Annotated in this window: 47 protein-coding genes and 2 tRNA genes (2 of these 49 cut by a window edge); 25 read left to right on the top strand and 24 right to left on the bottom strand. The window is 71.9% G+C overall.

Annotation, left to right across the window (positions count from 1 at the left end; all coding sequences use genetic code 11):
* The 3 genes from H5965_RS32970 to H5965_RS32960 all read right to left on the bottom strand — a co-directional run.
* A protein-coding gene (locus H5965_RS32970) for an ankyrin repeat domain-containing protein (protein WP_310974676.1) crosses the window boundary here: on the bottom strand, window positions 1-882 show its 5' portion. The gene continues 435 nt to the left of window position 1, outside the view; only the first 882 of its 1,317 coding nucleotides appear in the window; it begins with the start codon at window positions 880-882; its stop codon lies beyond the left edge, outside the window.
* A gap of 267 nt (window positions 883-1,149) precedes the next feature.
* The gene (locus H5965_RS32965; protein WP_310974675.1) at window positions 1,150-1,962 is read right to left on the bottom strand and encodes a TIGR03620 family F420-dependent LLM class oxidoreductase; all 813 of its coding nucleotides are present in this window, start codon (window positions 1,960-1,962) and stop codon (window positions 1,150-1,152) included.
* The gene (locus H5965_RS32960; RefSeq protein WP_310974674.1) at window positions 1,959-2,858 is read right to left on the bottom strand and encodes a TIGR03620 family F420-dependent LLM class oxidoreductase; all 900 of its coding nucleotides are present in this window, start codon (window positions 2,856-2,858) and stop codon (window positions 1,959-1,961) included. The genes H5965_RS32965 and H5965_RS32960 overlap by 4 nt, the downstream gene beginning before the upstream one ends.
* Before the next feature lie 89 nt (window positions 2,859-2,947).
* Here H5965_RS32960 and H5965_RS32955 point away from each other — a divergent pair, with 89 nt between their 5' ends.
* The 6 genes from H5965_RS32955 (at window position 2,948) to H5965_RS32930 (ending at window position 13,058) form a co-directional block, all read left to right on the top strand.
* The gene (locus H5965_RS32955) at window positions 2,948-3,511 is read left to right on the top strand and encodes a helix-turn-helix domain-containing protein (protein WP_310974673.1); all 564 of its coding nucleotides are present in this window, start codon (window positions 2,948-2,950) and stop codon (window positions 3,509-3,511) included.
* A 125-nt stretch (window positions 3,512-3,636) separates the two neighbouring features.
* Window positions 3,637-5,235, top strand: a complete 1,599-nt coding sequence (gene serA / locus H5965_RS32950) for a phosphoglycerate dehydrogenase (RefSeq protein WP_310974672.1) — start codon at window positions 3,637-3,639, stop codon at window positions 5,233-5,235.
* A gap of 230 nt (window positions 5,236-5,465) precedes the next feature.
* Window positions 5,466-8,828, top strand: a complete 3,363-nt coding sequence (locus H5965_RS32945; RefSeq protein WP_310974671.1) for a S8 family serine peptidase — start codon at window positions 5,466-5,468, stop codon at window positions 8,826-8,828.
* A gap of 228 nt (window positions 8,829-9,056) precedes the next feature.
* Window positions 9,057-10,094, top strand: coding sequence for a 3-isopropylmalate dehydrogenase (locus H5965_RS32940; protein WP_091306264.1), 1,038 nt, complete (start codon window positions 9,057-9,059; stop codon window positions 10,092-10,094).
* 560 nt (window positions 10,095-10,654) lie between these two features.
* A complete protein-coding gene (gene cimA, locus H5965_RS32935; RefSeq protein WP_310974670.1) occupies window positions 10,655-12,259 on the top strand; it encodes a citramalate synthase in 1,605 nt (534 codons plus the stop codon).
* 31 nt (window positions 12,260-12,290) lie between these two features.
* Window positions 12,291-13,058 (top strand): fumarylacetoacetate hydrolase family protein, encoded by a 768-nt coding sequence (locus H5965_RS32930; RefSeq protein ID WP_310974669.1) that lies wholly within the window; start codon window positions 12,291-12,293, stop codon window positions 13,056-13,058.
* Here the strand turns inward: H5965_RS32930 and H5965_RS32925 are convergent.
* On the bottom strand, window positions 13,055-14,305 hold the full coding sequence (locus H5965_RS32925; protein ID WP_310974668.1) for an FAD-dependent oxidoreductase: 1,251 nt from the start codon (window positions 14,303-14,305) through the stop codon (window positions 13,055-13,057). The genes H5965_RS32930 and H5965_RS32925 overlap by 4 nt on opposite strands.
* A 502-nt stretch (window positions 14,306-14,807) precedes the next feature.
* Between H5965_RS32925 and H5965_RS32920 the strand changes: the two genes are divergently transcribed.
* The 3 genes from H5965_RS32920 to H5965_RS32910 all read left to right on the top strand — a co-directional run bounded on the left by H5965_RS32920 (window position 14,808) and on the right by H5965_RS32910 (window position 15,852).
* Window positions 14,808-15,554, top strand: coding sequence for an HAD family hydrolase (locus H5965_RS32920; RefSeq protein WP_396136970.1), 747 nt, complete (start codon window positions 14,808-14,810; stop codon window positions 15,552-15,554).
* A gap of 49 nt (window positions 15,555-15,603) precedes the next feature.
* Window positions 15,604-15,675, top strand: a tRNA-Gln gene (locus H5965_RS32915).
* A gap of 101 nt (window positions 15,676-15,776) precedes the next feature.
* Window positions 15,777-15,852 (top strand) — tRNA-Glu (locus H5965_RS32910).
* A gap of 139 nt (window positions 15,853-15,991) precedes the next feature.
* Here the strand turns inward: H5965_RS32910 and H5965_RS32905 are convergent.
* The gene (locus H5965_RS32905; protein WP_310974666.1) at window positions 15,992-17,590 is read right to left on the bottom strand and encodes a phospholipase D-like domain-containing protein; all 1,599 of its coding nucleotides are present in this window, start codon (window positions 17,588-17,590) and stop codon (window positions 15,992-15,994) included.
* Between the two features lie 478 nt (window positions 17,591-18,068).
* Between H5965_RS32905 and H5965_RS32900 the strand changes: the two genes are divergently transcribed.
* From H5965_RS32900 to H5965_RS32885, 4 genes are all read left to right on the top strand, one after another.
* Window positions 18,069-18,737 carry an HU family DNA-binding protein gene (locus tag H5965_RS32900; protein ID WP_310974665.1) on the top strand — a complete coding sequence of 223 codons (669 nt, stop codon included), beginning with the start codon at window positions 18,069-18,071 and terminating at the stop codon, window positions 18,735-18,737.
* A 322-nt stretch (window positions 18,738-19,059) separates the two neighbouring features.
* Window positions 19,060-20,505 (top strand): hypothetical protein, encoded by a 1,446-nt coding sequence (locus H5965_RS32895; RefSeq protein ID WP_310974664.1) that lies wholly within the window; start codon window positions 19,060-19,062, stop codon window positions 20,503-20,505.
* The gene (locus tag H5965_RS32890) at window positions 20,502-21,575 is read left to right on the top strand and encodes a hypothetical protein (RefSeq protein ID WP_310974663.1); all 1,074 of its coding nucleotides are present in this window, start codon (window positions 20,502-20,504) and stop codon (window positions 21,573-21,575) included. Before H5965_RS32895 ends, H5965_RS32890 begins: the two co-directional genes overlap by 4 nt.
* Before the next feature lie 26 nt (window positions 21,576-21,601).
* On the top strand, window positions 21,602-22,201 hold the full coding sequence (locus tag H5965_RS32885) for a TetR/AcrR family transcriptional regulator (RefSeq protein ID WP_310974662.1): 600 nt from the start codon (window positions 21,602-21,604) through the stop codon (window positions 22,199-22,201).
* Between the two features lie 152 nt (window positions 22,202-22,353).
* On the opposite strand, the gene H5965_RS32880 is transcribed toward H5965_RS32885, so the two are convergent.
* From H5965_RS32880 to H5965_RS32855, 6 genes are all read right to left on the bottom strand, one after another.
* Entirely contained in the window at window positions 22,354-22,767 is a 414-nt protein-coding gene (locus H5965_RS32880) for an Lsr2 family protein (RefSeq protein ID WP_310974661.1), read from the bottom strand.
* A gap of 202 nt (window positions 22,768-22,969) precedes the next feature.
* The gene (locus tag H5965_RS32875) at window positions 22,970-23,155 is read right to left on the bottom strand and encodes a hypothetical protein (protein ID WP_310974660.1); all 186 of its coding nucleotides are present in this window, start codon (window positions 23,153-23,155) and stop codon (window positions 22,970-22,972) included.
* A gap of 796 nt (window positions 23,156-23,951) precedes the next feature.
* Entirely contained in the window at window positions 23,952-24,617 is a 666-nt protein-coding gene (locus H5965_RS32870) for an HU family DNA-binding protein (protein WP_310974659.1), read from the bottom strand.
* 366 nt (window positions 24,618-24,983) lie between these two features.
* Window positions 24,984-25,547 (bottom strand): hypothetical protein, encoded by a 564-nt coding sequence (locus H5965_RS32865; RefSeq protein ID WP_310974658.1) that lies wholly within the window; start codon window positions 25,545-25,547, stop codon window positions 24,984-24,986.
* 63 nt (window positions 25,548-25,610) lie between these two features.
* Window positions 25,611-26,162, bottom strand: coding sequence for an RNA polymerase sigma factor ShbA (gene shbA / locus H5965_RS32860; protein WP_310974771.1), 552 nt, complete (start codon window positions 26,160-26,162; stop codon window positions 25,611-25,613).
* 221 nt (window positions 26,163-26,383) lie between these two features.
* Window positions 26,384-26,917 carry an RNA polymerase sigma factor gene (locus H5965_RS32855; RefSeq protein WP_310974657.1) on the bottom strand — a complete coding sequence of 178 codons (534 nt, stop codon included), beginning with the start codon at window positions 26,915-26,917 and terminating at the stop codon, window positions 26,384-26,386.
* Between the two features lie 300 nt (window positions 26,918-27,217).
* On the opposite strand from H5965_RS32855, the gene H5965_RS32850 reads away from it, so the two are divergent.
* From H5965_RS32850 to H5965_RS32835, 4 genes are read left to right on the top strand one after another with little or no spacing between them, the layout of a single operon-like run.
* The gene (locus H5965_RS32850) at window positions 27,218-28,960 is read left to right on the top strand and encodes an ATP-binding protein (RefSeq protein ID WP_310974656.1); all 1,743 of its coding nucleotides are present in this window, start codon (window positions 27,218-27,220) and stop codon (window positions 28,958-28,960) included.
* A 35-nt stretch (window positions 28,961-28,995) separates the two neighbouring features.
* Complete coding sequence (locus tag H5965_RS32845) at window positions 28,996-30,156, top strand: exonuclease SbcCD subunit D (RefSeq protein WP_310974655.1); 1,161 nt, start codon at window positions 28,996-28,998, stop codon at window positions 30,154-30,156.
* 1 nt (window position 30,157) lies between these two features.
* The gene (locus tag H5965_RS32840; RefSeq protein WP_310974654.1) at window positions 30,158-33,601 is read left to right on the top strand and encodes an SMC family ATPase; all 3,444 of its coding nucleotides are present in this window, start codon (window positions 30,158-30,160) and stop codon (window positions 33,599-33,601) included.
* Window positions 33,598-34,590 carry a hypothetical protein gene (locus H5965_RS32835; RefSeq protein WP_310974653.1) on the top strand — a complete coding sequence of 331 codons (993 nt, stop codon included), beginning with the start codon at window positions 33,598-33,600 and terminating at the stop codon, window positions 34,588-34,590. Before H5965_RS32840 ends, H5965_RS32835 begins: the two co-directional genes overlap by 4 nt.
* 57 nt (window positions 34,591-34,647) lie before the next feature.
* Here the strand turns inward: H5965_RS32835 and H5965_RS32830 are convergent, their stop codons facing one another.
* Window positions 34,648-35,127, bottom strand: a complete 480-nt coding sequence (locus H5965_RS32830) for a hypothetical protein (protein ID WP_310974652.1) — start codon at window positions 35,125-35,127, stop codon at window positions 34,648-34,650.
* 130 nt (window positions 35,128-35,257) lie between these two features.
* Here H5965_RS32830 and H5965_RS32825 point away from each other — a divergent pair, with 130 nt between their 5' ends.
* A complete protein-coding gene (locus H5965_RS32825; RefSeq protein WP_310974651.1) occupies window positions 35,258-37,312 on the top strand; it encodes a glycoside hydrolase family 3 C-terminal domain-containing protein in 2,055 nt (684 codons plus the stop codon).
* 4 nt (window positions 37,313-37,316) lie between these two features.
* On the opposite strand, the gene H5965_RS32820 is transcribed toward H5965_RS32825, so the two are convergent.
* The 4 genes from H5965_RS32820 to H5965_RS32805 all read right to left on the bottom strand — a co-directional run bounded on the left by H5965_RS32820 (window position 37,317) and on the right by H5965_RS32805 (window position 39,707).
* On the bottom strand, window positions 37,317-37,895 hold the full coding sequence (locus tag H5965_RS32820) for a hypothetical protein (RefSeq protein ID WP_310974650.1): 579 nt from the start codon (window positions 37,893-37,895) through the stop codon (window positions 37,317-37,319).
* Window positions 37,896-37,948: 53 nt separating this feature from the next.
* Window positions 37,949-38,203, bottom strand: a complete 255-nt coding sequence (locus H5965_RS32815) for a hypothetical protein (protein ID WP_310974649.1) — start codon at window positions 38,201-38,203, stop codon at window positions 37,949-37,951.
* Between the two features lie 90 nt (window positions 38,204-38,293).
* On the bottom strand, window positions 38,294-39,001 hold the full coding sequence (locus H5965_RS32810) for an MBL fold metallo-hydrolase (RefSeq protein WP_310974648.1): 708 nt from the start codon (window positions 38,999-39,001) through the stop codon (window positions 38,294-38,296).
* Window positions 39,002-39,005: 4 nt separating this feature from the next.
* Entirely contained in the window at window positions 39,006-39,707 is a 702-nt protein-coding gene (locus H5965_RS32805; protein WP_051183801.1) for an IclR family transcriptional regulator, read from the bottom strand.
* Between the two features lie 143 nt (window positions 39,708-39,850).
* On the opposite strand from H5965_RS32805, the gene leuC reads away from it, so the two are divergent.
* The 4 genes from leuC (at window position 39,851) to H5965_RS32785 (ending at window position 46,521) form a co-directional block, all read left to right on the top strand.
* Window positions 39,851-41,284 (top strand): 3-isopropylmalate dehydratase large subunit, encoded by a 1,434-nt coding sequence (gene leuC / locus H5965_RS32800; protein ID WP_310974647.1) that lies wholly within the window; start codon window positions 39,851-39,853, stop codon window positions 41,282-41,284.
* Between the two features lie 20 nt (window positions 41,285-41,304).
* Window positions 41,305-41,907, top strand: coding sequence for a 3-isopropylmalate dehydratase small subunit (leuD, locus tag H5965_RS32795; RefSeq protein ID WP_310974646.1), 603 nt, complete (start codon window positions 41,305-41,307; stop codon window positions 41,905-41,907).
* A 220-nt stretch (window positions 41,908-42,127) separates the two neighbouring features.
* Window positions 42,128-42,886 carry an HU family DNA-binding protein gene (locus H5965_RS32790; protein ID WP_310974645.1) on the top strand — a complete coding sequence of 253 codons (759 nt, stop codon included), beginning with the start codon at window positions 42,128-42,130 and terminating at the stop codon, window positions 42,884-42,886.
* Between the two features lie 926 nt (window positions 42,887-43,812).
* Window positions 43,813-46,521 carry a BTAD domain-containing putative transcriptional regulator gene (locus H5965_RS32785; protein WP_310974644.1) on the top strand — a complete coding sequence of 903 codons (2,709 nt, stop codon included), beginning with the start codon at window positions 43,813-43,815 and terminating at the stop codon, window positions 46,519-46,521.
* Window positions 46,522-46,609: 88 nt separating this feature from the next.
* Here H5965_RS32785 and H5965_RS32780 read toward each other — a convergent pair whose 3' ends face one another.
* The 3 genes from H5965_RS32780 to cofC are packed head-to-tail and all read right to left on the bottom strand — an operon-like array spanning window position 46,610 to window position 50,604.
* Window positions 46,610-47,563, bottom strand: coding sequence for an NUDIX hydrolase (locus H5965_RS32780; RefSeq protein WP_310974643.1), 954 nt, complete (start codon window positions 47,561-47,563; stop codon window positions 46,610-46,612).
* Window positions 47,560-49,926 (bottom strand): RNA degradosome polyphosphate kinase, encoded by a 2,367-nt coding sequence (locus tag H5965_RS32775; protein ID WP_310974642.1) that lies wholly within the window; start codon window positions 49,924-49,926, stop codon window positions 47,560-47,562. Before H5965_RS32775 ends, H5965_RS32780 begins: the two co-directional genes overlap by 4 nt.
* A 42-nt stretch (window positions 49,927-49,968) precedes the next feature.
* Complete coding sequence (cofC, locus tag H5965_RS32770) at window positions 49,969-50,604, bottom strand: 2-phospho-L-lactate guanylyltransferase (RefSeq protein ID WP_310974641.1); 636 nt, start codon at window positions 50,602-50,604, stop codon at window positions 49,969-49,971.
* 1,338 nt (window positions 50,605-51,942) lie between these two features.
* Here cofC and H5965_RS32765 point away from each other — a divergent pair.
* The 3 genes from H5965_RS32765 to H5965_RS32755 all read left to right on the top strand — a co-directional run bounded on the left by H5965_RS32765 (window position 51,943) and on the right by H5965_RS32755 (window position 54,321).
* Window positions 51,943-52,647 (top strand): lysophospholipid acyltransferase family protein, encoded by a 705-nt coding sequence (locus tag H5965_RS32765; RefSeq protein ID WP_310974770.1) that lies wholly within the window; start codon window positions 51,943-51,945, stop codon window positions 52,645-52,647.
* Entirely contained in the window at window positions 52,647-53,663 is a 1,017-nt protein-coding gene (locus H5965_RS32760; RefSeq protein WP_310974640.1) for an NAD(P)H-dependent glycerol-3-phosphate dehydrogenase, read from the top strand. The genes H5965_RS32765 and H5965_RS32760 overlap by 1 nt, the downstream gene beginning before the upstream one ends.
* A 178-nt stretch (window positions 53,664-53,841) precedes the next feature.
* The gene (locus H5965_RS32755) at window positions 53,842-54,321 is read left to right on the top strand and encodes a cysteine dioxygenase family protein (protein ID WP_310974639.1); all 480 of its coding nucleotides are present in this window, start codon (window positions 53,842-53,844) and stop codon (window positions 54,319-54,321) included.
* Here the strand turns inward: H5965_RS32755 and H5965_RS32750 are convergent, their stop codons facing one another.
* From H5965_RS32750 to H5965_RS32730, 5 genes are all read right to left on the bottom strand, one after another.
* Complete coding sequence (locus tag H5965_RS32750; RefSeq protein WP_310974638.1) at window positions 54,322-55,299, bottom strand: asparaginase; 978 nt, start codon at window positions 55,297-55,299, stop codon at window positions 54,322-54,324.
* A gap of 13 nt (window positions 55,300-55,312) precedes the next feature.
* Complete coding sequence (locus H5965_RS32745; protein WP_310974637.1) at window positions 55,313-56,137, bottom strand: class I SAM-dependent methyltransferase; 825 nt, start codon at window positions 56,135-56,137, stop codon at window positions 55,313-55,315.
* Entirely contained in the window at window positions 56,134-56,514 is a 381-nt protein-coding gene (locus H5965_RS32740) for a VOC family protein (protein WP_310974636.1), read from the bottom strand. The genes H5965_RS32745 and H5965_RS32740 overlap by 4 nt, the downstream gene beginning before the upstream one ends.
* Window positions 56,515-56,576: 62 nt before the next feature.
* The gene (locus tag H5965_RS32735) at window positions 56,577-57,317 is read right to left on the bottom strand and encodes an FAD:protein FMN transferase (protein ID WP_310974635.1); all 741 of its coding nucleotides are present in this window, start codon (window positions 57,315-57,317) and stop codon (window positions 56,577-56,579) included.
* Window positions 57,314-57,671, bottom strand: the 3' portion of a protein-coding gene (locus H5965_RS32730; RefSeq protein WP_310974634.1) for an FMN-binding protein. 125 nt of this gene lie beyond the right edge of the window; the window shows 358 of its 483 coding nt (coding positions 126-483); its start codon lies beyond the right edge, outside the window — the gene reads right to left on this strand; the stop codon is at window positions 57,314-57,316. The genes H5965_RS32735 and H5965_RS32730 overlap by 4 nt, the downstream gene beginning before the upstream one ends.

Here is a 57,671-nt window from a genome sequence, read left to right as displayed (position 1 = left end):
ACGGTAAAAGCCCCGGTGTTCGCCGCCGCGGCCGGACGTCAGGACGTCGTCGACGGCGTCGACGTCGCCCAGCCCGGCCGCGACCCGCAGGTTGCCCGGCGCGTGGCTGTGCTCCGCCAGTTTCTCCGCGGCCGCGCGGTGGCCCCAGAACAGGGCGACGACGAGGGGAGTGCCGCCGTCGCCGCGAGCGGAGACGTCGACGGGCGCGCCGTGCTGCAGGAGCAGGTCGAGCAGGAGTGGCAGATTGCTGTAGGCGGCCTGGTGCAGGGGTGTCCAGCCGTGGACGTTCCCGCGCGCCGGGTCGGCGCCGTGGTCGAGCAGGATCCGGCTGAGCCGCTCGTCGTGCGTGGCGCCGGCCATGCCGAGCAGGTCGTTCCCGTTGGTGCCGCGCGCATCGACGAGCCCGGGGAATTCGTCCAGGAGCGTTTCGAGCCGGTCGGGATCCCGGTCCTCGATCGCCCGGTAGGCACGAGCGAACGGCTCACCACTGTCCACAAGAGACCTGACGTGCTCGCGGAGTGCTTTCCAGGAACCGAAACCGTGCTCGTGGGCGACGACCGCGCGGGCGCCGTCCCGGGTGAGCGGCCGGCTCCACCGGTCGAACGGCTCCTTCGCGCCGGGCGTGTCGTCTTCGGCCGAGGCGAGCAGGCCGAGGGCGCGTTCGGCGTAGTACTCGACGTCCTGGTGGTACGGGTGCTGCAGGTGTTCGCCGTGTTCGGTGACGCGCCGGACGTAGGCCCGGAGTTTCGGCCAGCTCGGGAAGCCGTGGTCGCGGGCGATCCGGAACTGCGCTTCGGCGAGTTTGACGCCCTCGGCGCGCGCCAGTTCCTTCGCGCGCTTGCGCAACTGGTCCAGGCTGGGTTTGGCGGGCAGCGTGCCCATGGTGCCTCCTTCCCTCGTCGCCCGTGGTCCGCCGGCACCGGGCAGGAAAGAAGGTGCGGAGCTGGTGGTGCGGTGAAGCGAGGGTGGGCTCGGCCCTTTCCGCGGACGGGACGCGGCCCCGGCCGCGCCCCGCCAGCGTACCCCGGTGTGATGGGAGGGTCGACACGCGTGATTGGAGGGTCGACACGGCGGAGCTCGGGCTTGTTGGGTGTGTCGTCTCTCGGATCACGCGTGTCGACCTCCTGATCACGCGTGTCGACCCTTCGTTCACGGGAGGAGGTCGGCCAGCCTGCGGTAGGACTTCTCCGTGCGGGCCAGGACCTGGACGCAGACGTGGTCGGCGCCGGCGTCGAGGTGGGCCCGGATCCGGTCCGCGATCGCCTGTTCGCCGGTCGCGACGATGGCGTCGACCAGCCGGTCGCTGCCGCCGTCGGCGAGGTCGTCGTCGGTGAAGCCGAGCCGGCGCAGGTTCTCCTGGTGGTGCGGGGCCTGCCCGACGTACAGACCGACGTGCTCGCGGGCGGCGTCCGGTGCGGCGTCCAGGACCACCGCCTGTTCGACGGCGAGGTACTTGCCCGGCCCGAGCCGTTCGCGCGCCATCGCGGTGTGCTCCGGCGGGACGAAGTACGGGTGGGCGCCGTCGGCGCGTTCGGCCGCCAGGTCCAGCAGTTTCGGGCCCAGCGCCGCGAGCACCCGGCGCGGCCGCGGCGACGGCTGCGGCAGGCCCGGCAGCTCGGCCGCGTCCATCCCGTCGAGGTACTCGCGCAACGCCGTCAGCGGCCGTGCGCCGGGCCGGTGCCCGCCCAGGCCGGCGACGAACCGGCCCGGGTACGCCTCACCCAAGGCCCGGATGGCGCCTTCCGCGGCGAGCGGGGAGCGCTGGTCGAACCGCGCCACCCCGGTGGCGACGGTCAGCTTCTTCGTCGCCGCGAGCAGCAGTGCCGCCTGCGTGAACGCCTCCCGGCCGGCGTACTCGCCGAACCAGATCGCGGCGAAGCCGAGTTCTTCCACCTCGGCGGCCGTTTCGCGGAGCGCGCCGACCGGGGCGCCGTCGAAGAACCGCCAGATCCCGACGCTCATCGGGTCACCGCCACAGCCAGGTCGAGCAGGATCTCCACAGTGGACTCGAACGAGGGCGCGGCCGGCGTGAGCAGCACGTGGTCGGCGCCCGCGTCGAGGAGTTCGCCGAGGCGTTTCGCGATGGTTGTCGCGTCGCCCCAGAGCACGAGGTCGTCGACGAACCGGTCGCTCGGCCCGGCGATGTCGGCTTCCGTGTAGCCGAGCCGTTTCCAGCCCGCGAGGTAGACGGTGACGGAGTACTCGCGCGACTGCGCCACCCGGTGCCGGACGCTTTCGCGAGCGTCCTCGCGCGTGCCGAGCAGGACGGTCTGCTGCGGGATCAGCAGCTTGTCCGGCCCGAGGATCTCGCGGGCGTACGGCGTGTGCGAGACCGGCTGGGCGAACGGGTGCGCGCCGTCCGCGTGGTCGCGGACGAGCTCCAGCATCTTCGGCCCGACTGCGGCCAGTACGCGCGGAAACGCCACGGGAGAAGGATTTTCGGCCGCTGTTGCGTCCATTTCGGACAGATAAGCCCGCATCCGGTTGAGCGGGCGGTACTCCTCGCCGAGCTTCGCGGCCTGGAACGCGTGCCCGGCGCCGATGCCGAGCACGAACCGGCCCGGGTGGGCTTGGGCGAGCGTCGCGCCGCCCTTCTGCGCGGTCGTCCCGCGCCGGGCCCACAGGTTCGCGATGCCGGCGCCGAGCACGACGTCCGGCACGGTGGCCAGGAGGTCGCCGAAGCAGGCGAACACCTCCCGCGTGCCGGGTCCTTCGCCGCTCCAGACCGAGCGGTAGCCGGCCTCCGCCAGCCGCTGCGTCGCCGCGCGCTCGACGTCCGGTGGCGGGGCCATGGGCGCACTGGGCAGCCAGGCGCCGACCGCGCCGAGCCGCGCCCGCGTGTCTTCGATCAAAGTCATCCTCGAGTTCCCTCCAGTAAGCTGAGGCAGCCTCCGGTTAATATACGGAGGCGGCCTCCGATTGGCTACCCGGTAGGGTCGGGAGTGCGATGACCGACGTCAAACCGATGCGCGCGGACGCCCGCCGCAACTACGAGCGCCTCCTCGAAGAGGCCAAGCGCGCCTTCGCCGAGCACGGCGTCGAGGCGTCCCTGGAGGACATCGCGCGCCGCGCCGGGGTCGGCATCGGCACCCTCTACCGGCACTTCCCGACCCGGGACGCGCTGCTCGAGACGCTGCTGCGCGCCCGGTTCGACGCGCACGCCGAGCGGGCCCGCGAACTGCTCGCCCACCCGGAGCCGCTGACCGCGCTGCAGAGCTGGCTCGCCGGCCTCGGTGACGCCACCGGCACCTTCCGCGGCCTGGTCGAGCTCACCGCGGACGCGCTGAACGACGAATCCTCCCGGTTGTACGAGTCGTGCCACCGCATGCGCGAGGTCGGTTCCCAACTGGTGGAACGCGCGAAGCGCGCGGGCCAACTGCGCGAGGACGTCACCGCGGAGGAGCTGCTTCTGTTGCTGCACGCCGCATCCTGGGCGGGTGGGCACCTGCCCGGCGAGGGGGGCATGCAACGCCTGCTGGCTCTTGTTTTCGAGGGATTACGGGCGAGTTAACGCCGGGGGACGCCAAGGGGCGCCACCGCGCGTTAAACTCCGGCTCGACCGGGGCACAACGACGTGCTTTGACCGTTTGTCGACACAGAGCGTCCTGGAAGTGACCAGATAGTGGGAGCCGCATCGTGAGCAAGCCCAATAAGCCCGTCGTCCTCATCGCGGAGAAGCTCGCCCCCTCCGTGCTGAGCGTCTTCGGTGACGAGGTGGAGGTCCGGCACGTCGACGGCACGGACCGGTCCGCGCTGCTCGAGGCGGTGAAGAGCGCCGACGCGCTCCTGGTCCGCTCCGCCACCCAGGTGAACGCCGAGGTCTTCGCGGCCACCACGCAGCTCAAGGTCGTCGCCCGCGCCGGGGTCGGCCTCGACAACGTCGAGGTGCCCGCCGCGACCGAGCGCGGTGTCCTGGTCGTCAACGCGCCGACGTCGAACATCGTCTCCGCCGCCGAGCACGCCGTCGCCCTGCTGCTGTCGGTCGCGCGCCGCGTTCCGGCCGCCGACCAGAGCCTGCGCGGCGGCGAGTGGAAGCGCAGCTCGTTCTCCGGCGTCGAGCTGCAGGGCAAGACCATCGGCGTGGTCGGTCTCGGCAAGATCGGCCAGCTGTTCGCCCAGCGCCTCGCCGCCTTCGACACGAAGCTCATCGCCTACGACCCCTACGTCTCGGCCGCCCGCGCCGCGCAGCTGGGCATCGAGCTCGTCACCCTCGACGAGCTGCTGAGCCGCGCCGACGCCATCTCCATCCACCTGCCGAAGACGCCGGAGACCAAGGGCCTCATCGACGCCGAGGCGCTGAAGAAGACCAAGCCGGGCGTCATCATCGTCAACGCCGCCCGCGGCGGGCTGATCGTCGAGCAGGACCTGGCCGACGCGCTGCGCTCGGGCCACGTCGGCGGCGCCGGCGTCGACGTCTTCGTCACCGAGCCGACCACCTCCAGCCCGCTGTTCGAGCTGGAGAACGTCGTCGTGACGCCGCACCTGGGCGCCTCCACGGCCGAGGCGCAGGACCGCGCGGGCACCGACGTCGCGAGGTCGGTGCTGCTGGCCCTGCGCGGCGACTTCGTGCCGGACGCGGTGAACGTCACCGGCGGCGGCGCGGTCGGCGAGCACGTCCGCCCGTACCTGTCACTGGTCCAGAAGCTCGGCCAGCTCCTGACGGCGCTCAACCCGACGTCGCCGACGACGGTGACCGTCCAGGTCAAGGGCGAGATCTCCAGCGAGGACACCGGCGTGCTGCAGCTCGCGGCGCTGCGCGGGGTGTTCACCGGCGTGGTCGAGGACCAGGTCACCTTCGTCAACGCGCCGCAGCTGGCGGAGAAGCTGGGCGTGCAGGTCGAGCTGGAGACCGAGCCGGAGAGCCCCAAGTTCCGCAGCCTGGTCACGGTGCGCGCGGTGCACGCGGACGGCTCGGTGCTGACCGTGTCGGGTTCGGTCACCGGCCTCGACGAGGTCGAGAAGCTGGTCGAGGTCAACGGCCGCGGCTTCGACCTGCGCGCCGAGGGCACCGTCCTGCTGGTCGAGTACCCGGACCGCCCGGGCGTGATGGGCCGGGTCGGCACGCTCCTCGGCGAGGCGGGCATCAACATCGAGGCCGCCCAGATCAGCCAGACCACGGACGGCTCGGACGCGGTGATGCTGCTGCGCGTCGACCGCCACATCGACGCGCACCTGCTGGAGCCGATCGGAGCCTCGGTCGGGGCGCACACGATCCGCGCCGTCGACTTCAACTGACGTAACCCTTTCGAAGGCCCCCTGCCACCCGGTAGGGGGCCTTCGAGCGCAATCACAACTACATAACGGAGTCCTTTGCCTACGTAAGTAGGTGTTTTGGGGCATTAGGTTCTCTGCGCGAGGTCGAACCACGCGTCGTCGAGGGCACGGCGCTGTGCCGCGCTTCACCGTCGGGGGTGTCCGGAGCGGCAGGCAGGTTCGGGTCCAGACCTCGAGTAAGGGGCCGACTCATGAGCAGATCCCGCCTCCCCGCGCGCGCCACGACGGCGGCCTTCGCCGTCGTTCTGGCGGCCGCGCTCGGGGCGCCGGTCGCGAGCGCAGCCGATGTGCCGCTCGCCGACGGCGTCGCACCCGCCAAGATCGACGACGCGAAGCTGCAGGGCAAGCTTTCGCCGCGCCTGGGGGCCGCGCAGGGCCGGGTCACCGCGTTCGTCGAACTGGCCAAGAAGCCGGCCGTCGACGCGTTCGCCGCCGCGCAGCCGCAGGGCAAGGAACAGGCCAAGCGGGCCGCCAAGGCCGCCAAGGCCGACACCGCCGCCGCGGTGGACTCCGTCGTCGGGCAGCTGCGCGCGGCCGACGCCAAGCCGCAGGTCGTCACGCAGACCGCCAACGCCGTTCCCGGTGTGGTCGTCACCGCCGACGCCGCGAAGCTGCGCGAGGTCGCGAAGCGGGCCGACGTCGTCGCCGTGCGCACGGTCGTCCCGAAGACCCGCACCAACGCCAGCGCCGAGCAGCTGACCAACACCCTCACCGCCTGGCAGCAGACCGGCAAGTTCGGCGACGGCATCCGCGTCGGCGTCATCGACGACGGCATCGACTACACCCACGCCGACTTCGGCGGCCCCGGCACACAGGCCGCCTACAAGAGCGTCGACTCGACCAAGCCGACCCCGCTCTTCCCGAGCGCCAAGGTCGTCGGCGGCACCGACCTCGTCGGCGACGACTACGACGCCGCGACGGCCGGCAAGACCACCCCGAAGCCGGACCCCAACCCGCTCGCCTGCGGTGAGCACGGCACGCACGTCGCCGGCACCATCGGCGGCTTCGGCGTCACCGCCGACGGCAAGACCTTCAAGGGCGACTACAAGAAGCTCGACGCCAAGAAGGTCGACGCGATGCAGATCGGCCCGGGCACCGCGCCGAAGTCGCTGCTCTACGCGATCAAGGTGTTCGGCTGCACCGGCTCGACGAACGTCACCTCGCAGGCCCTGGACTGGGCGCTCGACCCGGACGGCGACGGCGACTTCACCGACCACCTCGACATCGTCAACCTCTCGCTCGGCTCCGACTTCGGCGCGCCGGACGACCCGGACTCGCTGTTCGTGCGCAAGCTCGCCGCGAACAACGTGCTCCCGGTCATCTCCGCGGGCAACGGCGGCGACATCAACGACGTCGCCGGCTCCCCGGGCAACACCCCCGAGGCGCTCACCGTCGCCAGCACGCGCGACGCGGGCATCCTGCGCGACGCCGCCGAGGTCAAGGCCCCGGCGACCGCCGCGGGCCAGAAGACCGGCCAGTACAGCCAGAACTACACCGGCTACGACACCCTCGACCTGACCGCGCCGGTCGTCGCCCTGTCGGCGGCGAACGCGGCGGGCTGTGCGCCGTACTCCGCCGAGGACAAGGCGAAGGCCGCCGGCAAGTTCGTCTTCCTGGAGTGGGACGACAACGACTCGACCCGCGCCTGCGGCTCGGCCGCACGCGCCGGCAACGCGCAGGCCGCCGGGGCGAAGGGCGCGCTTCTTTCGTCCACTTTGGAGCACTTCAGCGCGGGTATCGCGGGCAACGCGGCCGTCCCGATGTTCCAGTTCACCGGCTCCGCCACGAAGACGCTGCGCGCGGCGCTGACCGCGGGCACGCTGCAGGTCCGGCTCTACGGCACCGGCCGTGCCTCGATCCAGACCTACGACAAGAAGATCGTCGACACGCCGAGCTCGTTCACCTCGCGTGGCACCCGCGGCCCGGCCCTCAAGCCGGACGTCGCCGCCCCCGGTGACACGATCACCTCGGCCTTCCGCGGCAGCGGCAACGGCCGCACCGTGCTGAGCGGCACGTCGATGGCCGCCCCGCACACCGCGGGCATCACCGCGCTGATCCGCCAGTCGCACCCCGACTGGTCGGTCGAGGAGGTCAAGGCCTCGGTCATTGACACCGCCGGCCACGACGTCTCCGACGGCGCGGGCCACACCTACGCGCCGCAGCGCGTCGGCAGCGGCCGGATCGACGCGAAGGCGGCGCTGGACAACCAGGTGCTCGCCTACGTCGTCGACGACCCGGGCGCGGTCAGCGTCAGCTTCGGCACGGTCGAGGCGGCCGGTCCGGTGACGCTGTCGAAGACGATCAAGCTGGTCAACAAGGGCGTCACGCCCGCCGAGTACTCGGTCGCCTACCAGGCGGTCACCGCGCTGCCGGGTGTCGAGTACACAGTGGACAAGCCGACGGTGAAGCTGACCCCGCGCGGCACCGCCAAGGTCAAGGTGACGCTGAAGATCACCGACGCCAAGGCGCTGCGCAAGGTCATGGACCCGACCATGCAGGCCACCCAGGCCGGCCTGGCCCGCCAGTTCGTCGCGGACGCCTCCGGGCGCGTCGCCTTCACCCCGGTCAGCGGGGCCAAGGTGCCGCTGCGGGTGTCGGTCTACGCCGCGCCGAAGCCGGTGTCGACGATTTCGACGCCGCCGTCGGTGAAGTTCGCGCCGGACGCCACCCAGGCCGTGCTGAACCTGACCGGCAAGGGTGTCGACCAGGGCACCGGCGCGCAGCGGTACCGCTCGCTGATCAGCGTGCTCGAGCTGCAGGCGGAGTCCCCGCAGCTGCCCGAGTGCGACGCGGACGTGGTCACCGACTGCACGCTGAACAAGACGGCCAAGGGCGGCGACCTCCGCTACATCGGCGCGGCTTCCACCGCTCCGCTGGCGAAGGCCCAGGGCGAGCCGGAGAACGCGATCCTCGCGTTCGGCCTGTCCACCTGGGGTGACTGGGCGAACATCGGCAGCAACACCTCGCCGTTCGTCGACATCGACACGACCGGGGACGGGCAGCCGGACTTCGAGACCTACGTGACCAAGGCGACCTCGACCGACGTCCTCCTGGCCACCACGGTCGCGCTGACCCCGGGCTTCCCGACCGTGGACGTCCAGGCGGTCAACGGCCAGCTCGGCGACGTCGACACCAACGTGTTCGACACGAACGTGCTCACGCTGCCGGTTTCGCTGGCCGCGCTGGGCATCGACGCGAACGCCGAGTCCCACCGCATCTCCTACACGGTGGGCGTGAGCGGTTTCTACGTCGCGCCGGGCACGACGAACGGGCTGATCGACTACGTCGGCACGCCGCTTTCGTTCGACGCGCTCGCGCCGGGCTACGCGGTGCAGGGCGGCGGCGACGCCGCCTTGGGCTACGTCGCGAAGCCGGGCACGGCGCTGGTCGTCACCCGCAACGCGGCCTCGGCCGCGGCCGACAACGCGCTCGGCCTGCTCGCCATCGAGCACCACAACGCCGCGGGCAACCGGGCGAACGTGGTCAAGGTGGACGCGACGCAGGGCGCCCGGCCGGGGAACGAGCGTCAGCCGATCGGGGCTGGTCGCGGCTAGTCCGCGGCAAGATCGATTCGTGCAGGACCAGGGGCGTCTCCGGCGGATTTCCGCCGGGGGCGCCCCGCTGGCGTTCACCCGATTGGGTGTCTCACCCCGTGGGAGGATGCGGCATAAGGGTGGTGCGGCTACGGCGGTTTGTCTACGGCCGGTAACCTTCCGGCTGCTGGCGTTTTGTTGCGGTGGGCCATCGGTGCGGCCGGTGGTCCGGTCGACGGAGGTGTGTGGATGCGGCTCGCGGTGATCCCAGGAGACGGGATCGGGCCCGAGGTGGTCTCCGAGGCGCTGAAGGTGCTCGGCGAGGTAGTACCGACGGCGGAGATCACGAACTACGACCTCGGCGCCGCCCGATGGCACTCGACCGGCGAGCTGCTCCCGGAGTCGGTCCTCGGCGAGCTCCGCCAGCACGACGCGATCCTGCTGGGCGCGGTCGGCGACCCGACGGTGCCGAGCGGCATCCTCGAGCGCGGCCTGCTGCTGCGCCTGCGGTTCGAGATGGACCACCACGTCAACCTGCGCCCGGCGCGGCTGTACCCGGGTGTCCGGGGACCGCTGGCCGACGCGGGCGACGTCGACATGGTCGTCGTGCGCGAAGGCACCGAAGGCCCGTACGCGGGCACGGGTGGCCTGATCCGCAAGGACACCGAGCACGAGATCGCGACCGAGGTCAGCGTCAACACGGCGTTCGGGGTCCGGCGCGTGGTCGCGGACGCGTTCAACCGCGCCGAGGCCCGCCCGCGCAAGCACCTGACGCTGGTGCACAAGACCAACGTGCTCTCGTTCGCCGGCTCGCTGTGGTCGCGGATCGTGGAAGAGGTTTCGCTGGAGCACCCGGAGGTGACGGTCGCGTACTCCCATGTGGACGCGGCGACCATCCACCTGGTGACGGACCCGTCGCGGTTCGACGTGATCGTGACGGACAACCTGTTCGGCGACATCATCACCGACCTCGCGGCCGCGGTGACCGGCGGCATCGGCCTGGCGGCCAGCGGCAACCTGGACATGACCCGCCGCAACCCGAGCATGTTCGAGCCGGTCCACGGTTCGGCCCCGGACATCGCGGGCCAGGGCCTGGCCGACCCGACGGCGGCGGTGCTGTCGGTGGCGCTCCTGCTGGACCACCTGGGCCAGAAGGAAGCGGCCCGGCGGATCGAGGCATCGGTGGCGTTCGACCTGGCGACGCGCGACCAGTCTTCGCCGGGAGCGACCCAGGCGATCGGGGACCGGCTCGCGGCTCTGGTGTCTTCGAACGTGCGTACTGCTTGATCTTCTTCGGGAAAGCCCCGTGCCCGGTGGTGGGTGCGGGGCTTTTTCGTGCCCGTTCGGGGGGCCGCCGGAGGTCGCGAATGACTCATTCGAGACCTCGCACGTCCCGAATGAGTCATTCGCGGCACCACGGGCCCCGCCGGCGCCGCTCGCAACCCGCGAGCGGACCCCACCCTCTCCGGCGGGGCTCCGGCAAAGCCGGACTTGCACCCCGCCCAGGCCTGCCCCGGCACCCCGATCCGAAGCCAGCACCGGCCGTAGTGACAATTGCGGCTTCGGGGTGGTGGGCACCGAGCCGCTCGCCGGACGATCCGCCCAAGCCGGCGGGCAACAAACACCGGCGCGGTTCCCGAATGGTGGGAGCTCGCCCCAGCCTGTGGACTTTCGCGGAACCCCTGTGGCATGATGCGACCGTGACCAGCTTCGCGATCATTATCGACGAGCGCGCCGGACGATAGCTCCACAAGAGCTCCCGGCGCGCAACCTCTCGCACCCATGCGGGAGGTTTTTTTGTTGCCTTGAAACGCCAGGAAGACGCCAGAAACCGCGAGGAGAAGACCGTGACCCGCAAGGAGCCCGCCGATACCCCGCTCGGCGACGCCTTCCACCTCTACGACACCACCCTGCGCGACGGTGCGCAGCGGGAGGGCATCTCCTACTCCGCCCAGGACAAGCTCGCCGTCGCGCGGTTGCTGGACGAGCTGGGGGTCGGGTTCATCGAAGGCGGCTGGCCCGGGGCGCTCCCCAAGGACACCGAATTCTTCGCCCGCGCCGCGAAAGGCGAGCTGAAGCTGAAGCACGCCGCGCTCGTCGCGTTCGGCGCCACGCGCAAGGCCGGCCTCACCGCCGACGCCGATCCGCAGGTCCAGGCCCTTCTCGACAGCGAAGCGCCCGTCGTCACCCTGGTCGCCAAGTCCGATCTCCGGCACATCGAACGCGCCCTCCGCGTCGACGTCGACGAAGCCTGTGCGATGGTGCGGGACACCGTCGAATTCCTCACCCGCGAAGGACGGCGCGTCTTCCTCGACGCCGAGCACTTCTTCGACGGCTACGCGTATTCCCCCGAGACCTCGCTCCGCATCCTGGACGCCGCCGCGCACGCCGGCGCCGACGTTCTCGTGCTCTGCGACACCAACGGCGGCCAGCTCCCGCTCGGCCTCGCCCAGGCGGTCGAGGAGATCAAGGAAAAGACCGGATTCCGGCTCGGGATCCACTGTCAGGACGACACTTCCTGCGCCGTGGCGAACTCCGTCGCCGCGGTGCAGGCCGGCGTGACGCACGTCCAGTGCACCGCCAATGGTTACGGGGAACGGGCCGGCAACGCCGACCTCTTCGCCGTGACCGGGAACCTCGTGACCAAGCTCGGCATGGACGTCCTCCCGACCGGAGGAGCGGCCGAGCTGACCCGGGTCTCCCATGCCCTTGCCGAAATCGCGAACATCGCCCCCTACACCCACCAGGCTTACGTAGGGGCGTCGGCCTTCGCCCACAAGGCGGGACTGCACGCGAGCGCGATCAAGGTGGATCCGTTGCTGTACAACCACATCGATCCGTCTTCCGTCGGCAACGACATGCGGGTGCTGGTCACCGAGATGGCCGGCAGGGCCAGCCTCGAGCTCAAGGGACGTGAGCTCGGGGTCGACCTTGCCGGCCGGCCCGAAGCGCTCACCAGCGCCATCACCAAGGTCAAGCGGCTCGAAGCCGAAGGCTGGTCCTTCGAGGCCGCCGACGCCTCCCTGGAACTCCTGCTGCGCCAGGAAGCCGACGTCCCGGTGGAAGCGCCGTTCCAGCTCGAGTCCTACCGCGTGGTGCTCGACCACCGCCCGGACGGCGAGGTCATGGCCGAGGCCACGGTCAAGGTGCACGTCGGAGGCGAGCGCGTGATCGCCACCGCCGAGGGCATCGGGCCGGTGCACGCCCTCGACGCCGCCCTCCGGAAGGCGCTGAGCCCGCACCTGTCCTGGTTGGACAGTGTGGAGCTGGCCGACTACAAGGTGCGCATCCTCCAGGGCCACCCCGGCACCGACGCGGTGACGCGCGTGCTGGTCGAGAGCACCGACGGCGAACGCGAGTGGACCACCGTCGGCGTGCACGGCAACATCGTCGAGGCCAGCTGGCTGGCCCTGTGCGACGCGCTGGTGCACAAGAGCACGACCGTGGCCTGAAGCAAGGGAGGGGCGCACGTAGACTGGCTGCGTGCGCCTAGCCCGAATTGCTCATCCCGGTGGTGTCGCGTTCGCCTCGATCGAAGGCGACGGTGACGACGCCCAGGTCCTCGAAATCGCCGAACACCCCTTCGGCCAGCCGAACTTCACCGGCAAGCGGTGGCCGCTGGCCGACGTCCGGCTGCTCGCGCCGATCCTGCCGTCCAAGGTGATCGCCGTCGGCCGCAACTACGCCAAGCACGCCGCCGAGTTCGGCAACGAGGTGCCCAGCGCCCCGATGCTGTTCCTCAAGCCGTCGACGACGGTCATCGGCCCCAACGCGGCCATCCGCCGCCCGGACGTCGGCCGCGTCGACTTCGAGGGCGAGCTGGCCGTCGTCATCGGGCAGCCGGTGAAGAACGTGCCCGCCGCCCGCGCCGCGAGCGTCATCCTCGGCTACACGGTCGCCAACGACGTCAGCGCCCGCGACCTCCAGAAGTCCGACGGCCAGTGGGGCCGCGCCAAGGGCTTCGACACCTTCTGCCCGATCGGCCCGTGGATCGAGACCTCGATCGACGCCTCCGACCTCTCCCTGAGGGCCGAGGTCGACGGCGAGCTCAAGCAGGACGGCCGCACGTCCGACCTCGTCCACAAGATCCCCGAGCTGGTCGAGTTCGTCTCCGGCGTCATGACGCTCCTGCCCGGCGACATCATCCTCACCGGCACCCCCGAGGGCGTCGGCCCGATCGAGGGCGGCCAGAGCGTCTCGATCACCATCGAAGGCATCGGCACCCTGACCAACCCGGTCGAGAACGTCTAACCCCGGGCCACCGGCTCCATCGACCGCCGGGCGAACGCCGGAGCGTGCTCCGGCCGCAGCCCGAGGCCGAGGAGCCGGGCCGGGAAGTACGACAGCCGCGGGAACCGCGCGAAGGCCTTGATCATCGGCAGCGGCGGGCCGTTGCGCTTGCCGCTCATCACGCCGCGCACCACGGTCCGGTGCATCAGGCGCTGCAGCCCCTGCACCATCAGCGTCGGCGCGAGCCGGCGCGAGCGCACCTTCGCCAGCTCGGCCTCCGTCGGACGGCCCCGGCGCAGCGGCTCGGCCAGCAGCGTCGCCGCCGCGACCGCGTCCTGCACCGCCAGGTTGATGCCCACACCGCCGATCGGCGACATCGCGTGCGCCGCGTCGCCGATGCACAGCAGCCCGTCGACGTGCCACTTGCGCAGCAGGTTCAGCCGCACGTCGAGGAACTTGACGTCGTCCATCGTCGCCAGCTCGTGCACGCGGTCGTGGAACTCGGGGCAGATCTGCGTCACGTTCTCGCGGAACGCTTCGATGCCCTGGGCGCGGAGGTCTTCGCCCTTCGGCGCCAGGTAGGCGACCTGGTAGAAGTCCGGGCGGGGGAGCGGCACCGCGAACCGGCGGTCGCGCATCTTCGGCAGCAGCATGCCGCCTTCCTCGTCGTCGCCGCGCGAGAGCCGGAACCACCAGACGTCGAACGGGCAGTCGTACTCGCGGGGCACCAGGCCGGCTTCGCGGCGCGCCAGCGACCAGCGGCCGTCGGCCGCGATCACCAGGTCGGCCCGGATTTCGCCGGTCTCACCGGCCGTCGTGCGGTAGGTGATGCCGGCGACGCGGCCGTGCTCGCGGACCAGGCCGGTGCACTCGGTCTCCATGCGCTGGACGAACGTCGGCTCCTTGCGGGCGCTTTCGGCCAGCAGGTCGAGGAAGTCCCACTGCGGCACCATCGCGATGTAGGGGTGCGCGACCTTGAGCCGGGTGAAGTCGGCCAGCTTCATCAACGTGCCGTCCTCCTCCGGGAAGCCCGCCGCGGTCAGCTCGCTGTGCGGCAGCGCGTGGAACTTCTCGCCGAGGCCCAGCTCGTCGAGCAGCGTCAGCGTCGACGGGTGGACCGTGTCCCCGCGGAAATCGCGCAGGAAATCGGCGTGCTTCTCCAGCACCGTCACCTCGACACCCGCCCGGGCCAGCAGCAGCCCCGTGACCATCCCGGCCGGCCCGCCACCGATGACGACGCAGGTCGTGCGCTCGGTCATCTCGACCATCTCCCTTATTCATCGTGTGTTGAATAAGTCGAGGATGCACCCGCCCGGCACCGGCGTCAAGGGGTGTGACCGGAGATACGCTGATCGGGCGACGGTGGCGCGTCCGCCGCCCGGTTGCCCGAAACCGTCCACACGCGACAGTTGGTCGACCGTGCACCGGACGGGTGCGGGAGCGGCGGCGGAATGCGGACCTGCCCTTGTGGACGGAGCGGATTCCCAAGCGGGACAAGGGGTTTCACCGGGGAATCGATTGCCGCACGGTGACCCCGGGCGGGGTCGGCGCGTGCGGCCGGATAACCGAACGGGGACGGCGCACCGACTGGGAGTAGAGCCGGTGCGCCGGAACAGGGGAGCGGCAATCACCTCTTTGGCAGCGTCGCGAACGCTGCGGTTGCCCTAGCCTCACTGGGTGGATTTCGCCCTGGCACCCCGGACCCCGTCGCGAACCGCCCCGCCCGCCGCGGCGGCGTCCGAGCCCTGGGCGCCGCCCGAGCTCCGGCTGGTGTGCCTGGACATCGACGACACGCTCATCGACTGCACCGCCGCGATCCGCCGCAGCCTCCACATCCTCACCGGCCGGGGCGACCTGTGGCCGCTGTGGGACCTCATCACCGAAGAGCACGTGGCGCTCGTCGTCGCGGGCGAACTCGACTACGCGACGATGCACCAGCGGCGCACCGACTGCTTCCTCGCCGAGATCGGCATCTGCGCCGACGCCGAGCAGGTGAGTTCGTTCGAGCGCCGCCGAAGAGAACTGCTCGACCACTCCTGGCAGCTGTTCGACGACGTCCTCGACTGCCTGGAATGGCTGCGCGCGGCCGGCCTGATGCTGGCCGCGGTGACCAACGCCTCCGGCGGGCACCAGCGGAAGAAGATCGCCGATCTGGGGCTCGCGCCCTTCTTCGACCACGTCGCCATCGCCGGCGAGCTCGGGGTGGCCAAGCCCGACCCGGTGATGTTCCACACGGTGTGCCTCGGTCTGGGCTGCGCACCCGCCCAGGCGGTCCACGTCGGCGACAAACTGGACACCGACGCGATCGGCGCCCGCGACGCGGGCCTGGGCGCGGTCTGGCTCGACCGCGACCGCATCGGCGAGCGCGCCCCGGAGGGCGTCCACACGGTGGCCGGCCTCGCGGAGCTGCCTGAGCTGCTGGTTTCGGAGTACGCGACGATCGGCGTCCCGGCCCAGCGCGGCGGCGGCGCCCCCACGGGCACCCCCGCGTTCACCGTCCGGAACGGCGTGCTCTAGTATTTCTCCTCGTGCGGTGCTGAACCGGCCAGCCGGAGCAGTACCTCACTGGGGTATGGTGTAATTGGCAGCACGACTGGTTCTGGTCCAGTTAGTCTAGGTTCGAGTCCTGGTACCCCAGCTGCGGAGAGTGACCCCCCTGCGAAGCGGGAAATCGCTTCTGGTAGGTTCTCTCCAGCAAGAAAAATCGAAAAGCCCCTGGGAAACCAGGGAAGATCCTAAGCCCCCGTCGTCTAGCGGCCTAGGACGCCGGCCTCTCACGCCGGTAGCGTGGGTTCGAATCCCATCGGGGGTACCAGCAGTAACGGAACCCGTCTGACCCAGGTCAGGCGGGTTTTTTGGTGCGCCGATCGCGTTGACCATCGTGGCGAGCGGACCGGCGACCAGCGTGCCGATCAGGACGCCGTAGCCGGCCGGCGGCATCGGTTCTCCTCCGGTCAGCGGAACAGCAGCCGTTGGCGGTAGCCGGGGGTCCTGCGGTCGTAGTAGCGGGCCGCCCAGCTGTCGTCGGGGGCGAGGTGGGCGACGTCGTGGGAGTCGTCGCGGAGTTTCTGCCGGAGGTACCGGAAGTAGAAGTGGGTGAACAGGCGCATGAACTCGCCGAGGTAGATGTCGGCGACGCGGGTGTCGCCGCGGATGACGAGCATGTTCTCGTCGTTCTCGTGGACCGAGGCGTCGCTGAAGTTGCCCGAGCCGGTGATCACCAGGGGGTCGTCGCCCAGCGGGTCGGCGAGCATGAACTTCGTGTGGGTGTAGCGGACGTGGAAGTTCAGGCCGGTCAGCTGTTCCTTGGTCCAGCGGTCGAGGATGTCGGTGCTCAGCAGCGACCCGACGGCGACCTTGACGTCGTTGTCCCGGGTGAATTCGACGTCCCCGCTGTCGGGCGGTTCTTCGAGCACGAGGTAGCGCAGCACGTCGGACTCCGCGGCGATGGCCTCGGCGATCTTGTCGTGCACGCCGAACGCCGCGGTCATGAAGAACGACTTCTTCGCGCGCCCCGCAACGCCCGCGTACCAGTCGATCAGGTCGAGGGTGGTTCTCGGGCTGAGGACGGGGGAGATCCCGGTGGGCGGCGGCGTGGCCGGGGTGGGGGTGGCGCTCGTGTTGGCGGGCCGGATCTCGTCGTAGCCGGGGTCCGCGGACAGGCGGGTCCAGTAGGCCAGGTACTCGGCGGCGACCGCGGGGTCGCGGACGAGGTGCCCGACGTTGGACTGCCCGAACAGGCCACCCCACGTGATGTTGGTCGAGCCCGTCCAGACGGCCTGCGGAGTGCCGTCGCGCAGCAGGATCAGGAACTTGTTGTGGGAGATGGCGCTGTTGGTCTTCCGGGGGATCACGCACGCGTCCAGGCCGGCCGCGGCGATGGCCGGTTCCGACTGCTGCCAGACCTTGGCGCGTTTCGGATCCGTGCTCGCCCGGCCGCGCCGGTCGTAGACCAGCTTGACGTCGGCGCCGCGGTCCACGGCGGCTTTCAGGGCGTCGAGGACGCGCGGGTAGGAGAACTCGTAGACCGAGCCACGCAGCGCGTACCCGGGCCCGGCGGCGGAGCCGATGAACTCCAGCAGGGCTTCCTCGAGGCCGCGGGAGAGCCAGTCGTAGGCGGGATCGCCGCGGTCGCCGTCGCGCGGCGGGCGGCCGAATTCCTGCGCGTAGGCCTGGCTGGCGGCGACCCCGCGGTTGAAGTGGACGGCGTGGGTGCCGGTGTCGACGGGTTCGGTGTGGACGGACACCGTGACCTCGCGGCGCACCACCAGGTTCTTCGGCGTGCCGTACAGGGCGACGACGCGGTACTCGTAGTCGTGGTCGGGCTCGGCGGTGTAGTCGCCCCACTGGAAGGACTGCAGCGGGTGGTCGCGCAGGCTGACCGAGGTGCCGGGCGGGATCCCGCGGGAGGTTTCCTCGAACACCTTCAGGCCGCGCAGCCAGTAGCGCTCCTTCTTGGCGCGGTCGGTGCGCTCGATGGCGAAACCGAGGAGGTTCTTGGTGAATCGCTTCGGCAGGTCGATCCCGAACAGCACGACGTAGGATCCGGCCACGGCATGGACTTGCAACGAATCGGCGGTGTTGCGGCTCCGCATGGTCGTGCCTCCACCCCCGCCGACCCCCGGGGGCCGGCGAATATCTCCCGGCACTCAAGGGTCGCGTGGGGCACCGAGGTCGTTACGCCCGTGCCGCGATTCGGTTGCGGCGGAGGGTTTTCCGATGGCTCGACGTCGATCAATTGTTCGATTTCGCGGTCGCCCCGCCGGAATGCTCGTGGTGTCGGGCACAGGCCGCGACTTGTCCTATGAGGACTTCCCTGGCGCCGGGCCGGTGTTCCGCGAAGGAAAGCCGCAGGTCACGGCTCCGGGGTCGGGCGCGGGTCCGCCGGTGCCGGTCCGTCCGGGCCGGAATCCCGCGCGACACAACAGAGTTAAGCTGCTTGCGCTGTTTGGATTTGTGCGGCTTTGGTAATACCCTGTGCGCTGTCGGCCGTGATGGGCCTGACTGGTAGTTCCACTACGGAGGACTGGAATGACGAACAAGGCCCAGCTGATCGAGGCGCTGTCGGAGCGTCTGGGCGACGACAAGAAGGTGGCTGCGCAGGCCGTGGACGGTCTGGTGGACATCATCATCCGGACGGTCAACAAGGGCGAAAAGGTCAACATCACCGGCTTCGGGGTGTTCGAGAAGCGCGCTCGCGCGGCCCGCACGGCCCGCAACCCGCGTACCGGTGAGGCCGTGAAGGTGAAGAAGACCAACGTGCCCGCGTTCCGCGCCGGCACCACCTTCAAGGATGTCATCTCCGGCACCAAGAAGCTCCCGAAGGCGACCCCGGTGAAGCGCGCCGCCGGCACGCGGGCGACGGCCACCAAGACCGCCGCGGCGGCCGCGCCGGCCAAGGCGACCACGACCCGCACCACCCGCGCCGCGGCGGCCAAGCCGGCCGCGACGACGACGCGGACCCGCGCCACCGCGGCGAAGCCGGCCGCCAAGGCCACCGCGACCAAGGCGGCCCCGAAGACCACCGCGGCGAAGACCACGGCGGCCAAGGCCACCACGGCGAAGGCGACCCCGGCCAAGGCGACGACGACGCGCACCCGGACCGCCGCCGCCAAGCCGGCCGCGGCCAAGACGACCGCGGCCAAGACCACGGCCGCCAAGGCTCCGGCCAAGCGCACCTCCGCGGCCAAGAAGAAGTAGTAACCGGGCTTTCCCCCGAAGGGCCTCGCACCGAGCCGGTGCGGGGCCCTTCGGCATTTCCGGTGCCGCTCGCTCGTGCGACCACAGAGGACTCCTCCGGGAGCCGGGTGAGCCCGTGAGACGGCCTCCGCCCGGCGTGCAAGGTTGTGCGGGGTGCCCCGACCGGCATTCCCCCGGCTGAAGCGAGCAGGGCCGACGGGGCGCCGGGTAAGCCGGAAATCGGCCCACCGTGTCCACTGTGGACCTACCGGGGGCTTGACACCCATGGGTGGTCATTCATACATTCTGTGTCTCTTTGTATGAATGACGGGAGTTGATCCGCATGCGGCTCGGCAAGACCGCCGTCGTCCTCGGGGGCAGTGCCGCCGGCCTGTGCACGGCCGGAGCGCTCGCCCCGCACTTCGACCGCGTGCTGGTGCTGGAACGCGACGAACTGCCCGACGGCGCCGAACACCGCCGCGGCGTCCCGCAGAGCAAGCACCCGCACTTCCTGCTCAACTCCGGGCGGCGCGCGATCGGCGCGCTGTTCCCCGGGTTCGAGGACGACCTCATCGCGGCCGGCGGGCTGCTGCTGATGCCGTCCATGGACGCCGCCTACCTCGACGGGCCGGGCTGGTCGGCCCGCAAGCGCAGCGCCATGACGATGGTCTACGGCTCGCGGATCCTCATCGAACGCGTGCTGCGTGACAAGGTGCGCGAGCTGGCGAACGTCGTCGTCCGCGAAGGGGTCTCGGTGCGTGGCCTGACCACCTCGGACGGGGCGGTCACCGGAGTCGAGCTCGACGAGGAGCACGTCGACGCCGACTTCGTCGTGGACGCCATGGGCCGCGGTTCCCCGGTTTCCGGCTGGCTCGCGGCGGCCGGCTGGCCCGAACCCGAGGTGCAGACCCTCGACGCCAAAGTCACCTACACCTCGCGCTGGTACGACCTGCCCGCCGAACGCCCCGCCTCCTGGTGGTGGCGGCACCTGGTGATCATGCCGACGCCCGACAAGGGCGACCACCCCGCCGAGCACGAGTTCCTGGTCAACTTCTTCCCGATCGAAGGCAACCGCGTCATCGCCTGCATGGGCTCGTGGGGACTGGAGATGCCCAGCACCACGGCCGCCTTCGCGGAGACGGCGCGCCGGGTGCGGACGCCGTTGTTCGCCGACGCCATGGACCGCTGCGTGCCCGCCTCGCCGGTCCACCTCACGCGGTCGACCGGCAACAAGTGGCGCCGCTACGACCGCCTGCGCACGCGGGCGCGGCGGCTGGTCTTCGTCGGTGACTCGATCTGCGCGTTCAACCCCTTCTACGCCCAGGGCATCAGCTCCGCCTCGGGATCGGCGCTGCTGCTGCGCGAGCACCTGTCCCGCGCCGAGCGGCTCGACGCGAAGTTCTCCGCGCGCTTCTTCGCCGCGCAACGCCGATTGCTGCGGGTGCCGTGGAGCCTGGCGATGGCCCGCGACCAGGGCTACGCGTGCGCGGTGGGCACCGAGCGGCTGCCGGAGTGGCGGCGGCGCATCGTCGCGGCGATGTCGGCACCGGCGTTCAGCCTCGTCGTCGGCGCGGCCCGCGAGGACGACGTGGTCGACGAGCACTTCGCGAAGGTGTTCAACCTGGACGAATCGCTGGCGCAGATGCTGCGCAACCCGCGCGTCCTCGCGGGCCTGGTGCGCTACCGCGTCCGCGCGGCATTGGGCCGCCACCGCGTGCCGTTCGGGTTCGACCCCCAGGCGGAACCGCCGGCCACGGACTACTCGGCGGCGACGGCGACCGCGCGATGAGCACGGCGTGCGGGCCGGACGCCGAAGCCGTCACCCGCGGGCTGGGGTTCGACTGCCACGACGTGTCGCCGGTGGTGTCGGTCCGGCCGCCGTGGGCGCTCGCCCACTGGACGATGCCGCTGCTGGAAGTGCTGATCGTCGGCGGCGCGGTGTTCGCTCTGGTGCACGCGCTGCGGCGGCGTCGTGCCGGCGATCCGGTGAACCTGGCGCTGTGGTGGGCTTCGCTGGTCTACCTGTTCGTCACCGAACCGCCGCTGTACTTCCCGGAGTGGTTCGGGCTCGACCGGCTGTACGGCTTCATCTTCGCCCACAACCTGTTCACCGTGCAGTTCATGGGGGATCGGCTGCCGCTCTACATCGTGGCGTTCTACCCGGTGATCAGCCAGCTCGCCTACGAAGTCGTCCGCTCGCTCGGGCTCTTCCGGCGCGGGGCGCTGCGGGGTTCGGTGGCGGTGGCCTTCGCCTGCCAGGTGTTCTACGAAGTCTTCGACCACCTCGGCCCGCAGCTGAAGTGGTGGGCGTGGAACCCGGCCAACACGATCGTCGACCACCCGGCCCTGGCGTCGGTGCCGCTGAACAGCATGCTGCTGTTCGCTTCCGTTTCGATGGCCGCCATGACCTGGCTGGTCGTCCGCCTGACGGGTGGCCCGCCCCGGCGCCGGCTGCCGTTGCGCATCCTGCTGGCGGGCGTCCTCACCCCGCCGGCCATGGCGATCGCCGGGATCCCGTCGGGCTTCGCCGGCGACAACGTCACCGCCCGGGCCTGGATCCTCGGCATCGAGCTGGGGCTCCTGTGGGTGGTCGGCGCCTGGATCGTCGTGGCGCACCTGCGTTCCGGAGAACCGGGCGAGCCCCTGCCGGCCTTCACGCGGTTCTACCCCGCCGTCTACCTGGGTGCGATGGCGGTGTTCTGGCTCGGGGCGCTGCCGTCCTACTTCACCGCGGAGGACGGTGTCACCGCGGACGGCACCCCGATCGGCAGCGGTTTGTACGCGCTCGCCTGCTTCGCCGGGGCCGGCCTGCTGCTGGTGGCGCTGTACCGGCGCGTCCGCGCCCCTGTCCCGGGCTGAGCGCTCCGCTCGGGGAAGATGGCGGCATGGGGCACCACGGATGGCAGGGCAACCCGCCCGGCACCGAAGATGAGGCACGCCGTCGGATCGTCGAAGCGGCGACGGCGTGCCTCGACCGGGCCGGCCTGGCCAAGACGAGCCTGTCCGACGTCGCCGCCGAAGCGGGCGTCACCCGGCAGACCGTCTACCGCTACTTCCCGGGGCTGAAGGACATCCTGCGGGCCGTCGCGCTGGACGGCGTCGAAGAGTTCGCCGGGCGGATGGAGCGGCACCTGGCCGCGTTCGGGACGGCCGCCGAAGCCGCGGTGGAGTCCGTCGTGTTCGCCGTCCGGACGCTGCCCGGGGAGCCGCACATGGGCCTGCTGCTGCAGGCGGGCGAAGCGGACTTCTTCACCGACGGCGTCATTTCGCCACTGGCGTTTTCGTACGGGGCGCGGATCCTCCGGAACCTGCCGGTGGACTGGGCGGCCGCCGGGATCGCGTCCGACGAGGAGCTCCAGGGCCTCGCCGAGGTCCTGATGCGGCTGTTCCTGTCGTTCCTGCAGTACCCCTCGACACCGCCGCTCAGCGATGACGAGCTGCGCGCCCTGGTCCGTCGCTGGATCGGGCCGGCGCTGCGCGGCTGACGTTTCCGGAAACGCCGCCGGGGAATGCGATGACAATTCTTGACAACGCGGGGAAGTGTGACGTCTCCCACGCGGAGTCGGTGGCGAGGGGTTTCCGCCCTCGCCACCGACGGTTGCGGTGATCTCTCCCCAGTGATCCGCCGCCCACCGCGTTACTTCTTGGCGGCGGCGACCTTCTTGCGCGGGGCGCGCTTGCGCGGCGGGGCGGCGGGCGTCTCGGCCTCTTCGACCTGGGCCTGCTCGTAGGCGGCGATCACCTCGGAGGAGAGGCGGCCGCGCTCGGAGACCTCGTAGCCGTTCGCGTTGGCCCAGGCGCGGATCTGCTGGTTGCGCTCGCGGTCGGTGGTGCTGGTGGTGGTCGACTGCCCGGTGGCGACGCGGACCTTGCGGCCGCCGATGCGCCGTCCGGCGGCGATGTAGCGGGCCAGTTCGTCGCGGAGGGCAGAGGCGTTCTCGTCCGAAAGGTCGATTTCGTAGGTGACGCCGTCGAGGCCGAACTGAACGGTCTGGGCGGCGGTGCTGCCGTCGATGTCGTCCAGGATCTCGACGAGGACTTTCTGGGCCACGGGAATGCTCCTCAGCTGGATGTGCGTCCGGGGGAACGCGACGTGTGACAAGTTGCACAATGGTCGGCGTTCTTCGGTGGAGTGTATCCACCCGAGGAGACGTACGGCAATTTCCTCCGGGATTCCGCGGAACGGCGGCGGCCCGGGGTGGTCCTGAAAGGACTGGGCCGCCGCCGTCCCGGCGGTTCGCCGGGCTGTGAATTCAGGTTCCGGAGGGTGTGGAGCCCTGCTCGCCGTGGTGGTAGGGCGGATCCGTGGCGAGCGCCTCGTCGGCGGCGCCTTCGGCGGGATCGGCCAGCTGGGCGTCCCGGGCGGCTTCTTTCGCCTCTTTGATGAGCTGCCGGCTGTGGTCGAGGTCCGCTTCGGGCCGGTTTTCGTTCTCCGTCATCGCGACTCCCTGAGGTCGGATTGCGTTCCCTGCCGGACGGCTACCCGCGAAGCCCCGGACGCAACCGTCGCCACGGCGGGGGTGTTCACCCCAACGAGTGGGCGAGGTGAATTGTTCGGCGGCCGGCGGGGGATCGGGTGAGGGGTGACCGGGACCGGTTCCGCGGGAGGGAAAAGCACGGCCGGGAAACGGCGTGGGTGCTCACCGGGCGACATTCGCGGCGGCGTCCGAGCGGCCTTGCGATGCGCGCTTCGGGAGCGGCGATCTCAAGCCGGTTGCGTGATCGGCCTGGCGGCTTGGGCGCCTTTACCGGCCGCTGAGGAACGCCGGAGGCTCGTTGTGGCCGGCTTGGAAGCGCTGGCGGCTTGTAGGGCTGCTCGGAGCGCTGGAGGCCGGTGAGGGCCGGTTTGGCAGGGCTTGGAGGCATGTGAGGGCTGGCTTGGCAGGGCTGGCGGCTTCTGAGGGCCGAAGGTGGCCGCATTCAGCGGCCCGCCCGGGTTCGCCGGAAGCTCCGCGGCGACCGGCCCCTCGAAAGGCGAGAAGGGCTCGCCCGGCAGCGCTGAAGGTCTGCGGCGGCTCACCTCGGAAGGTGGGAAGGACCCGCCCGGCAGGGTCGAAGGCCTGCAGCGACCGGTCCCGAAATGCCGGAAGGACCCGCCCGGCACCGCCGAAGGCTTGCAGCGGCCCACCCAAACCCGGACGGACCCCGCCCGGGCTCGCCGGAGACTCACCCCCGAAATGCCGGAAGGGCCCCGCACCAGCCTGGTGCGGGGCCCTTCCGATCGTCGCGAGGGTGTTACTTCTTCTTCGCGGCGGAGGTGCGCTTGGCCGGGGCCTTGGCCGCCGTGGTCTTCTTCGCCGCGGCGGTCTTGGTCGCGGCCGGCTTGGCGGCGGCGGTCTTCGCCCGCGTGGTGGTCGCCTTCGCCGTGGTGGCCTTGGCCGCCGTGGTCTTGGCGGCGGTCTTCGGGGCCGCCTTGGTCGCGGTGGCCTTGGCCGCCGGCTTCGCGGCCGCCGTGCGGGTGCGGGTCGTCGTCGAACGCGTGGTGGCCGGCTTGGCCGCCGCCGCCCGCGTGGTGCGGGTCGTGGTGGCCTTGGCCGGGGCCGCCGCCGCGGTCTTGGTGGCGGTCGCGCGGGTCGACGTCGCCGCGGTGGCGCGCTTGACCGGGGTCGCCTTCGGGAGCTTCTTGGTGCCGGAGATGACGTCCTTGAAGGTGGTGCCGGCGCGGAAGGCGGGCACGTTGGTCTTCTTGACGCGGACGGCCTCACCGGTGCGCGGGTTGCGGGCGGTGCGAGCGGCGCGGGCGCGCTTCTCGAACACCCCGAAGCCGGTGATGTTGACCTTTTCGCCCTTGTTGACCGTCCGGATGATGATGTCGACGAGACCGTCAACGGCCTGCGAAGCCACCTTCTTGTCGCCCAGACGCTCCGACAGCGCCTCGATCAGCTGGGCCTTGTTCGTCATTCCAGTCCTCCATAGTGGAACTACTAGTCACGGCCCATCTCGGCCGACACTGCACACGGTATTACCAATACCGCACAAAATCCAACCGGGGGTCGAAATATTTCCTTGTACGGGGGCGGGTTCCGCCTCCTCGAGACCCCCGGCCGGACGCGGCCCGTATCGCAAAGCGAACCTTCGTCATGCCTCTGATCAGGCAAAACACGGTACCGGCGCCGTCCACTGTGGTCGTCCATATAGGACCCGAGGCCCTTCCGGAGAACTTTTCCCGCGACACGCCGAAGCAGCCCCCTCGGCGGGTGACCGACCCCACCCGCCCCCGATCCCGTGCGGCGGCCGGGGATCGCGGCCCGCCCGCGCGGGCCGGAGTCAGGGGGCTCGGGGAGCCTCAGCGGCTCCCGGGAGAGCCAGCCAGCCGACCGCATAGGTCTCCTTCACCGCGACTTCGACCGGGCGGAAAGCACTGGAGTCGATCGTGGGGCACTGCCGGACGACTTCGTCGTAGAACCAGGCGGAAGTGACCATGACCAGCGGTCCCTCGGCGGCCGATGCGGCCTTGACCGGCGGCGCGGCGAGGAGCCGGAACGCGTGGTTGATCGATGGCGCAGTGACTCCGTACTCGTCGCGGACGATCTCTCCGGCGTGCAGCGCCATCCTCAAACCGAGTCGCTCCTCCGGCGGGTGCAGGCCGTTGTGCCGCAGCAGACGGCCGGCCAGCGCACGGGGGAGCGAGTCCGCGAGGACGCTTTTGGGGATCTCCGGCGGGACGAGTACCAGCACGCCGTCGCCGCAGTCGATGCGCTGACAGGCCTGCCACGGCACTCCGGCCACGTCGAAGGCCTGCTTCAGGGCCTGGTAGAGCGCCTGGCGCAGGACCAGCCGGTGCGGGCTGGTCCTGCGGTTGTCCCCGTATCCCGTGACGTCCACGGCCACGATCGCCCGGTGCACGGCCTGATGGGCCCAGGGGTCCCCATGCCTCGTCACTGTTCTGGTCACTCAGATCGCCTCCATCGCGGCCAAGGCCTTTCTCAGCCGCGCGAGGGCGCGGTGCTGGGCGACGCGGACGGCGCCGGGCGTGGAGCCGACCGCGTCCGCGGTCTCCTCCGCCGACAGGCCGACGACCACGCGCAACACCACGATCTCCCGCTGCTTGTCCGGCAGCACCTGCAACAACTGGGACATCCGCTCGTTCAGCTCACCTTGCAGCGCCCGCTGCTCGGGGCCGACCCCGCCCTCGACCTCGTCGGGGATCTCGGCCACCGGCTCGGCCCGGTTCCGCGCCGCCGCGCGGTGCGCGTCGGCCACCTTGTGCTGGGCGATCCCGTAGACGAAGGCCAGAAAAGGGCGGCCTTGATCGCGGTACGAGGGCAATGCCGTTAGCACCGCGAGACACACCTCCTGCGCAACGTCGTCCGCCGAAGCGAACGATCGCTCCTGCCTGCCAACCCGGGCGCGGCAATACCGCACTACCAGTGGACGGATAGCAGCCAGCAGCCGCTCCACTGCCTGGGGATCTCCCTCGACAGCAGGAGCGACCGGCTCATCCAGCCCGGCACTGACCCGGAGCGGACGAGCCGAGCCCGTTGCGGGTGCACAGGGTGCAACGGATGCGTGGCTCCTGCGCAGAGCGGCGGCTTGCCGGACCACCTTCCGCCGGAAGACTTCGGTGCGTGCCTCGTCGTCCAAGTCGGCCGTGAAGGATCTGTCGAGGTAGCCGTCCAAGACGGCCAGGCGCCGGTCCAGCCAGGTTTCGGGCTCGTGTCGGCCGATCATGCGTCCCTCCCTTCCAGCTGCCGCAACAGCCGCTTGCGAGCCCTCGAAACCCGCTTCTTCGCCGCGTCCACCGAGATGTCGAGGAACTCGGCGATCTCGTCCGTCGGGTGGCCGGCCAGCTTGAGCGCCAGCGCATCTCGCAGGTCTTCGGGTAGCGCCTCGATCGCGCGAAGCGTCTCCGCCGCTTCCAGATGCAGGTCCGGAGCGCCCCACGTCGTTTGGCACCAGCGGTCGGTGAGCTCGTGGACGTCCGTGTCGTCGATCCGCCCCCGCTGCCTCCTCGCGGCCAGCACCATGTTTCGCACCGTCCGATAGAGCCACGCACGCTGGTTCAGGACCGGTTCCGAGCCGGAGTGGGTCATCGCTCGCAGGACCAGTTCGACGATGGCGTCGTCCGCGAACACCCGGGCATCCGAGATCGAGCTGCCCAGCTTCACCGCGTACCCGGCCAGCTCGGCGTAGTGCGACTTGCGGAGATCCATTGCGCGCTCGGCCAGTGCTTCGGCTGATTCACCGGAATCGTCCGTCACGCCGGATCCGGATGGTCGGGAACCGGCGGAGCTCCGTGCGACGGCACCATGCCTCTTGCGGTGTCGGACATCTGTTCGGCCGGTCTGCTCACGGGGCCTCCTTCTCCGGGCTCACGCTGGTATGTGACGGAAAAGGGGCGGTGGTGACAAAGGATCTTCCCCGAAGGGTGAGCTCACTCGTTCGGCGCAGTGGCGGCCTGTGTGAACCCCCGTGGCGGCAGCGCCGTGTTGGGCGCGGGACTGTCGTACCGGCGGGCTAGTCTGCCGCGGGAGGAAGCGCCGGGTGAGACAGGGAGAACCGTGGACCAGGAGACGCTCACCACCGTGGTCGGCCGGGTGGCAGGCACCGAGGACTCGACGCCGCTGCAGTTCTGCGTGGCCATCGATCCGGACGCCTACCTGCAGCTCGACGACGTCGTCGTCACGCGCCGGGAACTGCCCGGGCTCGGCGAAGTCACCTCCTACGGCGTCGTGACGCAGGTGACCGCGCGGCACGAAGGCGCCAGCTTCGGCAGCGACGTCTTCCTGATCTCCGACGGGGTCCTGCCCGCCCAGGTGCAGGAGATCGCCGAGATCGCCACCACCCGCGTCGAGCCCGAGTGCTACGTGCCGCCGAAGCCGGGCAGCCGGGTCGAGCGGGCCGTGGGGGAGGATCGCGCGCAGGCGCTGTACTTCGACAACATGACCCGCCAAGTGGCGGTGGGCCTGGGCCGGGACGACGAACCCGTGTACCTCAACATGGACTTCCTCGACGGCACGCGCGGCGCGCACGTCAGCATCAGCGGGGTCTCCGGCGTGGCCACCAAGACGTCGTTCGCGTTGTTCCTGCTGCACTCGATCTTCCGCGGCGGTGCCCTGCCGAACGCCCACAACGCCAAGGCCCTCGTCTTCTCCGTCAAGGGCGAGGACCTGCTGTTCCTCGACACCCCGAACGTCCACCTCGACGAAAACCTCAAGGCCGAGTACGCCAAACTCGGCCTGCCCGCGGAGCCCTTCGCCTCCGTCGGCTTCTACGCGCCGCCGACGCCGTCGGACACCACGGGGAAGCCTTACGTGACCGGGCGGACCTCGGGCGTGGGCGCGTTCTGGTGGACCATCGCGGAGTTCTGCGCCAAGGACCTGCTGCCCTACGTCTTCGCCGACGCCGAGGACGAGCGCAACCAGTACACGATGGTCATCCACCAGGTCGCGAACCGGCTGCGCCTGGACAGCACGCCGGCGGGCAAGGACGGCGCCGCGAACGTCGACGGCGTCCTGTGCCGCACCTACGCCGAGCTCGTCGACGTCATCTGCGAGCGCGTCACCGACGAGGAAACCCGGGCGAGCTGGGCGGGTGCGGTCACCGGCGCGGGCACGGTCAACGCCTTCATCCGCCGCCTGCGCTCGAGCCAGCGCGCGCTGTCCGGCCTCATCCGCGGCGACCTCGCCGACCACCCCGCGCGCTCGCTGTCCACGGAGAACCAGCAGGTGACCGTGGTGGACATCCACAACCTCGTCGAGCGCGCGCAGCGGTTCGTCGTCGGCGTCACGCTCGCGACCGAGACCGCGCGCAAGGAGGCGGCCGGCCCGGGCGGGCTGCTGTTCACCATGCTGGACGAGCTCAACAAGTACGCGCCGCGGGAAGGCAGCAGCCCCATCAAGGAGGTGCTGCTGGACATCGCCGAACGCGGCCGTTCCCTGGGCGTCATCCTGATCGGCGCGCAGCAGACCGCCAGCGAGGTCGAGCGCCGGATCGTCAGCAACAGCTCGGTCCGCATCGTCGGCCGCCTCGACGCCGCCGAGGCTTCCCGGCCCGAGTACGGCTTCCTCCCGGCCAGCCAGCGGGTCCGCGCGACCTTGGCCACGCCGGGCACCATGTTCGTGAGCCAGCCGGAGATCCCGGTGCCGATCGCCGTCGGCTTCCCGTTCCCCGCCTGGGCCACGCGGCTTTCCGAGGCCGGGGCGATCCCGACGACCACCGCCACATCGAAGAAGTCCGATCCCTTCGCCGGCCTCCCTTCGCGCGGCAGCGACCCCTTCGGTGACGACCCGCCGCCGTTCTGAGCCCCCCGCCCACCACCCGAACGGAAGGACGAAGGGTGAAGTTCCTGCACACCTCCGACTGGCACATCGGCAAGACGCTCAAGGGGCGCAACCGCCTCGACGAGCAGCGGGCCGTGCTCGGCGAAATCGTCCGGATCGCGCGGGACGAGGCGTTCGACGCGATCCTCGTCGCGGGCGACCTGTACGAGACGTCGGCGCCCTCGGCGGCCGCGCAGGAACTCGTGGTGCGCGCGCTGATGGCGCTGCGCGAAACCGGTGCCGAGGTGCTCGCCATCGCCGGCAACCACGACCACGCCGCGACGTTCGAGGCGTACCGGCCGCTGCTGCGGGCCGCGGGCATCCAGCTCACCGGCGATCCCCGCCCGGTCCACGACGGCGGTGTCCATTCGTTCGACGCGCGTTCGACGGGCGAGCGCATCAACGTCGCCGTGCTGCCCTTCCTTTCCCAGCGCTACGCGGTGCGCGCCGCCGAGCTGCTCGCCGGGACGCCGGCGGACAACGTCGGCCAGTACGACCAGCGCGTGCGCGACATCCTGGAGCACCTCAAGACCGGGTTCACGCCCGGCGCGGTGAACCTCGTCATGGCGCACCTGACGGTGACCGGCGGGGCGTTGGGCGGCGGGGAGCGCGCGGCGCAGTCCATCTTCGAGTACCACGTGCCCGCCACGGCGTTCGGCGCCGATCCGCACTACGTGGCGCTGGGCCACCTGCACCGGCGCCAGTCGCTGCCCGCCGCGTGCCCGGTGCACTACAGCGGTTCGCCGTTCGCCGTGGACTTCGGCGAGCAGGACAACACCAGCGTCGTGCTCTCGGTGGAGGTGAGCCCGGCGACACCGGCGAAGATCACCGACATCCCGCTGAAAGCGGGCCGGAAGCTGCGCACCGTCCACGGCACGGTGGCGGAACTGACCGGCCGTGCCGAAGAGTTCGGCGAGGACTACCTGCGCGTCTACATCCGCGAGGCGACCAGGGCCGGGCTGCGGGAGGAGATCCAGGAAGCCCTGCCGAACGCCCTGGAAATCCGCATCGACCCGGAGTTTGCCGCGCCGGTGACGACGTCGAACGGCGACCGCGCGGTCGCGGACCGTTCGCCGGGGGAGCTGTTCGCGAGCTACTGCGCGGAACGCACGGTCGAGGACAAGCGCGTGCAGGAGCTCTTCGCGCGGCTGCACGACGAAGAGACGAGCGGGGTGTGACATGCGGCCAGTGCTGCTGGAGATGACCGGCTTCGCGTCCTTCCGCGAAAAGACCGAGATCAGCTTCGAAGACACCGATTACTTCGCGCTCGTCGGGCCGACCGGCGCGGGCAAGAGCACGGTCATCGACGCGCTCACCTTCGCCCTGTACGGCTCGGTCGCCCGCTGGGACCACGAAGGCCTCGTCGCCCCCGCGCTCGCCCCGACGGTCAACCGCGCCACCGTGCGGCTGGTCTTCGACGCCGGCGGCGCCCGCTACCACGTCGTGCGGGAAGTCCGGCGCAGCGGCGGCAAGAAACCCACGGTCAGCGTCAAGAACGTCCGCCTGGAACGGCTCATCGACCCGGCCGCGCTCGGCGGGCCGGAGGACGACGCCGACGCGGTCGCCGCGGACTCCGAGGTCACCCCGGCGGTCGAACGCCTGCTCGGGCTGACGTTCAAGCACTTCTGCACCTGCGTGGCGCTGCCCCAGGGCGACTTCGCCGAGTTCCTGCACGCGAAGGCCGCGGACCGGCAGAAGATCCTCATCAAGCTGCTGGGCCTGGAGGTCTACGAGCGGATCGGCCGCCGCGCGGGCGTGACGGCCGAGCAGCAGAAGCAGCGGGCCGCCGTCCTCACCGAACAGCTCGGCAGCTACGCCGACGCCACCGAGGAAGCCGTCGCCGGGCTCGCCGCGCGGATGACGGCCCTGGAAGAGCTCGACGCTCGGGTGACCGCGGCCCTGCCGGAGCTGAACGAGGCCACCCGTACGCACGACGAAGCCCGCCAACGCGTCGCCACGCTCGCTGCGGAACTGAAAGTCCTCGACGGTGTGGAACGCCCGGACGGTGTCGAAGACCTCGAAACCCGGCGGCGGGCGGCGGCGGACGCGGTCACCACGGCCAGGACGGCGTTGGAGACGGCGGAGACGGCGGACGAAGCGGCCCGGGCCGCCCTCGCCGCGGCTCCCGCGCGCGCCGAGCTGGAACGGATCCGCGCCGCCCACACCGAACTCGCGGACGTCGAGCGGGCCCTCCCACGGCTCGGCGAAGCAGCGGAAGCGGCGAAGCGGGCGAAGGAAGCTGCTGCCGCGGCGGCGAGCGAAGTGGTGTCCGTCCTCGACGCGGCCCGGGAGAACCGGGACCGGACCGCTCGGGCGGCGGAGGACACCGCCGCCGAAGCCGCCCGCGCCCGGCAGGAGCGGGAGCGGCTCGCCGGCCTGCGGCCGCCGGAGGATCTCGGTGACCTGTCGGCGGAATCGGCGCGAGTGGCGAAGCGCACCGCGGCCGCTGACGAGCGCCTGCGGGCGGCGGAGGCCGCCGACGCCGAAGCGCGGGCGGCGCTGGCCGCCCAGCCCGATGTCGCGCCGCTCGCCGCGGCTCGTTCCGATGCCCGCACGCTGTATGCGTTGTGCGAGGCGCAACGGAAGGCCGCGCCGGAGCAGGCCGCTCGCCGGGCCGAGCTGGAAACCGCGCGCACGGCCCTGGCCGCCGCCGACACCGAGGTCGCCGCGGCGAAGGCCGCGGTGGCCGAAGCCGAACAGGCCGGGCAGGCGCTGGTGCTGCGGGCCGGGCTCGCCGTCGGGCACCCGTGCCCGGTGTGCGAGCAGGAAGTCACGGCCCTGCCGGACGCCGGCGGCCACGCCCACCTCGCCGAGGCCCGCGAACGCCTGGACCGCGCCGAACGCGGCCGGTCGTCGGCCGAATCGGGCGTGCGCAAGCTGGAACGGGCCGTGGACCGCGACGCCGACGCCCGCGCATCGGCGGCGGCGCAGGCGGAAGAACTCCGCGCGGTGCTCGCCGAGGTCGTCGGCCCGCCGGAGTCGGCGGCCCTGCTGCGGCCGGTCGAGGCGTCCTTCTCCGGGCAGGACTACGCGGATCTCGTCGCCGCCGTCCGCGAACGGGGTGAGTGGCTCTCGGCGACGATCGAGGGCCGCACCCGGGTCGCCGAAGCCGCGCGCGCCGCCGACGCGGAACTGGCCGCGGCTCGCGCCGAACGCACGAAGGCCCAGCAGGAGGCCGAGGTCGTGGCGAAGTCGTTCGCGGCGGCCCGCGAGGCCTTGCGGGCCGCCCGCGATCCCCTGGTGGAGCTGGGGGCGCCGGCGCTCGACGGCGACGACGTCCCGGCGGGGTGGCAGCGCCTCACCACCTGGGCGGCTTCCGCGCTGGACGAACGGCGCACCGCGCTGGCCGCCCTCGAAGCGGCCGCCGAAGCCGCGGGCAAGGAAGCTGTCGTGGCGGCCGAGGATTTCCGGACCGCCGAGCGGGACGCCGAGCAGCGGCGCACCCGGGCGGTCGACGCGGGGCTGGCCGAGCAGGCGGCGGGCACCGAGCTCGCCACCGCCCGGCAACGGCAGGCGGACCTGGCGGCGACCCTCGACGGCGCACCGGCCGCCGACGTGGTCACCGAGCAGCTCGCCCGCGTCGCGGAACTCGAGCAGGCGGCGAAAACGGCGGACGCCGGGCTGAGGACGGCCCGCGCGGCCGCGAAACAGGCCGCCGACAACCAGGCGGGCATCGCGAAGCAGGTCGACGCCGCGCGGCAGCGGCTCTCCCGGGCGCGCGACCCGCTCGTCGGCCTCGGCGCGCCGCCGATCGATGATCTTTCGGGGGCCCGGGGCGAAGTCCCGGCTGCCACAGCCGGCGAAAGTCTCCTCGCCGCTTGGACCGCGCTCACGGATTGGGCCGCCGGCCAGGCGAAGGACCACCGCGAGCGGCTGGCCGTCGCGGAGACCGCCGAGGGGGAAGCCGCGGAAGCGTTGCGGGCGGCCGAACGCGCGGTCGCCGGCGACGTCACCGCCCTCGGGGTCGCGCTGCCCGAGGGGCCGGTGCGCGACCGCGTCCCGGTCGCCGTCGCGGCCGCCCGGGCCCGCGCCGAAGCCGACCACAGCGACCTGAAACGGCGGGTCGCGCGGGTGGCCGGCCTGCACGAGGACATCGCGGCCGCGGAGTCCGAAGCCCAGGTCGCCCGGCTGCTCGCGGATCTGCTGCGCTCGGACAAGTTCCCGCGCTGGCTGATCGCCGGGGCGCTCGACACGCTGGTCGCCGAGGCGTCGGCGTCGCTGCTGGAACTGTCCGGCGGCCAGTTCGAGCTCACCCACGACAAGGGCGATTTCCTGGTGGTGGACCACAACGAGGCCGACGCCCGGCGCCCGGTCAAGACGCTGTCCGGCGGCGAGACGTTCCAGGCGTCGCTCTCCCTCGCGCTGGCGCTGTCTTCGCAGCTCGGGGCCATGGCGGCGGAGGGGGCGACGCGGCTGGAGTCGATCTTCCTCGACGAAGGCTTCGGGACGCTGGACGAGGCCACCCTCGACGTCGTGGCGTCCACTTTGGAGAACCTCGCCGCGTCCGGCTCCCGGATGGTCGGGGTGATCACGCACGTGCCGGCGCTCGCCGAGCGCGTCCCGGTGCGGTTCCTGGTCACCCGGGACGGCACCGGCTCGCACATCGCCAGGGAGGGCGCATGACCGCTCACCAATTCAACACGGTGGCCGGCATGAACTTCAGCATCGACGCCTGGGACCCGGGCTACGGCAGCTCGATGGAGGCCGAGGAGCTCGGCCGCTCCCAGGCCGAGGTCGAACTCGACATCGAGGTCCCCGAGGCCGAGTGGGCGCCGATCGACCCGTCGCCGGTGACACCGCCGGAAGCGGTGCTGTTCGTCGACGGCGTCCGGCGGATCGACGCACGCGTCTGGATCGACGACCCGGCCGGCACGAACTCGGCGTCCATCGGCATCTGCGCGTCCTACGCGGCGGGGGTGGTGTGCTGCTGCGAGGGCCAGGCGCACGTCGTCGGCACCGACGTCCGGCGCGGGTTGTTCACCGTCGCCCCGCAGGCGGACGACATCGCCACCCCGGCCGGGATCTACACCGCGCACCGGGCGGCGGCCAAGGAGGACAAGCCCCTGCCGGTGGTGCTGTCGTCGGCGTTGCAGGAGCAGCTGGCCGAAACGGAACTGGAGACGGCGATCCGGGCGCGCACGGCTATCCACGGGCACGTGGGCAACGACCTGCTGGTGGTGGACGGCCCGCTGCGCGGCCGCGCGCACCTCGAGCGGGCCGTCGGGTTCATCAAGAGCCACCAGACGACGTACCTGCCGGGGGAGCTCAACGCGCTGGTCGGCCGGCTCGGCGCGCACCAGCGCACCCCGGTGTTCCTGATGGGCACGACCTGGGTCCGGCACTCCTGGTACCTGCGGCTGCCGTCGGCAGGCGGGCCGCCGTGGTCCGGGGTGGTCCGGGTGGAGGCGGCGCCGCACCTCGGCCGCGAGCAGGTCGCCGAGCTGGCGAACGTCACCCAGTCGGTCCTGGGCCGGTTCGCCTCGGTCCCCTACAAGGACTCGCGCGCGCCGCAGAACCTCTACCCGATCGCCGGGCTGGAGCGCGACCTGCGGCACCGGCTCGGCGACCAGCAGTTCGTCTACCGGGCACTGAGGCTGGCCGCGGCCCGCTGAGGGCCCCGGGACGGCGGCCTGGGGAACGCGCCGGCCCGGGGTGTCCTCTGTGGAGGGTCAGCTCAGCGAGCCGTCCCCGGTCTGCGGCGCCCCGGTCGGCTTGACCGCGACCTGCGGTTTCGCCGGTTTCGGCGCCTTCGACGACGTGGGCGGCTTCGGCTTGGGCTTCGTCGTCGTGCCCGGGGGCGGGGTGCCCAGGATCGTGAACGTGAGGGTCGGCGACCGGCCCTCCGAACACGGGTAGGAGGCGGTGTACTTTCCGGGCCGGCCGATCGCCGTCGTGCTGCCGCTCATGTGCCCCCAGTTGCCGACGCCGACCATCGTGATCGGGGCGGTGAAGCCCGCCGAGGTGACCGGTCCGGTCGGGGTGCACGCCGAGTGGCCCAGCCCCGTGTAGACGTCCGCGACGATCCGGCCGCCCGGCTCGACCTTCGCGGTCAGGCTCCACCCGCCTTCGTCGGCCGCGCTCGCCGGGGCCGTCAGCGCGAGTGTCGCCGCGCTCGCCGCCATTAGGCCGATCAGGCTTTTCTTGACCATGACTCGTCCCCTCTCGTCAGTGCTCCTCTCACGCCTGAGCCGGGGAAATGGTTGAGTCCAATCTACGTTCAAGTACGTGAACGTAAATCGCGTCTATGTTTCTGTGTCACGTATGGATTAGCTTGGCCGGATGCGCACCGGCCCGATCGTTCTCGCCGTGGTCCTGGGGTTGTCGCTGACGACGCCGGCGGCCGCGCAACCGCAACCCTGGCGCGACGCCCGGCAGTCACCCGATCGCCGGGCCGCCGAGCTCGTCGCGGCGATGACCCTCGACGAGAAGATCTCCCAGCTGCACCTGCAGCCCGACGCCGAGCACCAGCGGTTCGTGCCGCCGATCCCGCGGCTCGGCGTCCCGGGCTTCCGGATCGCCAACGGCCCGGCGGGCATGGGCCCGGCCGACGACAAGCCGCAGAAACCGGCGACCGCGCTGCCGGCCACCATGGCGCTGGCGTCGACGTTCGACACCGCCGTCGCCCGCCGGTACGGCCGGCTGATCGGCAGCGAAACCCGCGCGCTCGCGCACCACGTCTCCGAGGCGCCCGACATCAACATCGCCCGCGTCCCGCGCAACGGCCGGACGTTCGAAGGCATGGGGGAGGACCCGTTCCTCGCCGGCGCGCTGGCCGCCGCCGACATCCGCGGGATCCAGGAGAACGGCACCATCGCCGAGGTCAAGCACTACGCGGCCAACAACCAGGAAACCCAGCGCTTCAGCATCGACGAGCACATCGACGAGCGCACGCTCAACGAGATCTACCTGCCGCACTTCGAGCGGGCGGTCACCGAAGGCCGCGCGGGCTCGGTGATGTGCGCCTTCCCCAAGATCAACGGCGTGTTCATGTGCGAGAACCCGGACCTGCTGCAGGGCAAGCTGCGCGACGACTGGGGGTTCACTGGGTTCGTCCAGTCGGACTGGGGTGCCGCGCACAGCACCGTCGGCTCGGCGAACGCGGGCATGAACCTCGAAATGATCGACGGCACCTGGTACGGCGACAAGCTGAAGCAGGCGGTGCTGGCCGGGCAGGTCACCGAACAGCGGGTCGACGAGCTGCTGCTGCCACGGTTCCGCACCATGTTCGCCTTCGGGCAGTTCGACCACCCGCCGGTGCTTTCGCCGCTGCCGACGGCCCGGCACGACGCCGCCGCCAAGGAGTTCGCCGAACGCGGCATGGTCCTGCTGCGCAACGAACACGCGCAGCTCCCGCTCGACGCCGGCGTGCGGTCGATCGCGCTGATCGGGCCGTTCGCGACCAAGGCCAAGACCGGCGGCGGAGGCAGCTCGGCCGTCATCCCGACGTCCACAGTGGACCCGTTGCCGGGTCTGCGGCAGCGGGTTCCCGGTGCTCTGGTGACGCTCGACGACGGCAGTGACGTCGCGCGCGCGGCCGCGCTGGCCCGGACCGCCGACGTCAGCGTGGTGATGGTCGGGGACAACGAAACCGAGGGCAAGGACCGGCCGAGCCTGGCCCTCGACGGCAACCAGGACGCCCTGGTGACGGCGGTCGCCGACGCCAACCCGCACACGGTGGTCGTGGTGAAGAGCGGCGGCCCGGTGCTCATGCCGTGGGCCGCGCGCGTGCCGGCGATCCTCCAGGCGTGGTACCCGGGCCAGCAGGACGGCGCGGCGGTGGCGGGCGTGCTCTTCGGCGACGTCAACCCGTCGGCGAAGCTCCCGATCACGTTCCCGGCGGCGGACGCCGACACCCCGGCGAACACCCCGGACCGGTTCCCCGGCGTGGGCGGCGTCGCGACGTACTCGGAGGGGCTGCAGGTCGGCTACCGGTGGTTCGACGCGCAGGGCCGGGCCCCGCTGTTCCCGTTCGGCCACGGCCTGTCGTACACGACGTTCGCCTACTCGGGCCTGTCGGTGCGGGGTACCGGCGACGGCGCCACGGCGACGTTCACGGTCCGGAACACCGGGCAGCGGGCGGGCGCCGAGGTCGCCCAGCTGTACCTGGGCTTCCCGGCGGCCGCGGGCGAGCCGCCGCGTCAGCTGAAGGGCTTCGAGCGGGTCTCGCTGGCGCCGGGGGAGGCCCGGCGCGTGACGATCCGGCTGGACGCGCGCGCCTTCTCCGTCTGGGACACGGTGAGCCACGCGTGGCAGCCCACGCGGGGCGCGTTCACCGTGTCCGTCGGCGGTTCGTCGCGGTCCTTGCCGTTGCAGGCGCCGCTCGTGCGGCGCTGAAGGCTCAGGCCTTGCAGCCGGGCGCGGTGGCGGCGGCGAGCATCAGCTCCGGGGAGTCCTTCACCGCGCCGACCGGGTCGTAGACGCCGTCGACGTCCTGCTGCGCCTGCGCGACGGCCTGGGCCGCCGGGTTCTGGGACGCTTCGTTGCCCGGCTTGGCGCGGTCGAGCGTGGCCTTCGCCTCGGCGGCGTGGTCGCGGGCGTTGGTGAACTTCGTGACGAAGGCCCGGCGGACCGTGTCGCCGAGCGGCACCGGCGCGGGCGGCAGCGCCGTCAGCTTGTCGACGGCCTCGCCGGTGCGGGCCGCGATGCCGCCCAGCGTCGCGCTGAGCGCCTTCTGCGCCTCGGCGACCGACTTGGGTGTCGGCCGGCCGGTCTCGGCTTCCCGGTTGGTGCGCTCCCGGTAGCCGTGGACGGCGGCGCAGAAGCCGTCCATCCAGCGCACGGCGGCCGGGTCGGCGGTCGGCGCGGACGTGACGGTCTGCACCGGGACCGGGTTCTGGGGTGGCGGGGCCGCGGACGGCGTGGTCCCGCACGCGGTCAGCAGCAGGCAGGCACCCAGCAGGGCAGTGGCGATCTTCATGGAACCCCCTCGCGTTGTGCCGGGTACACGCGCGAGCGGGCCGGAAGGTTGAGTCATGCGGCGGCGAGAGTTCCGCCCAATGCCCGAACGCCCGCGGCGGTGAGCTCGGCCCGCGTCCACTGCCCGACGGCGACGGCCCGCGCGGGCCGGATCAGGCCGGCCCGGGCCAGCTGGTGCGCGGTGGCCTGGTCGCAGCAGGGCAGGCCGTCGACCCGCAGGTCGGGCTCGCAGCTGCAGGTGAGTTCGGCCCGTCCGGCCCCGACGGCCCGCAGCATCGCCATCGCGCGGCGATTCAGTTCGGTGGTCATCTCGGTCATCCCCCTCTGGTGGTGCTGACAAGGAGGAGACGTGGCCGGCGTCACCGAATACGCGACTTCGCGCAGGGTCACCCGATCGGCTCAGGTGCGCTTCCCCCAGCGCCGGTCGTCCGGATCCTCACCGCGGCTCAGGGCGTCGAGGTAGGCCCGGTCGACGGCGAACCGGGCGGCGATTTCCGCGCCCCGGGCGACGGCGCCGTGGCCGGGGATGAGGACATCGACCTCTTCGGCGACGTCTTCCAGCCGGTCGAGGACGGCTCGGTAGGTGCCGGGTTGCTCGTCGCGGCGGGGGTCGAGGAGCGGGATCAGGACGTCGGAGAGCAGGTCGCCGGCGATCAGGACGCCCCGATCGGCGAGGAGCAGGGCGGCGTGCCCGACGGCGTGGGCGTCGTGCTCGATGACTTCGCCGGGGAGCGGGTGGCCGTTCCCGGGCAGCGGGGTGAGCCGCGCGATCGGTTCAAGGGGAATGTCCGGCGCGGTGTCCCGGGCCATGGCCTGGGCGCGTTCGCGGGCTTCGCCGGCGATGCGCGCGTTGGCCGCGGTGCCGTAGCGGGGGACGTCGCCGAAGCGCGGGTGCCAGAGCAGGTGGTCGAAGTGCGGGTGGGTGGAGAACCCGGCGACGACGGGGGAGCCGAGCCGCTCGAGGTCGTCGGCGAGTTCGTTCAGTTCCGCGCCCCGGATGCCGGGGTCGACGAGGACGAGCCCGGCGTCGGTTTCCACGACGGTGGTGTTGCTCCAGACCCAGTCGCTCTGCCGCACCCAGACCCCGTCGGCCACCTGGTTCAGCACCGGGTCAGAGCCGTTCCTGCAGAGCGTCCGCCGCGGCCAGGAGATCCGCCGCCCAGCGGGCACCCGGCTTCCGGCCGATCCGCTCGATCGGTCCCGACACCGAAACCGCCGCCACGACCGTGCCCGCCGAATCCCGCACCGGCGCCGAAATGCTCGCCACGCCCGGCTCGCGCTCGGCCACGCTCTGCGCCCAGCCGCGGCGCCGGACCTCGAGGAGCGTGCGCTCGCCGAAGACCGCGTCGGCCAGGATGGTGCGCTGGGTGTGCGGGTCCGCCCAGGCCGCCAGGACCTTCGCGCCCGAGCCCGCCGTCATCGGCAGGCGCGAACCCACCGGCACCGTGTCGCGCAGGCCGCTCGGCGGCTCGGCCGTCGCGACGCACACGCGCTGGACGCCGTCGCGCCGGTACAGCTGGACGCTCTCACCGGTGACGTCGCGCAGTTTCGGCAGCACCACGCCCGCGGCGTCGAGCAGCGGGTCCGTCGAACCGCCCGCGAGCTCGGCCAGCGCCGTGCCGGGGCGCCAGCGGCCGTCCGGACCGCGGCGCAGCAGCCGGTGCACCTCCAGGCCGACCGCGAGCCGGTGCGCGGTGGCCCGGGGCAGGCCGGTCCGCGTGCACAGTTCCGCGAGGCCGCAGGGGTCGTCCGCGACCGCCTGCAGGACGGCCACTGCTTTGTCGAGTACTCCGATACCGCTATGCTGTCCCACGACCCGATACTAGCGTCCCGCACTTTGGGAAGTCCAGCATCTGGGAAAACCCTGAACTCGAGCTGCGCCCCTCCTTCGCGGCTCGCACCCGATCTCGCAGGTGCGCGCCCGAGTTCGTCGACGAACCGTGGAAGGAGCCGGAGATGACCAGCCCGACCGGCAAGGCCCGCACGCTGGCGGAGAAGGTGTGGGACAGCCACCTCGTGCGCCGAGGCGAAGGCGCCGAACCGGACCTGCTCTACATCGACCTCCACCTGCTGCACGAAGTGACCAGCCCGCAGGCCTTCGACGGCCTCCGCCTGGCCGGGCGGCAGCTGCGCCGCCCCGACCTGACCATCGCGACCGAGGACCACAACGTCCCGACCGTGGACATCGAGCTCCCCATCGCCGATCCGGTCTCGCGCACCCAGGTCGACACCCTTCGCCGCAACTGCGCGGAGTTCGGGGTCCGGCTGCACCCGATGGGTGACGCCGAGCAGGGCATCGTGCACGTCATCGGCCCCCAGCTCGGCCTGACCCAGCCCGGCATGACCGTGGTCTGCGGCGACAGCCACACCTCGACGCACGGCGCGTTCGGCGCCATCGCCTTCGGCATCGGCACGTCCGAGGTCGAGCACGTCATGGCCACCCAGACGCTGCCGCTGCGTCCTTTCAAGACGATGGCGATCACCGTCGACGGGCAGCTGCGCCCGGGCGTCACGGCGAAGGACATCATCCTCGCGGTGATCGCCAAGATCGGCACCGGCGGTGGCCAGGGCTACATCCTGGAGTACCGCGGCTCGGCCATCGAGGCCCTCTCGATGGAGGCCCGGATGACCGTCTGCAACATGTCGATCGAGGCCGGCGCCCGCGCCGGAATGATCGCCCCGGACGAGACGACGTTCGAGTACCTGAAGGGCCGCGCCCACGCACCGCAGGGCGCGGACTGGGACGCGGCGGTCGAAAACTGGCGGCAGCTGCGCACCGACGACGGCGCCGAGTTCGACGCCGAAGTCCACCTCGACGCGAGCGCGCTGACCCCGTTCGTGACCTGGGGCACCAACCCCGGCCAGGGCCTCCCGCTGGGCGCCGAGGTGCCGGACCCGGAGGCGATCCCGGACGAGAACGACCGCATCGCCGCTGAAAAAGCCCTGTCCTACATGGACTTGAAGCCCGGCACGCCGCTGCGTGAGATCGCCGTCGACACGGTCTTCCTCGGCTCCTGCACCAACGGCCGGATCGAGGACCTGCGGGCCGCGGCCGAGGTGCTGCGCGGGCGGAAGGTGGCGGAGTCGGTCCGGATGCTGGTGGTGCCCGGCTCGATGCGCGTCCGCAAGGCCGCCGAGGCCGAGGGGCTCGACCAGGTCTTCACCGAGGCGGGCGCCGAGTGGCGCCAGGCCGGCTGCTCCATGTGCCTGGGCATGAACCCGGACCAGCTGAAGCCGGGCGAGCGCAGCGCGTCGACGTCGAACCGCAACTTCGAGGGCCGGCAGGGCAAGGGCGGCCGGACGCACCTGGTCTCGCCGCTCGTGGCCGCCGCCACGGCCGTGCGGGGCACGCTGTCGTCGCCGGAAGACCTGCTGACCGCCGCCCGCTGACCACCCGAGGAGCTACAGCCATGGAACCGTTCACCCAGCACACCGGCGTCGGCGTCCCGCTGCGCCGGTCCAACGTGGACACCGACCAGATCATCCCGGCGGTCTACCTCAAGCGGGTGACCCGGACCGGGTTCGAGGACGGCCTGTTCGCCGCCTGGCGCGGCGACGAGAACTTCATCCTCAACCAGGGGCCGTTCAAGAACGGGAGCGTGCTGGTCGCGGGCCCGGACTTCGGAACCGGTTCCTCCCGCGAGCACGCCGTCTGGGCGCTGATGGACTACGGCTTCAAGGTCGTCATCTCCGCCCGGTTCGCCGACATCTTCCGCGGCAACTCCGGCAAGGGCGGCCTGGTGGCCGCCCAGTGCGAGCAGCACGACGTCGAGCTGCTCTGGAAGCTGCTGGAGAACGAGCCCGGCACCGAGGTCACGGTCGACCTGGAGACCAAGACCGTGCGGGCGAAGGACTTCACCGCGCCCTTCCAGATCGACGACTACGTGCGCTGGCGGCTGCTGGAAGGTCTCGACGACATCGCGCTGACGTTGCGCCATGCCGGTGAGATCGACGCCTTCGAGGCGAGCCGCCCGTCCTGGAAGCCGACGACGACGCCGGTCGCCGCCGGCTAGTGGTATGAGGGGCGGAATCGCTTGCCAGGCAAGCGATTCCGCCCATTTTTTGGTTTCGCCGAACAGCCCTCCGCGAGCCTGTCATCGCGCTTCGGCGTTCGCCGGAACCCGTCCCAGGGCAAGGGAAAGTTCCGCACGCCGGTTGGAATCGGGCTGCCTTGGTAATACCGTTGTGGCCAGCCGGCCGACGCGGCCGTGGATCCTTCCTGGAGGACTGGACATGGCCAACAAGGCCCAGCTGATCGAGGCGCTGACCGAGCGCCTGGGCGACAAGAAGGCCGCTGCCGAGGCGGTCGACGGTCTGGTCGACATCATCATCCGGACGGTCAACAAGGGCGAAAAGGTCAACATCACGGGCTTCGGCGTCTTCGAGAAGAGGGCCCGAGCGGCCCGGACGGCCCGCAACCCGCGCACGGGCGAAGCGGTCCGGGTGAAGAAGACGAACGTGCCCGCGTTCCGCGCGGGGACGACCTTCAGGGACGTGGTTTCCGGAGCGAAGAAGCTGCCGAAGGCGACTCCGGTCCGGCGCGCGACGGGGACGACGGCTGCTTCGCGCGCGGCTGCGGCGAAGCCGGCGGCGACGGGTTCGACGGCTACGCGGACCAGGGCAGCGGCGGTCAAGCCGGCGGCGACGCGCACGGCTGCGACTCGGACCGGGGCGACGCGGACGACTGGGACGCGGACGGCGGCCACTCGGACGACGTCGGCGAAGGCGGCGGCCGCGAAGCCGGCGACCACGCGGACTCGCGCCACGGCGGCGAAGCCGGCGGCTGGGGCGAAGTCGGCTACGGCAGCGAAGTCGACTACCGCTGCGAAGTCGACGACGGCGGCGAAGTCGGCTACGGCGGCGAAGTCGACCACGGCCGCGAAGCCGGCCACGGCGGCGAAGACGACCACGGCCCGCAAGACCCCGGCGGCCAGGACCACCGCGGCGAAGACCCCGGCCCGCCGAACCTCAGCCGCGGCGAAGAAGGACTGAGCCGCCCGAAACTGTCGTACCCCTGCGGTAACGTGAAATCAGGGGGACCCCCTGGGGGCGACCCCCTGCTAGACGAGCAGCTTTTCGGCAGGGCCCCGCGCGAGGTGCGCGGGGCCCTGCCGCATGTCCGCACCCTGCGGCGGAAGGGATCCACGCCCGGCGGCGCGGCCGGCGCGCTGGGATGGTCGGCTTGCGCGCCTCGGCGGTCGGCTTGCGTTTCGGCGGCCGGCTTGTGCCTCGGCAGTCGGCTTGCGCCTCGGCAGTCGGCTTGCGTTTCGGCGGTCGGCTTGCGTTTCGGCGGTCGGCTTGCGCCTCGGCGGCCGGCTTGCGCCTCGGCGGCCGGCTTGCGCCTTGGCGGTCGGCTTGCGTCTCGGCAGGACGGGCCCGCGCGGGCGGTCGGTTCGCACGCCTGGACGGTCGACTTCGCACCCGGAGGTCGGCTCGCGTGCCTGGGTGGTCGCTTGCCCACCCGGGTGGTCCAGGTTCGCGCGCGAGCATGGTCGGCTCGGGTACCGAGCGGGACTGTCCGTACCTGAAACGCCAGCTTGGGTACCCACAGCGTCGGCTCGCGTACCCGGACGGTCGGCTCACGTACCCAGGGTGTCGGATCCTCGCGAGCCCGGACCAGCCGGCCGAGCCGCAACCCAAACCGGCGCCCCGCAACCGATCCCCGCCGAACGCACCACCGACTCCGCGGAACGGATGGGAAGTCACCCACCGCCTGCGCCGCCGCAACCGCGGGTGCCGGGACCGGTTCCGTCCAATTTCGCGAAGTTGCTTGAGCGCCCGGCCGAGTGATGCCACGCTGCGTTCCTCGGGCCCGCGTCCGGCGGGGCCGGCCGTGGGCGAGGCGAACCTGGGGGCGAACCACCATCGACATCCGGCTGCTCGGCCCGTTCCACGTGCTCGTCGACGGTTCGCCGGTCGTGCTGACCAGTTCCCGCCAGCGCGCGCTGCTCGCCACGCTCGCGCTCGCCGCCGGGCGGCTCGTCTCCATCGATGCCCTCGCCCGGGGTGTCTGGGGCGAGACCCCTCCCGCGCACATCCGGGGCAGCCTGCAGACCTACGTCATGCGCCTGCGCCGGCTCTGCGGCGAAGACACCGTCGTCACCGAACCGGACGGGTACCGGCTGGTCGTCGACCCGTCCCGGGTGGACGCCCTGCGCTTCCTCCAGCTGCTCGACCAGGCCGCCGCCGCGGCGGAACCCGCCCGCCGCCGGGAACTGCTCGCCGCCGCTCTCGACGGGTGGGGTGTTCCGCTCGAAGGGGTCGGCTCTCCCGCGCTGGCCGCCGAATGGGGGCCGCTGCTGACCGAGCGGTACCTCTTCGCCGTCGAACAGCGGATCGACCTCGACACCGGGCTCGTCCCCGATGCGCGGCTCGTCGCCGAACTCACCGACCTCGTCGCCCAGCACCCGCTGCGGGAGTCGTTGTGGGAACGGCTGGTGCGCACCCTCGCCCGGTCCGGGCGCCGGGCCGAAGCGCTCGCCCGCTATGCCGGGCTGCGGGCGTTGCTGGCCGACGAATTGGGCGTCGAACCCGGCGAAGACCTCCGCCGCCTGCACGCCGAACTGCTCGCCGCCGACGCCGATCCGGCCGTCCACACCGTTCCGCGGCAACTGCCCTTCGACGTCGCCGGCTTCACCGGCCGCGGCCCCGAACTGGCCGAACTCGACCGGCTGCCGCCCGGGGACGGCTCCGGCATCGTCGTCATCGAGGGCACCGCCGGCGTCGGGAAGACGTCCCTGGCCGTGCACTGGTCCCACCGCGTCCGCGAGCGCTTCCCCGGCGGCCAGCTGTTCCTCGACCTGCGCGGCCACTCCGCGGACACCCCGGTCACGCCCGGCGCCGCGCTGGCCGGCTTCCTGCGCGCCCTCGGCGTCCCGGCCGAGACGCTGCCCTCCACTGTGGAGGAACGCTCGGCGCTGCTGCGCAGCAGGCTGGCCGGCAGCCGCACCCTCATGCTGCTCGACAATGCCCGCGACGCCGACCAGGTCCGCCCGCTCCTGCCCGGGCCCGGGAACCTCGTCGTGGTGACCAGCCGCAACCAGCTGCGCGGCCTCGTCGCCCGGGACGGCGCCCGCCGCATCGCCCTGCGGTCCTTCGACGACCGCGACGCGGCCGCGCTGCTCGCCGGCAGCGTCGGGCCGCAGCGCCTCGCCGCCGAACCCGACGCCGTCGCCGAACTCGTCCAGCTCTGCGGCCGCCTGCCGCTGGCACTGGCGCTGGCCGGAGAACGCGCGTCCCGGTTCTCCGGCGTCTCGCTCGCCGGAATCGTCGAAGAACTCCGCGACCAGCGGCTGCGCCTCGACACCCTCCGGGATCCGCAGGACGCGGGCACCGATCTGCGGGCCGCGTTCTCCTGGTCGTACAAAGCGCTGCGCCCGGCCGCGGCGCGCTTCTTCCGGCTGCTCGGCCTGCACCCCGGCCTCGGGTTCAGCCTGGCCTCGGCCGCCGCGCTGGCCGGCGCCGACCTGCGGGACGCGCGGGAACTCGCCGACCAGCTCGCCGCGGCCCACCTGCTCAACCAGCCGGGCACCGACCGCTACCAGTTCCACGACCTGCTGCGCGTCTACGCGGGCGAGCTCGTCGAGTCCGAGACGACCGAAGCCGAACGCGCGGCGGCGCTGCGCCGGCTCGTCGACTGGTACCTCGCCGGCGTCGCCGAAGCGAACAAACTGGTCCGGCCCGACCTGCTCACCGAGGACATCACGCTCGACCCGCCGCCGGTGCCCGCCGTCCGCTTCGCGCAGCACGAGCAGACGATCGCCTGGTACACCACCGAACGCCAGGCCCTCACCGCGCTCGTCGGCATCGCCGCCGAGCACGGCTGGACCGCGCACGCCTGGAAACTCGCGTGGCTCCTGCGCGGGTTCTTCGCCGAACGCCACGACCGCGACGACTGGATCACCACGGCCCGCGCGGCCGTCGCCGCCACCCGGGACGCCGGCGACGGCATGGGGCTCCAGTACAGCGCCAACAACCTCGGCTCGGCCTACCTGCGCACCCTCCAGCCCGACAAGGCGATCGAGGCGCTGGAGGAAGCGCGCGCGGCGTCCGAGGGCGGCGACGGCACCGCGCTGACGGTCGCGATCCTGTCCAACCTCGCCGGCGCCTACTACGTCCGCGCCGAATACGCCGAAGCCGAGCGCTACGCCCTCAAGGCCGTCCACCTCGCGCGCGACCACGGCCAGCGCACGTTCGTGCCGCACGCGCTCCTCAACGTCAGCGCCAGCCGCATCGGCCTCCGCGACTACGACCACGCGGCCGAAGCCGCCCAGTCCGCCCACGAAGCCTTCGCGGAACTCGGCGACCGCTACCACGCGGCGCTCGCGCTGGGGAACGTCGCCGAGGCCCTCGAAGGAGCCGGCCGGCACGAAGAAGCGGAGCGGGCCGGGCTCGACGCGCTCGCCGAGCTGAAGGAGCTGAACGCCGACTACGGCACGATCGACGTCCAGATCACCCTCGGCCGGCTCAAGCACCGCACCGGCCGCGCGCACGAAGCGGGCGGCCACTGGGCCGAGGCGCTGACCGTCAGCCAGCGCCTCGGCGACCCCCGCGCCGCGGAGGTCCAGGCCCTGCTGGCCACGGTGCCGACAGAAACCCCCTCGCCCGGGGATGCGCCGTACCCCTAGCCCGGCGCAGCCCAGCGGGACCCGGGACAAGTACACCAAGATCGACTGTCACGCCGCTGTCTCGTCGTGACAGCGGGGGCGCGGCGCCTCAGGAGTGGCTGGGGGAGGGGGCCGGGAGGGCGCTCGGGTGGTAGTCCGCGGCCAGGAGCACCGGGCCTTCGGAGTCCGTCGGCGGGCGGAACGACAGCACCCAGAACGAGCCCTTCTTGCTCGGCACCACGCCGCCGCGCGCGGCCGAGATTTCGACTCCGTCCCGGTCGGCCAGCGCGCTCACCAGGTCCGGGATCACGCCGCCCTGGCTGCACACCACCGGTGTCCCGCCGTCGCCGGCCACGGCCAGCAGGCGCGCCACGCCCAGGACCGGGTCCGGCCAGTAGCCCTCTTCCGAGAACAGCGGCTCGTGGCGGACCTCCGCCGTGACGTCCTCCGCCACCCCGTGGACCGTCTGCACGCACCGCAGCCGCGGGGCCGACAACACCCGGTCCGGGCCGAACAGCGACAGCACCCGGCGCAGCGCCGCCGCCTGGCGCTGACCCGCTTCCGACAGCGGCCGGAGGTCGTCGTCGCCCGACCACTCGTCGCGCTTGCCCGCTTTGGCGTGCCGCACCAGCAGCAGCGTCGTCAGGCCCACCGGGAGCTCGCAGAACGCCCGCAGCACCCGGACGTCCTCCGGGCGCGTCAGCAGCTTCTCCGCCGCGATCGAGTCCAGCCAGCGCAGCTCGTCGACCTCGTCGTTCGCCGCGAACTCGCCGGAAACCGCTTCCGCGGCGAAGTAGTCGACCGTCTTCGGCACCGTCCCGGAGCCGTTCCGCGCGGGCACCGGGTACGCCGACCGGACCAGGTAGCGGCCCAGGACGGCGGTGAACCCGGTCTCCTCCCGGACTTCCCGCACCGCGGCCTCGGCGATCGTTTCGCCCTGGTCGAGCTTCCCCTTCGGGAACGACCAGTCGTCGTAACGCGGGCGGTGCACCAGCGCGACCTCGGTCACGCCCCCGGCGAGGCGCCACAGCACCGCGCCGGCCGCCCGGACTTCCTGGGTCATCCGGCGGCCCCGTGCAGCTTCGCCAGCTCCAGCTGGTGGTCGCGCACGCGCGAGCCGTCGGCGGGGAACGGCGACCACTCGCCGCTCGCGGTCAGCACCCAGCAGCGCGTCGCCGGGTCCAGCGCCGAGTCGAAGATGTTGTCGAGCTGCGCGGTCAGCTTCGGGTCCTTGACGCGCACCAGCGCCTCGATCCGCCGGTCGAGGTTGCGGTGCATCATGTCCGCGCTGCCGATCCAGTGCGTGCCGCCGGCGCGGAAGTTGAAGATCCGCGAATGCTCCAGGAACCGGCCGAGGATCGAGCGGACGTGGATGTTCTCCGACAGCCCTTCGACGCCGGGCTTGAGCGTGCAGATCCCGCGCACCACGACCTCGACCGGCACCCCGGCCTGCGACGCGTGGTAGAGCGCGTCGATGACCTGCTCGTCGACCAGCGAGTTGCACTTGATCCGGATCCCGGCGTCCTGCCCGGCCCGCGCCAGCTCGATCTCCTCGCCGATGGCGCGCACGATGCCGCGGCGGATGCCGTGCGGCGAGGTGAGGATCGTCCGGTAGGTGTCCTGGCGGGAGTAGCCGGTCAGGACGTTGAACAGGTCGGTGACGTCGGCGCCGATGCTCGGATCGGCGGTGAACAGGCCGATGTCCTCGTAGAGCCGCGCTGTCTTCGGGTTGTAGTTGCCGGTGCCGATGTGGCAGTAGCGGCGGATGGTCGAGCCCTCCTGGCGCACGATCATCGACACCTTGCAGTGCGTCTTCAGCCCGACCAGGCCGTACACGACGTGCACGCCCGCACGCTCCAGCGTCCGCGCCCAGGTGATGTTGGCCTGCTCGTCGAACCGCGCCTTGATCTCCACCAGCGCGACGACCTGCTTGCCCGCCTCGGCGGCGTCGATCAGGGCGTCGACGATCGGGGAGTCACCCGAGGTCCGGTACAGGGTCTGCTTGATCGCGAGGACCTTCGAGTCGGCCGCCGCCTGCTCGATGAACCGCTGCACGCTGGTCGAGAACGAGTCGTACGGGTGGTGCACCAGCACGTCGCCCTCGCGCAGCGTCGCGAACACGCTCTTCGGCGTCTCGCGCTCGCCGAACGCCGGGTGCGTCGCCGGCACGAACGGCCGGTCCTTCAGCTCCTTGCGGTCCACAGCGGACAGCTGGTGCAGGCAGGTCAGGTCGAGCAGCCCGGGCACCTCGACGACGTCCGCCGGGTCGACGTCCAGCTCGCGCAGCAGCAGCTCGAGCATGTGCTCGCTCATGTCCTGCGCGACCTCGAGGCGCACCGGCGGGCCGAACCGGCGCTGCGCCAGTTCGCGCTCGAGGGCCTGGAGGAGGTCCTCGTCCCGGTCCTCGTCGACCTCGAAGTCGGCGTTGCGGGTGACGCGGAAGACGTGGTGCTCGGTGACGTCCATGCCGGTGAACAGCTCGCCCAGGTGCGCGGCGATGAGCTCTTCGAGGGGCAGGAAGGTCGCGGTCCGGCTGGTGCGTTCGGTTTCGACGCGCATCAGGCGCGGCACGTTGCTCGGCACCTTGACCCGGGCGAAGCGCTCGGTGCCGCCTTCAGGGTCGCGGACCGTCACGGCGAGGTTGAGCGAAAGGCCGGAAATGTACGGGAACGGGTGCGCCGGGTCGACGGCCAGCGGCGTCAGGACCGGGAAGATCTGCTCGGAGAAGTAGCTGGACAGCCGGAGCTGGTCGGCGCCGGCGAGGTCGGCCCAGCCGACGATGTGGATGTCCTCCTCGGCCAGCTGCGGGCGCAGGTGCTTCTCGAAGGCGCCGGTCTGCCGCTCGACGAGGTCCTGGTTGCGCTTGGCGATGTAGCCGAGCTGCTCGCGCGGGGTGAGGCCGTCCGCGCTGCGGACCAGCAGGCCGGTCTCGTCGCGGCGCTTCAGGCCGGCGACGCGGACCATGTAGAACTCGTCCAGATTGGACGCGAAGATGGCGAGGAACTTCGCCCGCTCGAGCAGCGGCTGCGACTCGTCCTCGGCCAGCGCGAGCACGCGGGCGTTGAAGTCCTGCCAGGAGAGTTCGCGGTTGAAGTACCGGTCGTCGGGCAGCGTCTCGACGGCGGTCGGCGCGACGGTGACCGCGGGCGGCGCCGACGGGACGGCCCGGAACTCCTCGGCGTTGCGGGCGTTGCCCTGCGTGGCGCTGCGGCGCCGCGTCGTGGCCGGGGTGGCCGCGGGCGACGTGGTCTTGCGGCTCCTCGCCTTGCCGGCGGTGGCACGGGCGGCGGTGTCGCGCGCGGTGGACTTGGACGGCACCTTCTTGGCGGGGGTGCTCTTCTTCGCCGTCTCCGAAGATCCGCTGGCCGGGTTCCGTCGCCTCCGCGGTGCGGGCGTGCCGCCGTCGTCTGTGCTCACGGCCCCCATTCTTCACTACGTCAGGCGGAATTGCGCAGACCGCGGTGAAGGTCAGATGAACAGCTCGGCGCGGTAGGCCGAGGTGTGTTTCCCGACACCCAGGGCGAGCACGTGAGCGAGATCATCCGGGGTGTCGACATCGCTGCGCAGGGTCGGCAGGGCCCCGCGCAGGGGGACGGCCCCGAACGCGGCGTGCAGCCGCGCCGAGCCGGGCCCGAACCGCGGATCGAGGGCGGCTCCGGGTGCGGCGAGCAGCAGGGTGGTGCCGGTGCCCTGGCGATCGGCGACGAAGGCTCGTTTGCCGGCGGCTTCGGTTTGGGCTTCGGCTAGGGCGGCGGTGAGGTCGCCGGCGCGAAGGGCGGGGAGGTCGGCTTGAAGGGCGCCGACGGCGGCGCCGGGATCGTCGGCTTTGAGCAGGGCTTCGCCGTGCCGGAAGGCGGCGTTGAGGGTCTGTTCATCGGGTTCGCCGACAATTTCGACCCCGAGTTCAGCCAGCTCGCGGACGGCCCCCGGATCGGCGGCGACGACCAGCACCCGCCGAACCCGAGCACTGGACGTGACGGCGGCAAGCGTGTCTCTGGCGAAGGCGAGGACCAGGCCGGGATGGTGGGCGGGTTCGACGGCACCACGCAGCCGCGACTTGCCGTCACGGGGGTGCTTGAGGGGTACAACCAGGTCCACGTCCACGTGTCCATCTTTACCCGAAAGCCGAGAGGGGCGGGGGTGAGTGGGGCGGGTTGTCCACAGACGACGGGGGTTGTGGACAGGTCCGCCAGGGGGTGGGGCTTGGGGCGGGGTTTTGACGGCTGGGGGCGATAGCGTCAATTCGGTGGTGGTTCCCCCTGGGAGGGCGGGTTGCGGCTGGGTGGTGTTGGCGCTGCTCGGTGGTCGCGAATGACTCATTCGGGACCTCGGACGTCTCGAATGAGTCATTCGCGACACCGCAGGTCCCCGGTGCGCCCGCCGACCCGGGATCGGCTCCTACTCGCTCCGGCAGGCTCCGCCGATGCGCCCGCCCACTCGGGACCGGCTCCCTTTCTCTTCGGCAGGGCTCCGGCGAAGCCGGAGCCCTGCCGAAGAGATTTCGCCGGACCGAACGGCACGTTGACGCCGGACTTGCACCCCGCCCAGGCCTGCCCCGCCGCCCCGATCCGAAGCCAGCACGCGGACGGTGGTGCCGGGTCAAGGCACGCTTTCCCGCCTTGACGCGGTACCACCGGCCGTAGTGACAATCACGGCTTCGGGGTGGTGGGCATCGAGCTGCTTGGCGGGCTTGGTGGGGCGGGCGCTTCCTGCCCAGGCGATCCGCCCGCCGGGACCGGCCTGAGCCTTGGCGAGCCGGCGAGGCTTGCGGTGTCGCGAATGACTCATTCGGGACCTCGGACGTCCCGAATGAGTCATTCGCGACCTTCGAGGAGCGCCGGCACCCCGCACCAGCCGAACTGTGCCGGGCCCCGCCTTGGGAGGGCGGGGTTGCGTTTGGCGGCCCGAGCCAGGCTGAACCGATCCTCGCCGGGGCGGCACGGCTCGGCTGGGCCCGGCCCGGCTCGGCCCGGCCCGGCTCGGCTCGACCCGGTTCGGCCCGACCCGGTTCGGCCTGGCCCGGCCTGGCCCGGTTCGGCTTGGCCCGGCCTGGCTCGGTTCGGCCCGGCCCGGCCCGGCTCGGCCCGGTTCGGCTTGGCCCGGCCTGGCTCGGTTCGGCCCGGCCCGGCCCGGCTCGGCCTGGTTCGGCTTGGCCCGGCTCGGCCCGGGGCAGGCTGAACCGACCCTCGCCCGGGCGGCACGGCTCGGCTGGGCCCGGCCCGGCCGGCGAGCCGCCAACCGGCACCACCACCCAGCCGGTGACCGGCCCGACCACGACCAGGCCCACGAACCGCCGCGCCCCAACAGCGCACAACCCCCGGCAAGCGCCCCGAAACCGCCCCCGGCCTGGCCAACCACCCCCCGAACCGACCCTCCCTGGACCGCACCCGACCCGGCGCGGCAGGATCAACCCCCGGATGTGACGTGAGCGAGGAGGAGATCGTGGCCCGGCGTGAGAAGGGCGGCTTCTGGGTGGGGTTCGCCGCCGCACTGTTCTACCCGCTCACCGGCATTGCGCGGCGGGTCTACGTCGGGGCCGAGAAGATTCCGCGGCAGGGCCCGGCTCTGCTCGTCATGAACCACATCTCGCACCTCGATCCCGCCGTCGACGCCGTCTTCGTGCACCGGCAGAAGCGGGTTCCCCGGTTCCTCTTCAAGGAGAGCCTGCTGCGCGCCCCGATCCTCGGCCCGATCGTCGCCGGGTCCGGGCAGATTCCCGTCTCGCGGGGGTCGGCCGCCGCCGGGGACAGTCTCAAGGCCGCCCACCAGGCCCTCGAAGACGGCAAGATCGTCGTCATCTACCCCGAGGGCACCATCACCAAGGACCCGGCCGGCTGGCCGAAGGAGTCCTTCACCGGCGCCGCGCGGCTCGCGCTGCAGAACGACGTGCCCATCATCCCCGTCGCCCGGTGGGGCACCAGCCAGATCTTCAACGGCTACACGAAGAAGTTCACGCCGTTCCCGCGCAAGACGATCACCCACTCCGTCGGCGACCCGATCGACCTGTCCGCCTACCGCGGCGGCAACCCCCGCAGCGCCACGAAGCTCCGCGAGGTCACCAAGGTCATGATGGACGAGGTGACCCGGCTCCTCGCCGAGATCCGGCACGAGGAACCGCCCGCCGTGAAGCCGGAAGACCCCGCCTGATGCGCGCCGACGTGCAGCGGGTCACCGTGCTCGGGGCCGGCTCGTGGGGCACCGCCTTCGCCAAGGTGCTCGGCGACGCCGGCCGGGACGTCACCGTGTGGGCGCGCCGCGAGCAGGTCGCCGAAGACATCCGGGACCGGCACACCAACAGCGCCTACCTGCCCGGCGTGACCCTGCCGGAGAACATCACGGCCACCAGCGACCCCGCGGAAGCGACGAAAGGCGCCGAAGCCGTCGTCCTGGCCGTGCCCAGCCAGAGCCTGCGGGCCAACCTGACGGCGTGGCGCGGCCTGCTGCCGAAGGACGCCATCCTGGTCAGCCTCGCCAAGGGCGTCGAGCTCGGCACGCTCAAGCGGATGAGCGAGGTGATCGGCGAGATCGTCGGGATCGAACCCGACGAGGTCGTCGTCGTCACCGGGCCGAACCTGGCCAAGGAGATCGCCGCCGGGCAGCCGTCGGCCTCCGTGCTCGCCTGCGCCGACCACGAACGCGCCGTGGCGATCCAGCGGGCCTGCGCCAACTCCTACTTCCGCCCCTACACCAACACCGACGTCGTCGGCTGCGAGCTCGGCGGCGCCTGCAAGAACGTCATCGCGCTCAGCACCGGGATGGCCGCGGGCCTCGGCCTCGGCACCAACACGATGGCGACGCTCATCACCCGCGGCCTGGCCGAGATGGCCCGGCTCGGCGCGAAACTGGGCGCCGACCCGCTGACCTTCGCGGGGCTCGCCGGGGTCGGCGACCTGGTCGCGACCTGCTCGTCGCCGCTTTCGCGCAACCGCACCTTCGGCGAACGCCTCGGCCGCGGGGGGACCCTCGAACAGGCGCAGGCGGCCGCCGGCGGCCAGGTCGCCGAGGGCGTCATGTCGTGCTCGTCGATCCGGGCGCTCGCCAGGAGCCTCGGGGTCGACATGCCGATCACCGACGCCATGCACCGCGTCTGCCACGAGGGCGTCGACCCCCGCCAGGCCGGCGCGGAGCTGCTCGGACGGTCCCAGAAACACGAATGGTCCTGATCCGTGGGACGGCTTGACCGGGAAGGACGCGGCTGCGACTCTGTTCGCATGTTCGCGTACGCCATGTCCGAGTCGCGGGGCCGCCTGAGCCTCCACTCGTGCGTGCGCGCGTGTCGCTGTTGTCGGTGAACTCAGCCCCGGCCCAGCTCGACACCCCTTTCTTCCCGTGAGGACCCTCATGTTCGCCGTTCCGGACAACACCCTGCTGCGTCCCGAAAACCCCGCGCTGCGCCACCCGGTGCGCGTCGCCCTCGAGGTCGCCGCCGACCGAGACCGCTGGCGCCACCTGCTGCGCTACGACCCCGACGAGCGCTTCGCGACGCTGGTGTCGAAGGACGAGCAGCAGGAGGTGTGGCTGATGAGCTGGCTGCCCGGCCAGCGCACCGACCTGCACGACCACGCGTTCGCCAGCGGCGCGTTCACCGTGGTCGGCGGCCACCTGACCGAAGCCGTGGCGCGCCGCGCGCCGGACGGCCGCGCGGTCACCGAGCTGCACGCGCTGTCCGCGGGGCAGTCGCGGGTGTTCGGGCCCGGGTACGTGCACGAAGTCCGCAACGACGGCCCCGACCCGGCGATCTCCGTCCACGTCTACCGCGACGCCGGCCGCGCGATGCGCCCGTACCACCTCGACCCGGTCGAGGGCCCGATCCCGGACTGATCAGTCCAGGTCGCCGCGCGCCCGGAATTCCCGCTCGATGCGGGACCGGCCGGCCCCGGACGCCAGCAGGGCGTGCAGGAGGATGCGCGACTTCCGCGCGTCGAGCCAGCCCGCCATGGTCGCGCCCATCGCGATCAAGCTCGACTCCGAGCCGTGGAAGCCGTACGTCGAGCGCAGCGTGGGGCCCGCGCCCGTCCGCGAGGCGACGACCACCGGCAGCGACGGCACCAGCCGCGCGATCACGTCGGCCAGGCCCGACGACACGTGCCCCACGCCTGTCGCCGCGACCACCACGCCGCGCACGTCCGGCTGCGCGGCGGCGTGCTCCAGAAACGCGCCCGAGTCGTCCAGACCTGCCTCGACGATCGGGACCAGGCCGCCGAAGTCGTCCCCGGACAGGGACGGCAGCCGCGGCGGTGACGGGTGGAACCAGTGCGCCGCGTGCTCGACGACCATGCCCAGCGGTCCCGCCGGGGCCGAGGAGAACGCTTCCAGGTGACTCGAATGCGCCTTCCGCACCCAGCGCGCGGCGTGGACGTCGTCGTTGAGCGTGACCAGCACTCCGCGGCCACGGCTGCGCGGATCGGCCGCGACGGTCAGCGCGTTGCGCAGGTTCGCCGGGCCGTCCGGGCTGAACAGGCCGGCGTTGCGCATCGCCCCGGTGACGACCACCGGGGTCTCCGACGGCCAGTGCAGGTCCAGGAAGTACGCCGTTTCCTCCAGGGTGTCGGTGCCCTGGACCACGACGAAGCCATCGGCGTCCTGGCGCAGGCCCCATTCGCGGCAGCGCAGCAGAGTCGCGAAGTCCAGCGACGCGCTGCCGATCCCGGCCAGCGTCTCGGCCAGGACGTCCATCGGCAGGTCGCCGAGCCCGCCGAGCAGGTCGGCCGCGCCGAGCCGCGGGACGGCCCCGCCGCCGTCGCCCGCCGGGGCCATCGAGATGGTGCCGCCCAGGGAGGCGAGAGCGATCAAAGGCATGCGGCCACCCTATTCAGCCGGTCTTGACCGCCTGGAGCGTGTAGCTCGCCGCCAGCCGCGAGGGCGTGTCCCGCAGCCGCCATTCGCCGGTGCCGTCGTCGTGGACCATCTGCCCGGGCCAGGCGTTCCACGGCACGCTGTCGTGCTCGGTGAACGCCGTCAGCGCCAGGCCGTGGTCCAGCAGGGCCGTGATGATCTCGCCCAGCGAGTGGTTCCACGAGTGGGTCAGGCCGTGCTCGAGCGGCCGGTCGACGGCGACGTAGGTCTCGGGGTCGTCGAAGACCAGCGGCTCGGCGTGCTCGAAGTACGGGTACCGCAGCACCGCCGGGTTCGCGGCCTCGTCGTGCGCCCACAGCATGGGGTGCCCTTCGCGGATGAACAGCCGCCCGCCCGGCCGCAGCAGCCCGGCGACCACCGCCGCCCAGCGCGCCGCCGACGGCAGCCAGCACAGCGCGCCGATCCCGGTGTAGACGAGGTCGAACCGGCCGGCGCCCAGCACGTCGACGGCGTCGTACACGTTGGCCTCGTGGAAGTCGACCGCCGCACCGGCCGCCTCGGCGAGCCGGCGCGCTTCGGCCAGCGCCGCGCCCGAGAAGTCCAGGCCCGTCATGGCCGCGCCCAGGCGGGACAAGGAAATCGTGTCCGTGCCGATGTGGCACTGCAGGTGGACCGCGCGCAACCCGGTGAGCTCGCCCAGGCGCGGGCGGTCGAACCGCACGACACCGCTCAGGTGCGCCGGATCCCCGGCGAACCGGGCGAAGCCGTAGTCCGGCGACGCCGCGTGCAGGACCGCGCGCTCGTCCCAGTTGGCCTTGTTGACCGCGAACGAATCCGTCACGACGTCGCCGCGCGCTCGGCGGCGCTGCGCAGCACGCAGAACTCGTTGCCCTCCGGGTCGGCCAGCACCGCCCAGCCCGTGCCGTCCGGGTTGCGGCGGTCGTCGAACATCGTCGCGCCGAGACCGAGGAGCCGCGCGACCTCCTCGTCGCGCGGGATGTCCGGCTGCAGGCACAGGTGCAGGCGGTTCTTCACCGTCTTCGGTTCGGGCACGCGCAGGAACAGCAGCGTCGTGCCGTCGTTCAGCTCGAAGCCCACCTCGTCGTCACCTGGCTGGTCGGTGTCCGGGATCGGCTTTCCGGTGACCTGGCTCCAGAACCGGCACAGCGTGTACGGGTCGGCGCAGTCGACGGAGACGTTCAGCACGGACGACGGCATGGCACTCCTCGAAGTCGGATGCCGTCGAGTCTGGCCCAGCCCCGCCGGGAGGGCGAACCGATTTACGACGCCAGCGCCAGCCCCGCCGTGCGGTGCACGCGGCGGCTGTCGTCGACGATGAGGATCTCGCAGTCCGGCCGGTCGGCCGCCCAGGTGATGCCCTCCGCGCCCATCGCGAACGCCGCCGTGGCCAGCGCGTCCGCCGTCACCAGGTCGCCGGCCACCACGGTGACGCTCATCAGGCCGGTCGCCGGCGTTCCCGAACGGCCGTCGAGGATGTGGGAGCCGCGCTCGTACGCCGCCGACGTCGCGATCGCGCCGTTGCGCGACTCCAGGACCGCGCACACCGCCAGGGGCTGCTCGGGGTGGCGCACCCCGACCCGCCACGGCCGGCCCGGCTCCGGTTCGCCCGCCGTGACGACGTCGCCGCCGGCGTTGAGGCAGAACGTCCCCGCGCCCTCGGCCTTGAGCATGTCGGCCGCGCGCTGCACCGCCCAGCCCTTGACGACCGCGCACGGGTCGAGGCCGCGCCCGGGCAGCCGCGCGCGGAACGCCCCGCCGGAAAGCTGCTCGTAGTACGCGCAGAGCTCCAGCACCTCCAGGAGGTCGTCGCTCAGTTCCGCGGCCGTCAGCTCGCCGCGGTCGTACCGGCTGACCTCGCTGTCCTCCTTGAACGGGCTGAACCGCGCGTCGACGTCCCGGAACCACGCGAAGACGTCGTCGACCACCTCCGCGAAGTCCCCCTCGTCCCGCAGGTCGAGGGAGATCGGCAGGCCCATCACCTGTTCGACCCGGGTGGTCATCTCTTGCCCCGCGCGTCGATCGCCGCCTGCAGCGAGGTCTTGTACGACTCGCTCGTCTCGGTCGCACCGGTCACCGTGTCGATGTTCGCGCTCTGCGCCTGCATCGCCGCCTCCTGCAGCTTCGGCAGCGCGGTGACCGCCCGCCCGTGGTCCGGGGCCTGCAGCAGCGTGATCGCGGTGAGGCGGCTGCCGGAGAACGTCACCTGGACCTGCACGATCCCGTACACACTGGACTCCGCGGTGCCCTGCGTGGTCACCACCCCGCCCGCCGGGTCCGAAGTGGACGGTCCGGGTGGTTTGTTGTCCGAAGAGGACGGTGACGGCGGTGTCGCCGACGGCGCCGTGGAAAGCGGC

This window comes from Amycolatopsis sp. 505 (genome assembly GCF_031625235.1).
Lineage (GTDB): Bacteria > Actinomycetota > Actinomycetes > Mycobacteriales > Pseudonocardiaceae > Amycolatopsis.
Note: the sequence above shows the minus strand (reverse complement) of the source record. Positions and strands in the feature narration are given on the sequence as shown.

Coding starts and splice junctions, on each gene's coding strand:
- H5965_RS32965 (WP_310974675.1), bottom strand. CDS start 1,962: ATGAGCGTCGGGATCTGGCGGTTCTTCGACGGCGCCCCGGTCGGCGCG.
- H5965_RS32960 (WP_310974674.1), bottom strand. CDS start 2,858: ATGACTTTGATCGAAGACACGCGGGCGCGGCTCGGCGCGGTCGGCGCC.
- H5965_RS32955 (WP_310974673.1), top strand. CDS start 2,948: ATGACCGACGTCAAACCGATGCGCGCGGACGCCCGCCGCAACTACGAG.
- H5965_RS32945 (WP_310974671.1), top strand. CDS start 5,466: ATGAGCAGATCCCGCCTCCCCGCGCGCGCCACGACGGCGGCCTTCGCC.
- H5965_RS32940 (WP_091306264.1), top strand. CDS start 9,057: ATGCGGCTCGCGGTGATCCCAGGAGACGGGATCGGGCCCGAGGTGGTC.
- H5965_RS32925 (WP_310974668.1), bottom strand. CDS start 14,305: ATGGTCGAGATGACCGAGCGCACGACCTGCGTCGTCATCGGTGGCGGG.
- H5965_RS32900 (WP_310974665.1), top strand. CDS start 18,069: ATGACGAACAAGGCCCAGCTGATCGAGGCGCTGTCGGAGCGTCTGGGC.
- H5965_RS32895 (WP_310974664.1), top strand. CDS start 19,060: ATGCGGCTCGGCAAGACCGCCGTCGTCCTCGGGGGCAGTGCCGCCGGC.
- H5965_RS32890 (WP_310974663.1), top strand. CDS start 20,502: ATGAGCACGGCGTGCGGGCCGGACGCCGAAGCCGTCACCCGCGGGCTG.
- H5965_RS32885 (WP_310974662.1), top strand. CDS start 21,602: ATGGGGCACCACGGATGGCAGGGCAACCCGCCCGGCACCGAAGATGAG.
- H5965_RS32875 (WP_310974660.1), bottom strand. CDS start 23,155: ATGACGGAGAACGAAAACCGGCCCGAAGCGGACCTCGACCACAGCCGG.
- H5965_RS32870 (WP_310974659.1), bottom strand. CDS start 24,617: ATGACGAACAAGGCCCAGCTGATCGAGGCGCTGTCGGAGCGTCTGGGC.
- H5965_RS32840 (WP_310974654.1), top strand. CDS start 30,158: ATGCGGCCAGTGCTGCTGGAGATGACCGGCTTCGCGTCCTTCCGCGAA.
- H5965_RS32835 (WP_310974653.1), top strand. CDS start 33,598: ATGACCGCTCACCAATTCAACACGGTGGCCGGCATGAACTTCAGCATC.
- H5965_RS32830 (WP_310974652.1), bottom strand. CDS start 35,127: ATGGTCAAGAAAAGCCTGATCGGCCTAATGGCGGCGAGCGCGGCGACA.
- H5965_RS32825 (WP_310974651.1), top strand. CDS start 35,258: ATGCGCACCGGCCCGATCGTTCTCGCCGTGGTCCTGGGGTTGTCGCTG.
- H5965_RS32820 (WP_310974650.1), bottom strand. CDS start 37,895: ATGAAGATCGCCACTGCCCTGCTGGGTGCCTGCCTGCTGCTGACCGCG.
- H5965_RS32815 (WP_310974649.1), bottom strand. CDS start 38,203: ATGACCACCGAACTGAATCGCCGCGCGATGGCGATGCTGCGGGCCGTC.
- leuC (WP_310974647.1), top strand. CDS start 39,851: ATGACCAGCCCGACCGGCAAGGCCCGCACGCTGGCGGAGAAGGTGTGG.
- leuD (WP_310974646.1), top strand. CDS start 41,305: ATGGAACCGTTCACCCAGCACACCGGCGTCGGCGTCCCGCTGCGCCGG.
- H5965_RS32790 (WP_310974645.1), top strand. CDS start 42,128: ATGGCCAACAAGGCCCAGCTGATCGAGGCGCTGACCGAGCGCCTGGGC.
- H5965_RS32780 (WP_310974643.1), bottom strand. CDS start 47,563: ATGACCCAGGAAGTCCGGGCGGCCGGCGCGGTGCTGTGGCGCCTCGCC.
- H5965_RS32775 (WP_310974642.1), bottom strand. CDS start 49,926: ATGGGGGCCGTGAGCACAGACGACGGCGGCACGCCCGCACCGCGGAGG.
- H5965_RS32760 (WP_310974640.1), top strand. CDS start 52,647: ATGCGCGCCGACGTGCAGCGGGTCACCGTGCTCGGGGCCGGCTCGTGG.
- H5965_RS32755 (WP_310974639.1), top strand. CDS start 53,842: ATGTTCGCCGTTCCGGACAACACCCTGCTGCGTCCCGAAAACCCCGCG.
- H5965_RS32750 (WP_310974638.1), bottom strand. CDS start 55,299: ATGCCTTTGATCGCTCTCGCCTCCCTGGGCGGCACCATCTCGATGGCC.
- H5965_RS32740 (WP_310974636.1), bottom strand. CDS start 56,514: ATGCCGTCGTCCGTGCTGAACGTCTCCGTCGACTGCGCCGACCCGTAC.
- H5965_RS32735 (WP_310974635.1), bottom strand. CDS start 57,317: ATGACCACCCGGGTCGAACAGGTGATGGGCCTGCCGATCTCCCTCGAC.